Raw genomic sequence first — 57,671 nt, 5'->3', positions numbered from 1 at the left:
AATCTGCCCTTGGCGTTGCACGATGCTCGGCAATGCCTGCTGGGTGCAGTGCAAGGCACCGAAGTAGTTGACCGCCATGATCCGTTGGAACACCGCAAGATCGGTATCGGCGAAGGCGCTGCGATGGGTGATGCCGGCGTTGTTGATCAGTACGTCAATACCGCCAAAATGCTCGAGCACCTGACAGATGGCCTGCTCGCACGCCTGGGGGTCGGCAACATCACAACGGATCGCCAGGACTTCGGCGTTGAGTTTATCCATCAGTTGCTGCCGGAATGCCAGCAGGGGCTCGTCCTGCACATCCAGAATGGCGATTCGCGCACCGGACTGGGCAAATCTCAATGCCAACGCGCGCCCGATACCTGCGCAACCGCCGGTAATGACAACCACTTTCTGCTGAAACGCGCCCCTGACCATGATGGCCTGCCCTCACCCTGTTGTTTGCCACAAGAGTGAGGGAAAAGCTGCTAGGTCGCAAGCATCAGGGTGCCAGGCGTTCGCGCCGCCAGCTACCGTCGATCAGTCGGTAATTGAGCCGGTCGTGCAGGCGGCTTGGCCGGCCCTGCCAGAACTCGATCAGCTCTGGCTTGAGACGAAAACCGCCCCAGTGCGGGGGGCGTTCGGGAGCTTGGTCGGCGTACTGCTGCTGTAGTTGCTCGAGGTTGTTCTCCAGCACATCGCGGCTGGCAATAACCTCGCTCTGCGGGGAGGCCCAGGCACCCAACCGACTGCCCAGCGGACGGCTGTGATAATAGGCGTCGGACTCTTCATCGCTGATGCGCTCGACCGCACCCTCAATGCGTACTTGGCGCTCCAGGTCATGCCACCAGAAGGTGATCGCGGCTTGGGGATTAGCTTGGAGCTGCTGGCCTTTGGCGCTTTCATAGTTGGTGAAAAACACGAAACCACGATCATCCACGCCCTTGAGCAGCAGCGTGCGCAGATGGGGCTGACCAGCCCCATCGACGGTAGCGAGCATCATGGCGTTGGCTTCGGTGGTTTCGATTTCTACCGCCTGTTCAAACCAGGTGGCGAACAGGCTCAGGGGTTCTTCAGGTGCCTGGGTTTCCAGCAGGCCGTCGCGGGTATAGTCGCGACGCAGTTCGGCTACATCGGATTTCATATTCACTACTCCGGGTCACAATGCTCTTATGCTAGCACTTTACGCGCGCAGGACATTGACGCCGGACAAGCTCTGCATCAATCCTGCTGTTTCAGACAGCGATAGATTTCGCGGCTCAGTGCCAGCGCCCGTGGATCCATCAGTACATAGGGACCCATGGCGTTGGTGACATAGCCAAAGCCGACGCCGGCCTCGGGATCGCAAAAGCCCAGCGAGCCGCCGGCACCTGGATGCCCGAAGGCCTGGGAGCCCATGCCGAAACCGCCACCTTCGTAGTCCTGTTCGAGCATGACGCCGAGGCCGAAACGCGTGGGTGCGAGCAGGGTTTTATCCATCCCCTGGCTGTGCTCGCTACGCATCAGGCCGACTAAGTCGCTATCCAGCAGATGCGCGCCGTCCAGGCTGCCGCCGTGGGCTAGCACTTGCCAGAAACGCGCAAGGGAACGGGCATTGCCGGTGCCATTGGCAGAAAATATTTCAGCCTGCTGCCATTCGCGTTTGTTGGTACTGACCATCATGCTCGAGGGGTTGCCGAAGGCTTTGAAGCCCATACCCTCGGGCTGGCCCATGGAGGCGAAGAGTTTGCGCGCGTAGTCGTCGCCGTATTGATTGCGCAGCCGCGATACGTGGGCGATACGCTGCAACTGGTCATCTGGCACACCAACGAAAAAGTCCATGCCCAGCGGCTGACAGATATGCTGCCGAATGTAGCCGCCGGGACGTTCTCCGCTCAGCCGTCTGAGCGGCTCGCCGAGCAGCCAGGCGTAGGTGACCGGTGCGTAGCCGTGGGTTTCACCGGGTGGCCACCAGGGCGTTTGGGCGACCAGCGCGGCGGTCATGGCATCCCAGTCGAATAGAGCTTCGGGGGGCAATGTTTGACTGATAGCGGACAAGCCCGAGCGATGGCTGAGCACCTGGCGCAGGGTGACCTGTTCTTTGCCAGCCCGGGCAAATTCGGGCCAGGCGTCAGCCAGCGGGCTATCGAGTTCGATACGACCGGCTTCGACCTGCTGCAATAGCGCGACTGCGCCCAGCGGTTTGGTACAGGAGAATACGTTAACCAGTGTGTCCTGTTCCCAGACCTGCTGATTGTCCTTATCTACCACGCCCTGCCACAGATCCAGCACCGTTTCGCCGCCGACGGTCACGCACAAGGCGCTACCGCGCGCCTGCTCATCAGTCTGCTGCTCGGCAAACAGTTCGCGTACGGTTTCGAAACGCGGATCGAAATAGCCCTGGACGTTGCTCATGGAATGCTTCCCTATTGGAGGTTGTTATGGGGTTATTAAACCCGAGCGTGGTTGCTATTACAGTACTCATAAACAGCTGGAATAGCGTTTGTGTGCGACCGGGTGATAGAGCGACTGCGAGCTTGAGGTAAAGCTGAGGCCGGTAAAGAGGGCGCAAAAACCGATTATTCTAATCCGTGCTGGGCGGCACTCCCGAACGGCAACCCCTCAACTCTGTGCCTTCCATTTCAACGCTTCTACCCCCCAACACCGGGTTTAGCTTGTAGCTTGCCGCTAAGTAACGACTAATCAATCTCCCGCCGAAACGGCGGCAAGGCATTGAGAATCGCCTTGCCATAACGCTGGGTCACCAGTCGGCGATCCAGCAGCGTGACCACACCGCTGTCCTGTTCATTACGCAGCAATCGCCCGCAGGCCTGGATCAGCCGCAGGCTGGCGTCCGGTACGGCGATCTCCATAAAGGGATTGCCGCCATTGTGCTCGATCCATTCGCTGAGCGCCGCTTCCACCGGATCATCCGGCACGGCGAAGGGAATCTTGGCAATCACCACGTGCTCACAGTAACGCCCCGGCAAATCGACGCCTTCGGCAAAACTGGCCAGGCCGAAAATCACGCTGGGATTTTCTTTATCAACCTGCGCGCGGTGCTGGCGGATCAGTTCCTGCTTAGACAGGTCACCCTGCACCAGCACGCGTTCGCGGAAATCCCGAGGCAGGCCGGCGTAGACTTCAAGCATCTGCCGGCGCGAGGAAAACAGCACCAAACTGCCCATGGCATCAGCCAGAATGCTCGGCAAATGCTCGATAATTGAGGCGCTGTGGCCAGGGCCGTCACGCGGGTCGGCGCCATGATTGGGGATGCGCAGCACGCCCTTTTCGGCGTACTGGAACGGGCTGGGCGCCAGGGTGCAGACGGCGCCTTTGGGCAAGCCGGCGCGCATGCTGAAGCGGTCGAACCGGCCGAGGGCGGTCAGCGTCGCGGAGGTCACGAGGCAGCCAAACGCGGTGTACCAGAGGAACTGCCGCAGGGTATCGGCGGCCATGATCGGGCTGACGTGCACTTCTATATCGTTCTGTTCGGTCAGCGTCAGCCAGCGCGCTGTCGGCGGTTTGTCTTCGGCGTCTTCGAGACAGAACTGGGTCCAGAGTGTCCAGTTGCCCTGGGAGCGCGCCAACAGCGCGCCGAACAGGGGGTACCATTCTTCGGCTTGATGCGAGGTGACGCCCACCGCTTCACCATCCATTGCGTCTTTCAACTGATCGACCAGGCGTTGCAGCAGGTCGGTGATCCGCCCGAAACCGGCCTTGAGTTCGAGGCCCATATCGCGCAGGTGCTCGGGAATCACGCCGTCCTTGAAGCGGTGCTGTGGCCGCACCTGGCCGGTGACGTCTTCGGCACTGGCAAAGTCGGATACTTCGGTCAAAGCCTGCGCCATAAATTGCTGGTGCGGCTTCAGATCACGCGCCAGCTGTGGCACCTGTTCGAGAAAGCGGCCAAAATCACCCGGTAACGGATGTTGCGCCAGCAGTTTGCTGAGGTTTTTGTCCAGTTGCTCCAGCCATTCGGCGGTGGCAGCCATGCGCGTGTGGTGGGCAAAATGGGCGATGGCCTTGTCCGGCAAGTGATGGCCTTCATCGAAAATATACAGACAATCACGTGGGTCGGGCAGGATGGCGCCGCCGCCCAAGGCCAGATCGGCCAATACCAGGTCGTGATTGGTGACGATTACGTCGACCTTCTGCACACCTTCGCGAGCCTTGTAGAACACGCATTGGTTGAAATGTCCGCAACGCCGATTGGTGCACTGGATATGATCGGTGGTTAGCCGCGACCAGTCCTGATCGGCCAGTGCCTCGGGCCAGGAGTCGCGTTCGCCGTCCCATTTCTTGCTGGCCAATGATTCGACCATGCGGGTGTAGAGTTTGAGGCCGGCTTCATCTACTTCAAGATTGAAGCCTTCGTCGGCAAAGCCCTGCTGGCGGCTGGCCAAGGACTGGTTTTCGCTGAGCAGTTGATCGAGCTTGGACAAACAGACATAACGCCCACGGCCCTTGGCCAAGGAAAACTGGAAGTTCAGCCCGGCATTGCGCTGAATGTCGGGCAGATCCTTGAGCACGATCTGTTCCTGCAACGCGACCGTGGCAGTGGAGATGACCAGCGGTTTGCCCAGGTGCTTGGCGATCGGTATTGCAGCCAGGCAATAGGCGACAGTCTTGCCGGTGCCAGTGCCCGCTTCCACGACCGCCACGGCCGGATCGCCGTCACGACGGTTTTCGTCGTTCAGCTTGATACCACCGAACAGCTTGGCGACCTCGGCAATCATCATCCGCTGGCCGTAACGCGGCTTCAGCGACTTGTTTTCGAGAAAGGTGCGGTAGGCCGTCTGGATCTGGCCTTTCAGTTCATCATTCAGCATGCGGGCTCCGGATAAGGACGGCATGATAACACTGATGGTCTTTTCAACGATGATCTGCAAGGCAACAAACGACCGCCTGGCGGGGAACCGCTTTACTTGCAGTTTTCGCTTGCGGCTAGCGGGTTAAGGCCTGAAGCTAAATGCCCTGATTTTTTGGATCGACAGGAAAGTTTATGTCAGACAGCCCCACTTCTGCCCTGTTGGCGATACTTGACCAGTATCAGCCGACCAGCCTGCTGTGCATTAGCCGCGAGCCGGTCCCGGCTGTCAGCGCCTTTTGCGCGGCGCATGCCGGCTGCGAGGTAACCAGTACCAGCCAGGTGCCGCTGCCTGCGGCGTTAGCCAACCGGCGTTATGATCTGGCCATTGTCGCCGACCAATTGGAAACCCTGGCCATGCGCACAGGTGTCGAGCTGCTTGCCGGCCTGCGTAATCTTAGCGTCAGCCGCATGGCGGTATTGGTGGATTTGCAGGCGGCTGACGGATGGCAGGAGAATGATTTTTTCGGGCTGGCAATGCGGCGTCATGCCCGTTTCGACAAGGATCAGCGCAGCCTGACCCTATTCACCTATGATTTGGCTGAGTACAAGAGCGTGCCTGACTGGCTGAACTCCAAATACTGGGCCAATCCGGACATGTTTGATAAATACTGGTGGTAAGTATGCAAGGCTCTTCTTCTACGCCCACGCCTTCAGAGTGCCCCTGCGGCACCGGTAAGCAGTACCACGAGTGCTGCCAACCCTTGCACACGGACGCGCCAGCGCTTGATGCCGAACAGCTGATGCGCTCGCGCTACAGCGCTTACGCCCTTGGACTTGTCGATTATCTGGTAAGCAGCACATTGCCTGCCCAGCAATCATTGCTTGATTACCAGGCCATGGCGCAGTGGAGTAGCGCCAGCACCTGGCTCGGGCTGGATGTTGAAGCGGCCCCGCCTGTTGACCAACACGCGCAGCGCGCCCAGGTGACTTTTGCCGCGCACTGGGCTGACCCAGATGGGCAGCGACACAGTCACCGGGAGTGTTCGGATTTTGTCAGGAAACAGGATCGCTGGTTTTTTATCGACCCAAACCATCCGATCCAGGCGGGCAGAAACGATCCCTGCCCTTGCGGCTCGGGCAAGAAATTCAAGCAGTGCTGCAGCCTTTAAAGACGCAGCACCGTTCAATCCTGCAGTTTGAGATGATCGATGTTGGGCTTGACCGGCTTAACCTCCGGCCGCAGTTGTTCCAGATCACTGCCGGGCGGTGCCAGGCTCAGCGCTGAGAGGTCAATCGGCAGGGCAACGAATTCTTCATACTCATCCTGCAGATCCGCACCGACCGGGGCAATACCGAAATTCGGCGCCTCCACTTCGCTGAAAGCCGCCATATAGGCGTCCCGCGGCTTTACCGACGAGTCACTAGCCGCGCTGTTCTGCGGGCTAGTTGCGCCAGCGCCGACGCTAGGTGCCGCTCCCGGTGCAGCTATAGCCGCAGGAGCTTCTTCCCGCCCCATTCGGTCCACACTGCAGATCGCCCCAGCGCGCTCAATCGCCTGGCGATATTTTTCTGCCGAGGCCTCGTCCAGACCCTGCTTTATCACCACGCGGCGACCGGAAAATAACACCTCTAACTGGTCATCACCCACTTGAAAAAGCTGTCCGATCCGCGCTCTGGCCTGCTCCAGCGTGACGCCGGGGCGAACCTGTCCTTGAAACGCTATTTCAAAAAGAGGCATCTTGTCTCTCCTTTGCAGTGATTAGTTAGGCAGTAGTGGCAGCATTTGATTAGTATGGACAGGCACGGGCTGCACGACAACTTAATAACGAGATCAGCCTGGCGGGACAATTTGGCGGGACAATGGAGAGACACGTGCACAGATCATTACCGACCCTTGCGCTGCTCATCAGCAGTGCAATATGGCTGAACGGTTGCGCCATGTTTGGGATGGGGCGCTCTTACGAGAAGCCCGACATCCGTCTAGCCAACGTTGAAATGCTTAAGGCCAACTTGTGGGAACAAACCTTTCAACTGGGCCTGCGGGTAGACAACCCCAATGATCGCAGCCTGCCGATCCGCGGCATGCATTACGAGATCTATCTGAACGAGGCGCGCCTGGCGACCGGGGTCAGTGATAATCATTTCACCGTACCGGCCTATGGGTCGGAATATTTTGAATTGAATGTCAGGTCCAATCTCTGGCGTCATATACGTGATGTGGTCAAGATGATGGAAGACCAGCAGCCGGTCAGCTATCGCATTGAAGGCCACATCCGTACCGGACTGTTTATGTCCCCAACCCTGAAGCTGCATGAAAAGGGTACGCTAGACCCGGCTGACCTGAGATTCTGAACTTATGCTGGCGTCCAACTCATTCATCCCTGTAACGGCGTTGTTATATGACTTCCTTTAACTGGCTTGCTCTGGCAGGCGTGATCATCATCATTGCTTTGGCCGTTTACGCCGTCGTGCTGTGGCGGAAAGTCCTGGCGCGCAAAGCCGAACAACGAGCCATGGCAACTGAGCGCAATCAACGGCTGGCCCGCGACATCATCATACTGGCCAACAGCCTGCTTGAGGGTCAGTTACCGGTGATTGAAGGGTCTATTCGCATTAAGGTGTTACTTGACAATTACTACGGCCCGCGCCGCGCTGATCTGGATGTCAGCGTATTTGAACGCATTTACGACGCCACGGCCCACATCCCTACCCACCAGGGCTGGAAAGACTTGTCCAAGGCCGAGCGCCAGTTGCATGAGCAACAAATGGAAGTGCTTGAGCGCGACCACCATGAAGCGATAACCAGGGCAGCGAAGAATATCAGCCGTGGACTGACCAACTGAGCCAGGCGCCTTTGCTCGGTAGTGGCATAAAAAAGGCGCCTCACAGGCGCCTTTTTTATTCGGCCGTATTCTTACACTACCGAGTTACCGCCATCGACGGCAATAGCCTGACCGGTGACATGCCGTGAAGCTTCGGTTGCCAGAAAAACAGCAACGCCCTTGATATCTTCTTCACCACCAATGCGCCCAAGCGGCGTGCCCGCTTTGATCAGCTCGGTGACCTTTTCCAGGCCCTTGGCCATTTTGGTCGGGAAGTAGCCTGGGCAAATAGCGTTGACATTGATGTTGTAAGGCCCCCATTCGCCGGCCAGGGCGCGCGTCAGGTTGATCGCTGCCGCCTTGCTGGTGTTATAGGCCACGGTATGAATGCCGGAGTTGGCGCGATTGCCCTTGAAACCAGCAATCGAGGCGATGTTGATGATCTTGCCGGATTGACGGGGGATCATGAAACGGCGCGCCACTTCCTGCGCCATCAGGAAACACACGTCCACGTTCAGGCACATGACCTTCTGCCAGCCTTCATAGCTATGCTCTTCGGCGGGCTGGCCCCAGGTGGTGCCGGCATTATTGATCAAGATATCCACAGTACCGAATTTAGCTTCGGCGGCGTCCACCAGGGTAGTAATCGGCTGAGTATCCAGTTTGCCCAGATCGCAGGCAACACCACCAGCTTGAATACCTTGCGCTTCGAGGTCTTTCACCACCTGTTCCACCTCGGCAGCATTACGCGCGCTGATAAAGACCTTGGCCCCTTGCTCACCCAGTGCTTCAGCCATTTGCAGGCCCAGGCCCTTGGTGCCGCCGGTGATCAGGGCGACCTTGCCAGTCAGATCGAACAGTTGCTTGACGCTCATAACGTATCCTCTTGTGGTGGGTAATGAGACATTTCAGATCCAGATCATAGCGTGCATGGCTGGCCACTCCGACCATCAGTGATTCGAGTGATATGTCACCCCGCTCCGGTGTTATCATGCCCAGCCCTTTTTGACTGGTACTGGATATGGCTGAACACGACTTCCGGCGCAATCTGTTGAACTCCGCTCACACATTGATCGAATGCCGCACGCTGGCCGGCGGGCTGTATCAAGTGACCGGCCAGGGCGGCGGCGTGCAATCAGGCGACACCTTGATCTGCACTGTCAAAGGCAGTCGCGATCTACCGCTGAAACTGCAGATCGACAAGATACGCTACCTGATCAATCCCCCTGGCCAGTGGACCGCCACTGCCAAGGGACCGGATCTGCGTGGCCAGTCGGTGCTTGGCTGGTCAATCAAGTGTGACCACTGCCAAAAGGAACAGCCCTTCGAGTTTCTCGCCATGGACAAGGACGACCTGCCCAAGCGAACCGCCAGAGCAGTAGCGCGTATCAGTGAACTGGGCTGGACGCCACGCGGTGACAACCATTTGTGCCCGACCTGCGCGCGCCAGCTTCACTGAGCCTGGACCTCAAAACAGGTTGAGCTGTTCACCGAGCAAACTATGGCTGCTGTCCAGCCTTACGCCAACGCCGATCAGGCGCACTGGGCGATTACCCCGAGCAAAGGCCTGGGTGCACAACTCGCGGTAACCGTCGGGGCTGACCGGCGCACCAGCCTGCTCGAGGGTAGTCTGGGTAAAGTCGTGAAATTTCAGCTTAACAAAGGGTTTGCTCACCCGGTATTCGCCCTCCAAACGCCCCAACCGTTGGGCCAGCTTTTCCAGTAACGGGGGTAACGCATTCAGGCAGGCGTCCAGGTCCGATAGATCGTGGTCATAGGTATTTTCCACGCTGACTGACTGGCGTTTGCTCTCCACCACTACCGGGCGATCATCTATACCCCGGGCCAATTGCCAAAGACGCTCGCCGAAACTGCCAAACTCCTTGGCCAGATCCTGCTTGCGCCAGGGCAACAGCTCACCGCACACATCAATGCCCAAACCTTTCATACGCGCGGCCGTCACCTTGCCCACACCGTGTAAGCGCTCGATGGGTAGCGTTTTGACGAAGGCTTCAACCTCGTCGGGCAGGATTACCTTGAGACCATCGGGTTTGTTCCAGTCGCTGGCTATCTTGGCCAGAAACTTGTTCGGCGCCACCCCGGCAGACACGGTAATGCCTTGACTGGCAAACGCCTTGCGGCGGATTTCCTGCGCCATCAGCGTAGCGCTGCCCCGGCAAGACTCGCTATTACTCACATCAAGAAAGGCTTCATCCAGAGATAAAGGCTGGATAAGACTGGTGTAATCACTGAAGATCGCCTGAATTGCCTGCGACGCCTCGCGGTACACCGCCATACGCGGTGGCACAATCAGCAGGTCCGGACACAGCTTACGCGCGTAAGCCGAAGCCATTGCCGAGCGGACGCCATAGGCCCTGGCTTCATAATTACAGGTAGCCACCACCCCGCGCTTTCCCGGATCACCACCGACTGCCAACGGCCGACCACGCAGGCGCGGGTCATCGCGCATTTCAATGGCGGCGTAGAAGCAATCACAGTCTATGTGAATAATCTTGCGCAAGAGCAGCTCTGCCAGTTGGTTTCAACTGCTCCAGTGTAACCGATCAGGCAAGCACTCCTGGATCAACAGCCAATGTGTAATCATGTGATTTTGACATCAATTAATCGCCCTGCGCCCAGCGCGCCTTTTCTCGACCAAAATCGCCCACCGAAGCAAATCCAGGAAATAAAAATTCTTTTCCGTTCAATCGCTTGACAGATGTCGCGCAATGAGTAGAATGGCGCCCACAGACGCGGGGTGGAGCAGTCTGGTAGCTCGTCGGGCTCATAACCCGAAGGTCGTAGGTTCAAATCCTGCCCCCGCAACCAGTTTAAAAACCGTTGAACGGACTTGTCCTTCAGCGGTTTTTTTTGCCTGTTTTTTGCCCATCGCCATATTGATCAACACCATTGCGCTATTGATCAACCTCACCAATAATCTTCCTGAACTATACTCAAGAAAAATGCTGAGCCGGAATTATGGTGATCATGCCTCTACGTATTGCCTGCCTGCTGTTGCTGGCGTGTTGCTCATCCGAAGCCTTCAGCCAAAGCTCTGATATGAGCCCCGATACGGAACCGGGACGGATCGCCTTTATGACCGCTGATGTATGGCCGTGGGGGTACCTTGATGCCGAAGGGCAGCCCGCTGGATTGCTCAGCGAATTTGCCGAACGCCTCGCACACGTGGCCGAGCTGCCGTTGGACAATCGCGTACTGCCGCACCAACGCCTGCTTGCAGAATTTAAACGCGGTCAAGGCGACTACACTGTCGTATTTAAAAATCCTGATCTTGATAACCTTGCCGACAGTCTCGGCGAAGTACTGAGTGCCGACATCCTGCTGGTGGCTAACCCCGAGTTCGTTGGCAATCTAACGCTCGCGGCACTTGATGGTAAAAGAGTGGGTTATATCAGTGGCACCTATTATGGTGAAGCCTTCCAGCAAAACGACAAGCTGATCAAGATTTCCGTTTACAGTCTCGACCAGGCAATTGAGATGCTGCGTATCAATCGCCTGGATGCGGTGATCAGTAGCGATATTGTATTTCATCACAGCCTGATCTCTCAGGGCCTGCAACCAAACGCCTTTCGCTATGAAATCCACACCCGAGGCCAGACTGCGCACCTGTATGTGTCGCGCCAAGCGACCAACAAGCATATTGCTCCGCGCCTCCAGTTAGCCTTGGAAAAAATGCACCAGGCGGGGAAACTGCGCACTTTATTTTATTCCGAATTGCGATCCAGCGCCGACCCACTGCAGTCTGACCATTAGCCGCTCCCAAGCCGTCTGCCGTTGTTTGCTCTGTCTGCCGATCGGGCTCTCACAGGTACCCGCCTTCCGCGTTGATCAAGGTCCTACTTCCGGCCGTTTTACCACATCAACAACCCTTACACGCTAGCCGACATACGCTATCCTGCAGCACACAGCCATCTACAAGCGGAGCGCCAGCCATGCATATCGGCTTTATCGGATTGGGCAATATGGGCAGTCCCATGGCTCACAACCTGCTCGCTGCAGGCTACCAATTGAGCGTGTTCGACTTGGCTCAGCCCGCAGTAGACGAATTAGTCAGCACCGGCGCCGCCGCCGTCACGTCCGTGCAGGCGCTGGCCGCTAGCGACTGCGAACTGATCATCACCATGCTGCCGGCAGCCAAACAGGTAAAAGCCGTGTATCTGGGCAAGGAAGGCCTGCTCGCACATGTCCGTTCCGGCGTCAGGTTGATCGACAGCTCGACCATCGACCCTCTCAGTGCCCGCGAGGTGGCCGCTGCGGCTGAGCGTCAGAACAACCCCACGCTCGATGCGCCCGTTTCCGGCGGCACCGGCGGCGCGGCCGCCGGCACCCTGACCTTTATGGTCGGCGGCAGTAAGACGGATTTTGATCACGCACTCCCGGTGCTTCAGGCCATGGGCAAGAACATCGTACATTGCGGCCCCGCCGGCAACGGACAGGTGGCCAAGGTCGCGAACAACATGCTGCTGGCAATCTCCATGATAGGGACCGCCGAGGCGATGAACCTGGGTGTGGCCCTGGGCATGCAGCCGGAGGTGCTGGCAGGCATCATCAACACCTCCAGCGGCCGCTGCTGGAGTTCGGATACCTATAACCCCTACCCAGGTGTGATGGAGAATGTACCGGCAGCGCGTGGTTACAGCGGCGGTTTTGGCACCGACCTGATGCTCAAGGATCTGGGCCTGGCTACCGAAGCGGCCAAGCATGCGCAACAACCCGTCCTTCTGGGTGCTCTGGCCCAGCAGTTATACCAATCCTTCAGTAGCCAGGGGCATGGCGCGCTGGATTTTTCCGCAATTATCAAACTCTACACCGGAGATACCGAATGACTGATGCGCAGGCACCTGTACTGGCCGAGGTGCGCAATCGAGTCGGCCACCTGACCCTGAATCGCCCGGCAGGGCTGAACGCGCTGACCCTGGAGATGGTGCGGCTGTTGCAGGGTTATCTGAACGACTGGTCTGCAAACAGCGAGGTCAAGGCAGTGGTACTGCGCGGCAATGGGGATAGAGCCTTCTGTGCCGGCGGCGATATTCGCACCCTGTACGATCAGCATCTGGCCGGAGACGCGCAAGCGATAGAAACCTTCTTTGCCGAAGAGTACGCGCTGGATCTGAGCATTCACGCTTTCCCCAAACCGGTTATCGCTCTGATGGATGGCTTTGTGTTGGGCGGCGGCATGGGTCTGGCCCAAGGCGCCAGCCTGCGCATTCTCACCGAGCGCTCAAAGCTGGGCATGCCGGAGACCGGCATCGGCTATTTTCCTGATGTGGGTGGCAGCTACTTTCTGCCGCGACTGCCCGGCGAAATGGGTCTGTATCTCGGTATCACTGGCACTCAGGTTAACACTGCCGATGCCCTGCATCTGCAGCTGGCAGACCTGTGCATCCCGTCCAAACGCTTAGCCGAACTGGATCAGGTTCTGGACCACATCAACTGGGAGAACGATAGCCTGGATATGGCACTCACAGCGCTGGTCAGCACCGACCTGCCACCCACCCAGCTGGCTGATCTGCAACCAGCCATTGATCTGCATTTTGCCCAGCCGACCCTTAGCGCGATTCACCAGTCGCTGCTGGAAGAGATTCGCCCTGCCTACACCGGCTGGGCACAAAGCACCGTCCAGCTGATGGATAGCCGCTCGCCACTGGCCATGGCTGTCACCCTGGAACTGTTGCGCCGTGGCCGGGGCAAGTCCCTGGAGGATTGCTTTGCAATGGAGCTGCACCTGGACCGCCAATGGTTCAACGACGGCGATATTGCTGAAGGGGTGCGCGCCCTGCTAGTCGACAAAGACAAACAGCCGCGCTGGAATCCGCCCAGCATTGGCCAACTAGAGCCCGCACGGGTCAATGCTTTTTTTGAGGGACTGTCATGAACGATCTGGAATTGAGCGAAGACCAGCGACTGATTCGCGACATGGCCCGCCAGTTTGCCCAGGCCGAGCTGGCCCCGCGGGCTGCCGAATGGGACAAAAGCGCCTGGATCGACAGCAGCGTTATCGCACAGATGGGCGAACTGGGCCTGCTGGGCATGGTTGTGCCGGAAGAATGGGGCGGCAGCTACGTTGACTATGTGGCCTATGCGTTGGCCGTAGAAGAAGTCTCGGCCGGCTGCGGCGCCACTGGCGCGCTGATGAGCGTGCACAATTCCGTCGGCTGCGGCCCGGTACTGAATTACGGTAGCGACGAGCAGAAGCAAACCTGGCTGGCACGACTGGCGAGCGGCGAGGCGCTTGGCTGCTTCTGCCTGACGGAACCCCAAGCCGGCTCTGAAGCGCACAATCTGCGCACCCGGGCGGTGCTGGAGAACGGCGAATGGGTGCTCAATGGCGCCAAGCAGTTCGTCAGCAACGGCAAACGTGCCAGCCTGGCGGTGGTCTTCGCGGTGACCGATCCGGAGCTAGGCAAGAAAGGCCTGTCGGCATTTCTGCTGCCAACCGACAATCCGGGATTCCGCGTCGAGCGCATGGAACACAAGCTGGGTATTCGCGGCTCGGACACCTGTGCCATCAGCCTGGACAACTGCCGCATCCCAGAAAGCGCGCTACTCGGGCAGCGTGGCAAGGGCCTGTCCATCGCCCTGTCGAACCTGGAAGGTGGGCGTATCGGAATTGCCGCCCAAGCACTCGGTATTGCCCGCGCGGCCTTTGAAGCTGCACTGGGCTATGCTCGTGAGCGCACGCAGTTCGGCCAGGCGCTCACCGAGCACCAGAGCATCGCCAATATGCTTGCGGACATGCAAATGCAGCTCAATGCGGCCCGGCTGCTGATCCTGCATGCGGCGCGTCTGCGCAGCGCAGGGCTCCCGTGCCTGTCGGAAGCCTCCCAGGCCAAGCTATTTGCCAGCGAAATGGCCGAGGCGGTGTGCAGCAAGGCGATCCAGATCCACGGTGGCTATGGCTATCTGGAGGACTACCCGGTCGAGCGTTTGTATCGGGACGCGCGCATTACCCAGATCTACGAAGGCACCAGCGAGATACAGCGGCTGCTGATCGCCCGCGAGCTGCGCCATTACTCACTCTGAAAAACCGAATGCCTAGTGGAAATCCCGGCTGCGCACATCCAGCCCCGCCAACAGCGAGTTAAGGTTGTGTAGCCGCCGGGCTATCAAATGAATGACGCCCTTCTCCGACTCGACATAGCCATCCACCTGCATCAGTTGTGAGCCAAGCAGCTCACGCCGTTGGCGCTCGCCCAATGCGTGCCAGACCACCACGTTGACCATACCGTACTCGTCTTCCAGGGTGACAAAGATCACCCCGCTGGCGGTGCCGGGTTTTTGCCGGCCAGTAACCAGACCCGCCACCGAGACCGGCCGACCGCTTTCGATCAAGACCAACTCCCGCGAACTGCGGCAGCGTCTTGCAGTAAACTGATCACGCAACAGACTCAGCGGATGCGGGCCCAACGTGGTACCCACACTGGCATAATCGGCCTGTAGATCTTCGCCCTGGGTCGGCGACGGCAACCTGACAGCGGGCTCTTCCTCAGCGCTGAGCCCGGCAAACAGCGGCATCTGCGGCTCGACTCCGGCAATCGCCCAGCGCGCCCGGTGACGGTGCCCCGCCAATCCGCGCAAGGCGCCAGCATCAGCCAGCAGTTCACGCGCGCGCGCCGACAGTTGCGCCCGCTCGCACAGATCGGTCACCCCGGCAAACATCGCCTGCTCCCGGCACTGCATAAGGCGTAGCGCGTCGTCCTCGCGAAATCCGCGCACCATACACAATCCCAGACGAATGGCCGGCTGCTCCGCCTCAGTGGCGCCGCCGCCTTCCAGGGTGCAGTCCCATTGGCTGTAACGCACATCCACCGGCAGGGTTTCCAGTTGATGCCGACGCGCGTCTTGCAATAACTGATCGGGGCTATAAAACCCCATCGGCCAGCTGTTGATTAGCGCGCAGGTAAAGGCGGCCGGCTCATGGCATTTCAGCCAGCAACTGGCGTAGGTCAGCAGCGCAAAACTGGCAGCATGCGATTCGGGAAAACCGTAACTGCCAAAACCCTTGATCTGCTCGAAAATACGCGCGGCAAACTCCGCACTATAACCGCGCTCAAGCATGCCTTCGGTCAAGCGTTTCTGGTGCGGCTCCAGACCACCGTGACGCTTCCAGGCAGCCATACTGCGGCGCAGCTGGTCAGCCTCATCGGCGCTATAGCCGGCGGCGACAATCGCCAGCTCCATCACCTGCTCCTGAAACAGCGGTACGCCCAGGGTTCTTTCAAATACCGCGCGCAGGGCCTCGGATGGGTAGGTCACCTCCTCCTCGCCATTTCGCCGGCGCAGATAGGGATGCACCATATCGCCCTGAATCGGCCCCGGCCTGACAATCGCCACTTCAATCACCAGATCATAAAAGGTCTGCGGCCTGAGCCGCGGCAGCATGGCCATCTGCGCCCGCGATTCAATCTGGAATACACCGACGGTATCAGCACGGCTGATCATCTCGTATGTAGGTTTGTCGTCAGCGGGAAGGGTCGCCAGGGTCAGATCGCGGTCGCGGTGCAGGCGCAGCAGATCAAAGGTGCGACGCAGCGCGCTGAGCATACCCAGTGCGAGAATATCAACCTTGAGCAGCCCGACCAGATCCAGATCGTCTTTGTCCCACTGGATGATGGTGCGCTCATCCATGGCCGCGTTTTCTACCGGCACCAGCGTATGCAATGGTTGTTCGGAAATCACGAAGCCACCCGGATGCTGTGACAGGTGCCGAGGAAAGCCGATCAGTTCCTCGGTCAGCATCAATACCCGGTGCAACAACGGATGTGCCGGATCAAACCCGGATTCGCGCAGACGTTCATCCGCAGGGATCTTGCTGCTCCAACGGCCGCAACAGTCAGCCAGCGCGTTGACTTGGTCGGCCGGCATGCCCAACGCCTTGGCCACATCACGGATAGCACCGGCACCACGGTAACTGCTGGCCACCGCGGTCAACGCCGCCCGGTGCCTACCATAGTGCTGGAATACGTATTGGATAACTTCCTCACGGCGGTCATGCTCGAAATCCACGTCGATATCCGGCGGTTCATTGCGCTCGCGGGAGAGGAAACGCTCGAACAACAGATTTGATTTTGCTGGATCTATTTCAGTAATGCCCAATGCGAAACACACTGCCGAGTTGGCCGCCGACCCCCGACCCTGGCAGAGAATATGCCGCTCACGGGCAAAACGGACGATGTCATGGACCGTGAGAAAATAGCTTTCGTACTCCTTGAAGCTGATCAGCTCCAGCTCCTTGTCGATCTGCAGCCGCACCTTGTCTGTTAGCCCGGCAGGCCAGCGCCAGCGAATGCCCTGTTCGGTTAATTCGCGCAGCCAACTGGCCGGCGTTTGCCCTTGCGGAACCAGTTCACGCGGGTATTGATAGCGCAGTTGCCCGAGATCGAAGGTGCAACGGGCGGCCACCACCTGGGTTGCTGCGAGCAAGTCTGCGGGATAGGTTTCGGCCAGGGCCGCAGGTGAGCGCAAATGACGTTCACCATTAGGGAACAGCCGTAACCCCGCCTCAGACAGGGCGCAGTGATAGCGGATGGCAGTCATGGTGTCCTGCAGGGCACGCCGACCGCGGGCATGCATATGCACATCGCCGGTGGCGACCAAGGGCAGATCCAGCGCCTGAGCGGTGGCGCGCAGTTGTGCCAAACGCTGAGCATCATCCTGACCGCAGTGCAGCTCTACCGCGAGCCACAGGACCTGAGGAAACAGCTCGCGCAACCACTGACCCTGTTGCAGGCAGGGCTCCTCGCCGGGTAGCCACAGCGCCAGCAGACCGTCCAGCGGTGGCTGGAAATCCTCCGGCAGTAGACGATACTCGCCTTTTGGCGCGCGGCGGCGGGCCTGGGTGATCAACCAGCACAAGCGCTGATAGCCTTGCAGATTTTCTGCTAGCAGCACCAGTTTTGGCCCGCTCTGCACCTGCATCTCGCTGCCGACAATCAAGGGTACGCCAGTGTCTTTTGCGGCCTGCCAGGCGCGGACGATACCGGCCAGCGAGCATTCGTCAGTCACCGCCAATGCCGTATAGCCATGCAATTGTGCGCGCTCAAACAATTCCTGGGCGCTAGAAGCGCCACGCTGGAAGCTGAAGTTCGACAGGCAGTGCAGTTCGGCGTAACCCTCAGTGCAGGCCAGTTCTTGATCCGTGTTCATGCGAACCAGCCATGCAACCACAGCGGCCCACCCTGGCCCACTGGGCGATAGGCCCAGGCGCGCTGGCCGCCGACGGTTTCTACCAGATAGTAGTCGCGACGCATATCGCGGCCATCCCACCAGCCGCTTTCGATGCGTTCCGGGCCAGCAAGAATCCGCAGACCGCTCAGTTGCGCCTGCGGCTCTTGCAACAGCCAGCCAGGCCGGGCGATTTTATAGTCACCCTGCAACAGTGGAGCGCTATTGTGTGAGGTCCGCCAGGCCTGCTCCGGACGGTGATCAGGGCGCACCGACAGGGCCGATACCGTCTCATCCCCCAAGCGCGCACGCAAGCGTTCACGTAGCTGTTCCCAGGGCAGGCTTTGCTGTGGCCGCTCATCGAAGAGTTCACGTTTTTGCGGTACAAAAGCCGGTAGGTCTCTGGCGAGAAGCCGCAGCGCCTGCACCGGCGCACGTACCTGCAGTTGCTCCAGACGACCACGCGCCAGTTCGAACAACATCGCCGCATCGCGTTCCGGGCTGAGCAGACCTACTGACACCAGACTGTCCTCACCCTCGCGATGCTCCAGATGCAAAACGAAACGCTGCACGCCGCTGTCGCGCCCAGCCAGAAAAGCCGCCAGATCCGAGGTCAGACGCCGTAGCGGAAACAACAGCGCCTGGTGTGACCCGACATCAAAATTGAGTTCGATACGCATATCGAAGGCGTCTGCAGGTGCATAACAGTCCAGTGCCTGAGCTCTGAGGCCGAGCAGCGTATCAAGGTGCTTGAGTACATCCTCGGGAAAGCGCTTGGCCAGTCCGGCGCGGGGTAGCGCCAGTATCTGATGCAACTGGTGCAACCCCATGCGGGCAAAGGCCCTTGCAACCTCGGCGTCGAACCCGGCGCGAGTCACAGGTATTTGCTCCAGCCTCTGTCTTAGAGCCTCGGCTTGTAGTACGGCCAAGCCATCATGGACGTTGGTCAAGATACGCGCCGCCGCCGGGTTAGGCGCCAATACGATCCGATGACGGAAACCCAATGCCGTCAACTCGTCACGCAGTTGTGCTTCAAACCGCTCCCAGGGGCCGAACAAGGCGAAACTCGACTCGACCTCCATCACCAGTGCCCGCGGGTAGTGCAGGCTGACATGCGAACTGAAACGGTAGGCCCAGGCTGCAAGAAAACCCTGCCAACGTTCGATCTGCGCAGGATCATATTCCTGCATGGCAAAATCCCGGGACAACATCTGCGCCGCCGTCAGGGATTGGCCTGGCCGCAGCCCCAGCTCGCGGGCCGCGGCATTGACCGTTTGCAGCACCCGGCGTTGCGGGGTGCCACTGATCAGCGCTAACGGCGCCTGGGGATCAGCCAACCCGCGGAGTACCGCGTCTAGCGCCAGTTGCGGCAAGAGTATGCAGGCCCAGAGCATGGCGGACTCAATGCCAGACGCTGAAGGGAATCGGATGGGCGGGAGCCAAGCCGCCGCGGCATTTCAGCACCCGCAGTTGAGTTGGCTGGGTTTCGATGGTCAGGCGCAAGGCCGCAGGCGACGGGTTGATCGCCTCCTCGATCGGCCGATAGGCAAAGCCCAGGGTCTGCCCGCTTTCTGCGGCGACCTGCAAACGCCGCAAGACCCGATCATTAGCTTGCTGCGGCCAGCACAAAACCGCCCCGCAGGCCCCCGAACGCAGGCATTGCTCAGCAGCCCAGAGGGCATCGCTGCCGCTGGCCTGAACCACCGACAAGCATGCCAGGTTGATGCCTGCCGCCTGCCAGGCCGGAGCAAAGGGGATATGCGGCGGGCCGATCAGCACTACCCGCTCGCCCGCCAGTGCAAGCCGTTTGAGGGTAGGCCAGAGCAACTGCAACTCCCCGGTGCCTTCGGCCTGCGTAAGGATTTCACTAAGCGCCGCCTCCGGCCAGCCTCCCGACGGCAAGGCCGCATCCAGTTCGGCAAAGCCAGTCGGATGCCCGGCAGCAGGCACCGCCGCGGGTCGACCACGCCAGACGCGCCGCTCATCGAGTAATGTCGACAGTGAGACAACCGCGCCCATCAGCGACTCCGGCCTAGGGGAAAGCGCTTAGCAACAATACGATGAACAGTGTCGGAAAAGTTGAGAGAGAACATAGAAGAACCTGCTTAAGCATATAATGCTGTATATATGTACAGCATATTTGCTCATGCATACAGGGTCAACCGGAATTGCGCACAGATATGCGCGCAATCTGAATCGCCCAGCAAAAGGACAATATCCGCAGAAAGGTACCGTTTACTCAAAGCAAGAAAAACGTCAGAGCAGGCGGGCCAGCCAGTCCAGATCCTCGGGACGAGTAACCTTGATATTGTCGGCACGCCCTTCGATCAGACGGGGGGCAAAACCGGCTCGTTCCATGGCCGAGGCCTCGTCGGTAATCAGTGCGCCACAGGCCAGGGCATCGGTCAGCGCCTGACGCAAGGCACCAAGACGGAACATCTGGGGAGTGTAGGCCTGCCAGAACAGTGAGCGGTCCGGTGTAGCGGTCACTCGGCCATGGGCATCGGCCTGTTTCAGGGTGTCGCGCACCGGCACAGCCAACAAGCCGCCTATAGGATCATCGCGCAGGCTTTCCAGCAGCTTATGCAGATCCGTGGCGGCAAGGTGCGGACGCGCCGCGTCATGCACCAACACCCAGTCGTTATCCTGCGCACCCAGCTCGGAGAGAGTGTGCAGGCCTGAGAGCACCGAGTCGGCCCGCTCACACCCACCGGGAGCACGTCTGATCCGCTGATCTGTGGCACAGGCCAGCGTCGGCCACCAGGCATCGTCTTCGGCAAGACAGACCACCAGCCCATTCAAACCGGGCTGGCCGAGAAAACAATCAAGGGTATGCTCAATCAGGGCGCGATTGCCCAGAGGAAGGTACTGCTTGGGCCGATCCGCCTGCATACGCGAGCCAACGCCCGCCGCAGGGATCACAACCCAGAAAGGCAAATTCATTCGTCGCTCAACTGAAACAGGGTCTCGCCTTCCTTGACCATGCCCAGCTCATGCCGGGCACGCTCTTCAACGGTTTCCAGCCCCTGTTTGAGCTCGACCACTTCAGCTGTGAGCACGCGATTGCGCTCTAGCAACTGCTCGTTCTCACGGGCCTGCTCGTCAATCTGCTGTTTGAGCTGGGTTACATGAGCCAGACTACCCTCGCCTACCCACAGGCGATATTGCAGCCCGCCCAGCAACAGCAGCGCGACCAACCAGAGCCATTTCACCGTTGATCAGCCACGGAATTCAGAGCGGCCCTTGTACGGCGCCTTGCCATCCAGTTGCTCTTCGATGCGCAACAGCTGGTTGTACTTGGACACCCGGTCGGAGCGACACAGGGAACCGGTCTTGATCTGGCCTGCCGCTGTGCCCACAGCCAGATCAGCAATGGTGCTGTCTTCGGTTTCGCCACTACGGTGGGAAATCACCGCAGTGAAGCCAGCTGCTTTGGCCATCTGGATGGCTTCCAGGGTTTCGGTCAAGGAACCGATCTGGTTGAACTTGATCAGAATCGAGTTGCCGATGGACTCGTCGATACCGCGCTTGAGAATCTTGGTGTTGGTCACGAACAGATCATCACCGACCAGCTGCACCTTGGTGCCGATCTTGTCGGTCAGGGTTTTCCAGCCTGCCCAGTCGGACTCGTCCATGCCGTCTTCAATGGAGATGATCGGATAGCGCTGGGTCAGACCTGCCAGGTAGTCGGCAAAACCCGTGGCATCAAACACCTGACCTTCACCGGCCAGATCGTATTTGCCGTCTTTGTAGAACTCGCTGGCAGCACAGTCCAGGGCCAGGGTCACATCATCACCCAAGGTATAACCAGCATTGGCTACCGCTTCGGCAATCGCCGCCAGCGCATCCTCATTGGACGCCAGGTTCGGCGCAAAGCCGCCCTCATCGCCTACGGACGTGCTCAGACCGCGAGCCTTAAGGACGGCTTTTAGGTGGTGGAAAATCTCCGCGCCCATACGCAGGGCATCGGCGAAGTTCTTCGCGCCAACTGGCTGGACCATGAACTCCTGGATATCAACATTGTTGTCGGCATGCTCGCCGCCATTAATGATATTCATCATCGGCACCGGCATGGAGTAGACACCCGGAGTACCGTTCAGATCGGCAATATGCGCGTACAAGGGCACGCCCTTGGCCTGGGCAGCCGCCTTGGCAGCCGCCAGAGACACGGCCAGAATCGCATTGGCACCTAGGGTCGCTTTGTTCTCGGTACCGTCCAGCTCGATCATGGCGCGATCCAGACCTACCTGATCAATCGCGTCGCGACCCACCAACAGTTCACGAATGGGACCATTGATATTAGCCACAGCCTTGAGTACGCCTTTGCCCATATAGCGACTCTTATCGCCGTCACGCAGTTCCAGCGCTTCGCGCGAACCGGTGGACGCGCCGGAGGGTGCACATGCACTGCCCTGCAGGCCGCCTTCCAGAATCACATCGGCTTCAACGGTCGGATTGCCACGGGAATCGAGAACTTCGCGACCCTTGATATCAATAATCTTAGCCATGGTTGCTGCTTGCTCCATCTACAAAAGAAAAAAGGGGGTAATCAGGCGGTTTCCAGCACCGGGAAACTTTTGACTAACTCGTCGAGCGCCTTTAACTGGGCCAGGAAGGGCTCTAGCTTGTCCAGGCGCAACGCACAAGGGCCATCACACTTGGCGTTATCCGGATCCGGATGGGCTTCCAGGAACAACCCAGCCAGGCCTTGACTCATGCCAGCTTTGGCCAGATCGGTCACCTGTGCGCGGCGGCCACCGGCCGAGTCACTGCGCCCGCCAGGCGTCTGCAAGGCGTGGGTCACATCGAAAAATACCGGGTACTCGAACTGCTTCATGATGCCAAAGCCGAGCATATCGACTACCAGATTGTTGTAGCCGAAACTGGAGCCCCGCTCACAGAGAATCAGCCGGTTATTGCCGGCCTCTTCACACTTGGTGAGGATGTGCTGCATTTCCTGCGGCGCCAGAAATTGGGCCTTCTTGATATTGATCACCGCCTGGGTTTTGGCCATGGCCACCACCAGATCAGTCTGCCGCGAGAGAAACGCCGGCAATTGGATGATGTCACAGACCTCGGCGACCGGCGCGGCTTGATGCGGCTCGTGGACATCGGTAATCAGCGGCACATTAAAGGTGCGCTTGATCTCTTCGAAGATCTTCAACCCCTCATCCAGGCCCGGGCCGCGGAAGGAGTTGATCGAGGAGCGGTTGGCCTTGTCGAAGCTGGCCTTGAACACGTAAGGGATACCCAGCTTGCTGGTGACCTCGACATAGGCCTCGCAAATACGCATGGCCATGTCACGGGATTCCAGCACGTTCATGCCGCCAAACAGCACAAAGGGCTTGTCATTGGCGATGTCCATCGTCTGCCCGGAGGGCGCAGTAACCTGAACCGTTTTGTGTTGCATCTGTGCTCCTCAGCCCTTGAGCTTGTGCTGGGCCAATGCCGCCTGAATAAAGCCACTGAACAGCGGATGGCCGTAACGGGGAGTCGAGGTGAATTCCGGGTGGAACTGGCAGGCAACGAACCAGGGGTGGTCACCCACCTCAATCACTTCAACCAGAGCGCCGTCCACCGAGCGACCCGTCACTTTCAGCCCACCGGCTTCGAGATCCGCCAGCAGGTTATTGTTAACCTCATAGCGATGACGGTGACGCTCGACGATAACATCCTTGCCGTAACAATCATGGGCTTTGGAGCCAGGCGTCAGCGCACACTCCTGGCCACCTAGACGCATGGTACCGCCCAGATCGGAATCTTCGGTACGCTGCTGCTTGTCGCCACTGGCGTTCTGCCATTCGGTAATCAGACCGACGACAGGGTGCTCGCTGGTCTTGTCAAATTCGGTAGAATTGGCGTCAGCCCAACCGAGCACGCTGCGGGCATATTCGATCACCGCGACCTGCATACCCAGACAGATGCCCAAGTACGGAATCTTGTTCTCCCGTGCATGGCGCACGGCAGCAATCTTGCCTTCCACGCCGCGCAGGCCGAAGCCACCGGGAACCAGGATCGCGTCCACGCCCTCCAGCAAGCCCACACCTTTGAGCTCGATCTCTTCAGAGTCGATATAGCGCATGGTGACTTTTGTCTGGCTCTGGATGCCGGCGTGGCTGAGTGCTTCGATCAGCGACTTGTAAGCGTCCAGCAGCTCCATGTACTTGCCGACCATAGCGATGGTCACTTCTTTATTGGGATACAGCTTGCCCGCGACCACGCGGTCCCACTCGGACAGATCAGCGCTAGCGCACTCTATACCGAAGCGCTCAATGACGAAGTCATCCAGGCCCTGGGCATGCAGCACTGCGGGAATACGGTAAATGGTATCGACGTCTTCCAGGCCGATGACCGCACGCTCTTCCACGTTGGTGAACAGCGCGATCTTGCGCCGCGAGGACAGGTCGATGGGATGATCGGAACGGCAGATCAGCACATCAGGCTGCAGACCGATCGAACGCAGCTCCTTGACCGAGTGCTGGGTGGGCTTGGTCTTGGTTTCGCCGGCAGTGGCTATATAGGGCACCAGTGTCAGGTGCATCAACATCGCACGCTTGGCACCGACTTCCACACGCAGCTGGCGAATGGCTTCGAGGAACGGCTGGGATTCGATATCGCCCACGGTGCCGCCAATTTCCACCATGGCCACGTCGGCATCGCCGGCACCCTTGATGATGCGGCTCTTGATCTCGTCGGTGATGTGCGGAATGACCTGGATGGTTGCGCCCAGGTAATCACCCCGCCGCTCCTTGCGCAGCACTTCCTCGTAGACACGACCAGTGGTGAAATTGTTGGCGCGGCTCATGGTCGCACTGATGAAACGTTCGTAATGACCCAGATCCAGATCGGTCTCGGCGCCATCATGAGTAACGAAGACTTCACCGTGCTGGAAGGGGCTCATGGTGCCTGGATCGACGTTGATGTACGGATCCAGCTTGAGCATGGTGACCTTCAGGCCCCGTGCTTCGAGAATGGCCGCAAGCGAAGCCGAAGCAATACCCTTGCCCAATGAAGATACAACACCACCCGTGACGAAGATGTAGCGCGTCATGAAAAACCCGTTGAATTAACTGTTAAGCGGCCAGAGCCGCGGGGAATCGAAGGGAGCCTGGGGGAAGCACTTGTTGATTCCCAAAGTCTCGTCAAGATGGGAAGTCAGGATACCAGACACCCCCCAATTGCTCAATCTGTTAGCGGCACCCAAGTGATCTGAAAAGCCGTTTCGTCGCCGCTCGCAGACGCTTCCTGGGCATTCCAGCGCCCAGCTACGGAAACCAGTTGCTCGTCGCAGTATAGCAATGGAACCCGGATGCGCAGCCAGGACGGAATACCCGCCTGCTGCAACAGATCCTTTAGTGGCTGCGTGGGACGCCCAGGGAGCTTTATCTGTTCACCGCCCTGGCGATAGGCAATATGCCAATCGCCGGCGAACCAGCGAACCCCCTGCTCTGCAGGCCTGATCAGCAAGCGGCCATTGCCGGCGGCCAGCGGCGTATCGCCCCAGGTGCCTAGGGTCTGGGGAACGGGCGGGCGTGCTATGGCATCGGGCAAGAGCCAAAGACGACCCGACGAACGGCATAATCGATAGTCGTCGACGCGCATTTCCGGCTGCCCGGTGCTGCTGGCGGCCAACTGACCCAGAAACGCCTGCAACTGCCGCCTTGGTGGCGGTGCGTACTGGTTCAGGCGGCACCAATAGCGCAGCAGGTTGCTCTGCCTGGGTATTGACAGCGCCTGAACATAGGTAGCATCGAGGCTTTGCCAGTCACGCAGCCAGGGGTCGGTAACACCCGGCCGGGCCAGCTCCAGGTCTTGCTCGGCACGCTCGTCCAGAATCAAATTGGCCTCAGCCGTATGCTCCGCCAGTTGCAGCAGATTGGATGGCGCCGCTGGCCATTTTTTAGCCAAACAGGGCAGCAGGTCATAGCGCAACAGAGTGCGGGCAAAGCGCTCATCTCGGTTGGCCGGATCTTCGATCCAGCACAGCTGTCTGGACTCGGCCCAGACCAGAAGCTGCGCGCGACTCCAGCCCAGCAACGGTCTGAACAGACGCCCCTGCGCCAATGGCCGCGCCTGCGGCATGCCCGCAAGCCCACGCAGTCCGGTACCGCGGAGCATTCTGAACAACAGGGTTTCCAGTTGATCATCTTGATGGTGAGCCAGTAGCAGGCAATCTGCGCTCCCCATATGTGCGGCAAAGGCCTGGTAGCGCGCAGCACGGGCCTGGGCCTCGATACTGGCGCCCAACGCAAGCTGCACCCGCTCGACCACCAGCTCGACCCCACGCGCACGACATTGCTGCTCGCAGTGTTCCGTCCACAGATCGGCATCGACATGCAGTCCGTGATGTATGTGCAAGGCTTTGATAGGCGGTAACGAATGGGTGTTGCGCAATTCAGCCAGTGCGTCGAGCAGGACCATAGAGTCCATGCCACCAGACAACCCCAACCACCAGGCCGGGGCGTCCGTGCAGGGCAGCAACTGCCTGAGCAGTTCCTGCGAAGAGAACATCTACTTCAGACCAAAAGCCATCAGGCGGTCGTACCGACGCTCGAGCAGCTCGTCTGCGGGCAATTTTTCCAGCGCATCAAGCTCGACCAACAACTGCGCCTTGACGCGCGCGGCCATTTCTTCCGGGCTGCGTTGTGCGCCACCCAGGGGCTCGGCGATGAGGTTATCGACCAGCTTGAGTTCCTTCAGACGCTCGGCGGTAATACCCATAGCTTCTGCGGCATCAGCGGCTTTCTCGGATTTCTTCCAAAGGATCGAAGCGCAGCCTTCCGGCGAAATAACCGAATAAGTGGAATATTGCAGCATCATCAGACGATCGCAGACCCCAATAGCCAAAGCGCCACCGGACCCACCCTCACCAATTACAGTGGCGATGATCGGCGTTTTCAAACGGGCCATGATCTGTAGATTCCAGGCGATGGCTTCGCTTTGGCCACGCTCTTCAGCGTCGATCCCCGGATAGGCACCTGGGGTATCGATAAAGGTCAGTAACGGCAAGTTGAAGCGTTCCGCCATCTGCATCAGGCGGCAGGCCTTGCGATAGCCTTCCGGCTTGGGCATCCCAAAGTTACGCCGGACCTTCTCCTTTACATCGCGACCCTTCTGATGCCCGATGATCATCACTGGGCGGCCATCCAGCCGGGCGATGCCGCCGACAATGGCGGCATCATCGGAGAAATGCCGATCACCGTGCAACTCTTCGAAATCAGTAAAGATGTGGCTGATGTAATCCAACGTATAAGGCCGCTGCGGATGCCGGGCCATCTGGGCGATTTGCCAGCTGCTCAGGTTGCCGAAAATGCTTTCGGTCAGCGACTTGCTCTTGTCTTGAAGGCGGGCAATTTCGTCAGTGATATTCAACGAATTATCACTGCCGACCAGCCGCAGCTCTTCGATCTTGGCCTGCAGATCAGCTATTGGCTGTTCAAACTCCAAGTATTTCTGGCTCTTGCTCATAAGCATCCATTATCCGCGTAGGCCCCGCAGCAGGGCGTCCGATTTTTCATTACCTTAAGGGATTGGCGCCTAACAGTCGAGCGCACCAACCCCTAGCGAGTCATCTGTAGTGCAAAGAGACGCTGTCTTTGCCCAGATGGTCACGTATCCCCTGTACCAGGTCATCTGCCGGTTCGACCCGCCAGCTGTCACCCAGGCGCAATTGTACAGCCGCATCCGGCCGCTGGAGATCAACCGTTACCGCACATCCGCCGGGGAACTTGCGCAATAATCCAGCCAACTGATCGAGACTTTGTGTGCTGTGGCGCTCGGTATCCAGGCTGATGCGTACACTGTCAAGCAGTGTGGTACGGGCATCCTCCAGGCTCATGACGCGTTTGACGCGCATGCGCAGGCCACCGGAAAAATCATCCTGACTAACCTCACCTTCCACTACCAGCAAGGCGTCTTTCTGTAATTGGGATTGGGACGCCTGATAAGCCTCGGCATACAGCGAGACCTCAATCCGGCCCGAACGGTCATCAAGCGTAACAAACCCCATTTTGTCCCCGCGCTTGGTTTTCATGACCCTTAGATCAAACACCAGGCCGGCAATCGTTTGGCTGTCACGCGAAGGCTTGAGATCAATAATGCGCTGGCGGGCAAAGCGGCGGATCTCTTTTTCGTACTCATCAATCGGGTGACCGGTCAGATACAGCCCAAGGGTTTCCTTCTCGCCGCGCAGGCGCTCCTTGAAAGTCCACTCGCGCGCCTTGCGATACTGCTCGTAGACATCCCTTACGGTCGAAGGGCCCAGCAGTTCGCCAAACAGGTCGGCGTGACCACTGTCAGCGCTCTTGGCGGTCTGCTCGGCAGCAGCAATGGCTTCTTCCATGGCGGCCGCCAAAGCTGCACGGTTGCGATCGACATTCTTCAGATAAGCCTGCTGTTCGGTATCGAAGAAAGGCCCAAGCCTATCCAGCGCACCGGAACGTATCAGCGCTTCCATCACGCGCTTGTTGATGCGCTTGAGATCGACCCTGGCACAGAAATCAAACAGATCGAGGAAAGGCCCACCCTGCTGACGCTTCTCGACAATGGTTTCCACCGGACCTTCGCCCACACCCTTGATCGCGCCCAGCCCGTAGACCACCGCGCCGGCGTCATCCACGGTAAATTTGTATTCCGAGACATTCACATCCGGCGGGTTGAGCCGTAGCTTCATGCTGCGGCACTCTTCGATCAGCGTAACTACCTTGTCGGTGTTATGCATATCCGCCGACAACACGGCGGCCATGAACGGCGCCGGGTAATGGGCCTTGAGCCAGGCGGTTTGGTAAGAGACCAGGCCATAAGCCGCCGAGTGCGACTTGTTGAAACCATAGCCGGCAAACTTTTCTACCAGATCAAAAATATTGCCCGCCAAATCGGCGTTGATATTGTTGGTTTCGCAACCTTCGAGGAAGATCTCCCGCTGCTTGGCCATTTCCTCGGGCTTTTTCTTGCCCATGGCCCGACGCAGCATATCGGCGCCGCCCAGCGTGTAGCCGGCCATCACCTGGGCGATTTGCATCACCTGTTCCTGATACAAAATAATGCCGTAGGTCGGTGCCAGTACCGGCTTCAGACTGTCGAGCTGATAGTTCGGATGCGGGTAGGAAAGGATTTCGCGACCGTGCTTGCGATTGATAAAGTCGTCGACCATGCCCGATTGCAGTGGCCCGGGACGAAACAGGGCCACAAGAGCGATCAGGTCTTCCAGGCAGTCGGGTTTGAGCTTTTTGATCAGCTCCTTCATACCCCGGGATTCCAGCTGGAACACCGCGGTGGTTTCGGCCTTCTGCAACATCTGGTAGGTGGGCAGATCATCCAGCGGGATAAAGTTGATGTCCAGTGGCGCGCCACCGGTCTTGGCCCGCACGCGGTTGATGGTGTCCATGGCCCAGTCGATAATGGTCAAGGTGCGCAGACCCAGAAAGTCGAACTTGACCAGGCCTGCGGCTTCCACATCATCCTTGTCGAACTGGGTCACCAGACCGCCGCCGGCCTCATCGCAGTATAGCGGGGCAAAATCGGTCAATTTGGTCGGTGCGATCACCACACCGCCGGCGTGCTTGCCGACGTTACGCGTTACGCCTTCCAGCTTGCGCGCCATATCCCAGATTTCCTGGGCTTCTTCATCATTGGCAAGAAAATCACGCAGGATCTCTTCCTGCTCGAAGGCCTTGGCCAGAGTCATACCGACTTCAAACGGAATCATCTTCGACAGCTTGTCAGCCAGGCCGTAGGACTTGCCTTGCACCCGCGCGACGTCACGCACCACCGCCTTGGCGGCCATGGTACCGAAGGTGATGATCTGCGATACAGCGTTACGGCCATAAGTATCGGCCACATACTCAATCACCCGGTCACGACCTTCCATGCAGAAGTCGACGTCGAAATCGGGCATGGATACCCGTTCGGGGTTGAGGAAGCGCTCGAACAGCAGATCGTACTGCAACGGGTCCAGATCGGTAATCAGCAACGAATAGGCGACCAGCGAGCCTGCCCCCGAGCCCCGGCCTGGGCCCACCGGTACGCCGTTGTTTTTGGCCCACTTGATAAAGTCCATCACGATCAAAAAATAACCGGGAAACTCCATCTGGATGATGATATCCAGTTCAAAGTTCAACCGGTCGATATACACCTGACGGCGCGCGTCATAATTCTCGGAATCGGGCGGCAGTACGACTTTCAGCCGCTCTTCGAGCCCTTCAAACGAGACCTTGCGGAAGAACTCCGCCTCGCTCATACCGTCCGGCGTTGGAAAGGCCGGGAGGAAGTTTTTGCCTAACTGTACGTCGATATTGCAGCGCCGAGCGATCTCCACGCTATTGGCCAGCGCCTCGGGGATATCGGAAAACAGCTCGGCCATTTCGGCCGGCGTCTTCAGATACTGCTCTTCGCTGTACTGCCGCACACGGCGCGGATCATCCAGCGCCCGGCCTTCACCGATGCACACCCGTGTTTCGTGTGCTTCGAAATCCTCGCGCTTGAGAAAGCGCACGTCATTGGTTGCGACAACCGGGCAATCCAACTTGACCGCCAGATCCACAGCTGCGTGCAGGTACTCTTCATCATTCGGGCGGCTGGTACGCTGCAGCTCCAGGTAGAAGCGTCCGGGGAACACCTGCATCCAGTATTTAAGCAGGGCATCGGCTTCCTGCGGATTGTTCGACAGCAGTGACTGGCCGATCTCCCCTTCCTTGGCACCAGACAGTGCAATCACGTCTTCACTGGATTCGGCGACCCATTCGCGACGGATGGTCACCACGCCGTTACGCTGACCTTCGGTATAGCCGCGGGAAATCAGTTCGGTCAGGTTACGATAACCGTTGCGGTTCATCGCCAGCAGGCTCAGACGAGTGAGCTGATTGTCATCATTGGCACCAACCAGCCAGACATCAACACCGGAAATCGGCTTGACCCCACCACCCATAGCGGCCTTGTAAAACTTCACCAGGCTGCACATGTTGTTCTGATCCGTCACCGCCACTGCCGGCATCCCTGCCTCGGCTACCATCTTGATCAGTGGCTTGATCTTGACGATACCGTCAACCAGAGAAAACTCGCTGTGTACACGCAAGTGAACGAAAGAATGCGTCATGGTGGTCCTGTTTCTGAAGGCAACAACTAAGGTGAGGATTGTAACGGCGGGGGGAGTTGGGGGCTACTCGCACTTTGTCTGGATTTAGCCAAACAATGGTTAGTTTGGTACTGGCTTGGTGCCTGGTGTGCGGAAGGCGGCAGGGATGCCGGTGATGAGCCTACAGGGATGTATTCACGGCGTGTCGGCGTATCCTGCCGGCCTCAGCCTGATCGACACCCAAGTCAGAATCCACCGCAACACTGGCCAACGCATCCCGCACTGGCGAAAACGAGCGCCGATGGATCGCAGTCGCCCCCAGCTCCCGCAACGCCGACAGATGCACCGGAGTGGGATAACCCTTGTGCTGAGCAATGCCGTAACCGGGATAGAGTAACTCCAGCTCCTGCATCTCGCGATCCCGGGACACCTTGGCCAGAATCGAGGCCGCCGCAATGGCCGGGACCCGGGAGTCGCCCTTGATCACCGGCTCGCTGGGCATTGGCAGGGCCGGACAGCGATTGCCGTCGATCAGCACCCGGTCCGGTCGCACTGAAAGCCCAGCCACCGCGCGCTGCATGGCCAGCATGGTGGCGTGCAGAATATTCAGCTGGTCAATTTCTTCGACTTCCGCCCGGGCAATACACCAGGCCAGGGCGCGCTCCTGAATAATCGGGAACAAGGCTTCCCGGCGCGCAGCCGTCAGCTTCTTGGAATCGTTCAGACCTTCGATAGGGCGCAGCGGATCGAGTATGACCGCCGCCGTGACCACCGCACCGCAGAGCGGGCCGCGGCCGACTTCGTCGACGCCAGCAACCAGTTCGTCACCAACAGGCACGTACCAATCGATCATCATCTGGGTCATACCAACCTGCCCTTCTTGCGCATCAACTCAATTACCGCTTCGGCAGCCGAGTCATCGGCATTGCGGCGCAACAGTTCATGCAGCTGCATAAAGGTCGCCTGGGTCGCCTCAGCTTCCGCAGTAGGACCAAGACGCTCCAGCAGCGCCTGACCCATCGCCGCCGGTGTTGCTGCATCCTGCAGAAACTCAGGCACTACTTCGCGCCCAGCCAGCAGATTGGGCAGCGAAACATGCCCGACCTTTACCAGGCGCTTGAGGATTTTGAAGGTTAAACCCGCCATACGGTAGGCCACTACCATTGGCCTTTTGAATAGCATGGCTTCGAGTGTTGCCGTGCCGGAGGCGATCAATACCGCATCACAGGCAGCCAGAGCTTCGTGGGCCTGACCGTCCAGCAACGTCAACGGCAGTGATAAACCGCTTTCAGCCAGGATAACTTCTATTTGCGAGCGCCGCTCGGCGTTGGCGCAGGGCATGACAAAGTGCAAATGCGGTTGACGCTCCAGGCACCAGGCTGCGGTTTGCAAAAACAGCAGCCCGAGCTTGCGCAGCTCCCCATTGCGACTGCCCGGCATCAGCGCAACGACCCGGGAGTGTGCGGCCAGCCCCAGGGCAGCCCGGGCGGCTTCCCGGTCAGGCTGCAACGCAATTTGATCGGCCAATGTATGACCCACGCAACGCACTGCCACCCCATGCTTCTGGTAGACCGCCTCTTCAAAGGGGAACAGCGTCAGCATCAGATCGGTCGATTGGCGAATACCCAATACGCGCTTTTCACGCCAGGCCCAAACTGACGGGCTGACATAGTGAGCCGTGGGAATACCCGCCTCACGCAGCTGCTTTTCTACATTCAGGGTGAAGTCCGGCGCATCGATACCGATGAACACGTCCGGATTCTGCGTTTTGAGATAGCTGACCAGGGATTTACGAATCCTCAAAAGCTCCCGAAGGCGACCCAGTACCTCAACCAGCCCCATCACCGACAGGCGCTCCATCGGCACTTGGCTGTGCATGCCTTCAGCAATCATTCGCGGACCACCGATGCCGACAAAGCGTGCATTCGGATATTGGCGCTTAAGCGCGCGGATCAGCCCGGCCCCCAGAGTGTCACCCGAGGCTTCACCGGCAACCAGAGCAATACAAAGCGAAGGGGTGGCGGCCGAATCGGCTGAAACAGACATGACTAGCGCGTAATACCGCGGGTAGAAGCTACAATGGAGTCGCGGTACAAGGCTATTTCAGCGAACTGCTCAGCGGGTTCTTCCAACGCCTTGAGCGCGTCCTGCAGCGTCAGGCCCTGGCGATAGACGACCTTGTAAGCACGACGCAGTGCAGCGAGCAGCTCGGGGCTGAAGCCGCGGCGGCGCATGCCTTCGAAGTTCATGCCATGGGCACTCGCCGGATTGCCACCAACCATCACATAGGCGGGAATGTCCTTGAACACCGCGCTATTGGCGGCGCTCATGGACCAGGCGCCAAGATGACAGAACTGATGCACAGTAGTGTAACCGCCGAGAATGGCACCATCGCCCACCCGCACATGGCCGGCGATAGTGGCATTATTGGCCATAATGATGTGATCACCGACGATGCAGTCATGGGCGACATGCACATAGGCCATCAACAAATTATGATTGCCTATGGTCGTTACACCCTGATCCTGGACTGTACCGCGGTGCAGCGTGCAGCCTTCGCGGATGACGTTATGATCGCCAATGACCAGCCTGGTCGGCTCGCCATTGTATTTCTTGTCCTGGCAGTCTTCCCCGATCGAGGAAAACTGAAAAATACGATTGCGCTGCCCGATAATAGTAGGCCCGCGTATAACCACATGCGGGCCAATAACCGTACCAGCACCTATCTCAACGTCCGGACCAATCAGCGTCCAGGGCCCAACCTCAACGTCTTCAGCCAGCCGGGCGGACGGATCGACGATCGCCTGGGGATGAATTCGACTCATACTTTGTGTTCCGCACAGATGATTTCACCCGAGCAGGCCTCCTTGCCATCGACCGTAGCACGACAGGCAAACTTCCAGATTCCGCGACGGTTGCTCAAGTATTGGGCTTCGAGCTGCAATTGATCACCTGGTACTACCGGCTGACGGAAACGCAACTTATCCGTCCCGACAAAATAGTACAGCGTGCCATCTGCCGGCCTTAGGTTCATCATTTTGAAACCGAGCAGACCAGCTGCCTGCGCCATGGCTTCAATAATGAGCACACCGGGCATGATCGGATGCTCTGGGAAATGGCCGTTAAAGAAAGGCTCATTGACCGATACGTTCTTGTAGGCGCGAATATGGCGAGCCTCCAGATCCAGCTCGAGCACCCTGTCCACCAGAAGAAATGGGTAACGGTGGGGTAGGTATTCTTTTATTTCCTTGATATCCATGTATTCGCAGGCCTTGCACTAAAAAATGGTGGGCGCCGGGGGAAGGCGCGGCTCAGGACTCAGATGAGTCTTGAGTGCCCTGAGTCACGATCAGCACCTGCTTTTCCAACTGCTGAACCCTTTTTGCCATCGTATCGAGCTGACGTATCCGTGCAGCACTCTTTCTCCAATCCGCAGCTGGCTGCATGGCGGTGCCGGACGAATAGGCCCCAGGTTCGGTGATAGAACGGGTCACCATGGTCATACCGCTGACAAAGACGTTATCGCAGATCTCGATATGGCCAACCATACCCACACCCCCGGCAATGGTGCAATGCTTGCCAATCCGGGTGCTACCAGAGATACCTACACAGGCCGCCATGGCCGTGTGGTCACCGACTTGCACGTTATGAGCGATCTGAATCTGGTTGTCGAGCTTCACGCCGTTGCCTATACGGGTATCGGACAATGCGCCTCGATCAATCGTAGTGTTGGCGCCAATTTCAACATCGTCGCCAATGCTCACCCCGCCGATCTGGGCAATTTTCAGCCAGCGACCTTCGTCACTAGCAAAACCGAAACCCTCGGATCCGATCACCGCACCCGATTGGATAACCACCCGTTGACCAATGCACACATCGTGATAGAGAGTAACGCGCGCAGCCAACCAGCCGCCCTGGCCAATCACGCACCGGGCGCCAACAAAACACTGGGCCCCAAGGGTGACCTCAGGACCAATATGTGCACCTGCTTCAACTACCACGCCCGCACCAACACTGGCAGTCGGATCGACCACAGCGTCGGCGGCAATAACGGCAGACGCATGAATACCTGCAGCCGGCTTGGGTTTGGGGTCGAACAGATGGGATAGCCGTGCATACATCAGGTAGGGGTTGGCAACGATCAGCGCATTACCCTTGAAACCCTGGGCATCCGCTTCAGTCAACAGCACCCCTGCAGCGCTGCTGCCAGCCAAGTACTTGCGATACTGGCTATTGGCAAGAAAGCTGAGCTGGTCGGCCTGTGCTTCCTGCAAGGTAGCCAGACCGTGTACGACCTGGTCGGGATTACCGACCAGACGTGCGTCTATCAGCGAAGCAAGAGTAGCGAGCGTCCATTCGGCAGTATTACTCACCTGCCGCCTCAACGAATGCTGTTCAAGCGCTCGATGACCTGGCGAGTGATGTCATACTCTGCCTTCACATCGACCACGGCGCTACGGTCCAATACCAGATCGAACCCGCCTGCCTGAATAGCCGCTTCAACAGCCTGATCAAGACGTGGCTTGAGGGTTTCAAGCATTTCCCGGTCAGAACCTGCTTTGGCTTCGTTCAGCTCTTTGGATTGCGCCTGGAATTCACGGGCCTTCTGGCGAAATTCCAGCTCGAGTTTTTCCACTTCAGTCTGGCCCAGCTTCTCGCCATCGCGCTGCATGCGCTCCTGAAGGCGTTTGGCTTCAGCTTCCAGATTGCGTAACCGCTGCAGCTGAGTACCGAATTTCTTTTCCGCATCAACGGAATACTTTTTCGCTGCGTCCGATTCCAGCAAGGCCATCTGGTAATCCAGCACGGCGATTTTCATCTGGGCGGCTGCCGGGAAGCTGGCCAAGACCAGTACCGACATGATTGCAACACCTATAATCTTGCGCACTCTACAGCTCCTGTTAATTGTCTTTGGGTGTCTGGCTTCAGAAAGTCTGACCCAGGGTAAACTGGAATACTTGTGTATCGTCTGCGGAGTCGCTGTTCAAGGGTACAGCCAGGCTGAAGCCCAGCGGACCAAGCGCCGTTAGCCAGGATAGGCCAACACCGGCACTGTAGCGCAACTCGCCAGCGTCAAACTTGCCACACCCAGGGTTATCGTCGCCACTGGGTAGATTGTTGCTGGAACAGTAGGTGTCGTATACGTTACCGGCATCCAGAAAGAGTACCGTGCGCAGCGAACGCTGATCCTGAATAAACGGCACGGGGAAGATCAGCTCGGCGCCACCGGTGACCTTGATGTTACCGCCGAAGGGCAGCTCATCACGATCTGGGTCATTCAGGCTAGGCGTACTTTTCGGGCCCAAGGTGCTGTCACGGAAGCCGCGAACCGATCCTATCCCACCTGCGTAGTAGTGCTCATAGAAAGGCACTTTTTCGGTCGACCCGAAGCGCCGGGCGAACCCCAGATTGGTGTGCATGCGCAAGGTCAGGTCTTCCGATACGGGGAAGAAGCGCTGGGCACGATAATCCAGCTTGTAGAAATACAGATCACTACCCGGCAGCGTGGTTTCCAGGCTGGCTGACTGGGAGAAACCACGATCCGGGAAGACCCCACGGTTAAGCGTGGATTGCGACCAGGTCGAGTTGAACTTGAAGTTAGTAAAGCTATCGCCTTCCAGATCAAGAAAGTCTCTGATTTCCTGAACAGTGTAGACCCCTTCTTTGATCTCATCCTGCTGCGCCGTCAGGCCGAAGGACAAACGCGAGGTATCACTGATGGGGTAGCCGATATTGAAGCCCGCACCGTAGGAGTCAACGGCGTAGCTGGAAATATCGACATTCAGCTCATCATAATCGGTAGTGCGATAAAACGCGTTGTAACCCAGGCTCACACCATCCACGGTAAAGTAGGGATTGAGGAACCCAAAGGACAGCGCCGTCTGATATTGCGAACGGTTGGCACTGATACTGACCCGGTTGCCCGAACCGAAGAAGTTATTCTGGCTGATCGAGCCACCCAGAATCAGACCGGTACCCTGGGCGAAACCCAAACTGGCGGTAATTGAGCCAGAGGCCTGCTCTTCCACGGTGTAATTCACGTCGATCAGATCGTCGGCGCCTGGCACCTGCAGGGTTTCAACATCGACCTCCTTGAAGAAGCCCAGACGTTCAAGCCGTACCTTGGATTGATCGATCAGATAAGTAGACGCCCAGCCGCCCTCCATTTGACGCATTTCGCGCCGCAGCACTTCATCATCGGTCTTGGTATTGCCGCGGAAGTTGATGCGGTTAACGTAGGCCCGCTTGCCGGGATCGACGAAGAAAGTGACAGCGACGGTACGATCATCCTCGTTCACTTCGGGAATGCCATTGACGTTGGCGAAGGTATAGCCTTCGTTACCCAAACGACGGCTGATCAGATCCGAGGTAGAGGTCATGACCTGGCGGGAGAAAACCTGACCTGGCTCGATCAGCAACAGACTCCGCACTTCGGGCTCAGCGACCACCAGGTCGCCAGACAATTTGACGTCACTGACGGTATACAACTCACCTTCGTTAACGTTAACCGTTACGTAGACATTCTTCTTGTCGGGCGTGATGGACACCTGAGTGGAGGCTATGTCCATGTTGATATAGCCCCGATCCAGATACCAGGAGCGTAGACGTTCCAGATCACCGGACAATTTTTCTCGCGAATATTTGTCATCATTGCGGAAGAACGACAGCATGTTGGAGCTCTTGAGCTCGAACAGGTCGGTCAGTTCATCGTTGGTAAACACCGTATTGCCAACCACGTTGACATTCTTGATCGAGGCGACGGAGCCTTCGTTGATGTCAATTTTCAGCGTAACGCGGTTGCGCGGCTCGGGAATCACTTCGGTCTCGATGCCTGCCGAGTAGCGGCCTTGGGCAACATACTGGCGCAGCAGCTCGTTACGCACCCCGTCCAGGGTCGCCTGCTGGAAGATTTCACCCTCAGCCAGGCCTGCCGCGGTCAAACCGCTGAGCAGGTCTTCGCTCTCGATGGCTTTGTTGCCTTCCAGTTCGATAGACGCGATGGAGGGTCGTTCGACCACGGTGATAACCAGCACATTACCTTCACGGCCGAGTTGGATATCCTCGAAGAATCCGGTGCGGAAAAGCGAGCGACTCGCCTCGACCAGGGCCTGATCATCGACTTGCTCGCCAATATCCAATGGCAGCGCGCTGAACACGCTGCCAGCGGAGACACGCTGCAGCCCATTGATGCGGATGTCGGAGATCTGGAAGGCGTCGGCAAAAGCTCCTGGCGCCAGGAGTATCAGCAATAGCGCAGGCAATAGGTAACGTTTCATGAAATCCGTTCTGGCTGACTGGTTAAATTCGTTTCCACCGCAAGCGGCAGAGCGTGTTCTTGCTTGCCTGGGCTCAACCCAGACGGCTTATATCGTTGTAGATCGCAAATAGCATCACACCGACAATCAGCGTCAGGCCTATTTGCAAACCCCAGGCCTGAATGCGTTCCGACAGCGGCTTGCCCCGTATCCATTCAGCCGTGTAATAGACCAGATGACCGCCATCTAGCACAGGAATGGGCAACAAATTAAGCACACCCAGACTGATGCTCAAGTAGGCGATGAAATTCAAAAAACTCTCAGGGCCCGACCTGGCTGAATCGCCCGCCACTTTAGCAATGGTTATCGGGCCACTCAAGTTTTTTGCCGAGACCAGCCCGGTCAACATCTTTTTCAGCGAGTCTAACGTGAGTACCGTCATATCCCAGGTCTTGGCCACAGCCACCGGGATAGCAACAAGGGGATTGTAATCGATTGAGCGCACCATATGCTCAGGCCACTCGAAAGGAGCAACACCTGCCCCCACAAACCCGGTCACGGTACCGTTCTGTTCACGCGCTTGGGGGGTGACGGATAACAGCATCAGTTGGCCGTCACGCTCTATACCCAACGCCAATGGCTCGCCTGGGCTGCCCTGAATGGCAGGCACGACCTGGGCCAACCAGCTGTTCACCGCTTGGCCATCAATACTGACGATCAGATCGTCGGCTTGCAGGCCAGCTGCCTCGGCTGCACCACCCGGACTGATCTCTCCCAGGAGCGGGGGAACCTCAGGGCGCCAGGTGCTTAGCCCCAGGGCCGCGATAGGATCAGGCTGATCGGCGCCGCGCAGCCAGTCATCCAGAACTAACGTGTAGGACTGTGGCGTGGCGCCGGGGCCATCGATTGCCATAACCTGCATCTGCCCGGTCTCACCCAGACGCCGGATCAGCTGCAGGTTGACGTCGTGCCAGCTGCGCGTACCAACACCGTCCACCTCAACCACTTCAAGGCCCTCAACCAGCCCGGCGCGGCTGGCAACACTACCCTCTTCAACCGGGCCCAACACGGGCGCCAACGTGGTAATACCGATGACCGCGACCAACCAGAACGCTACGATAGCCAGCAGAAAATTGGCGATCGGGCCTGCCGCTACAATGGCTATGCGCTGTTTGACATCTTTGCGATTAAAGGCCTGCCCCAAGTCCGCTTCATCAACGGGCGCTTCGCGCTCATCGAGCATTTTGACATAACCGCCCAACGGGATAGCGGCGATGACGAACTCGGTGCCGCGCTTGTCATGCCAGCGGTAAAGCGCCGAGCCGAAACCGATTGAAAAACGCAATACCTTGACGCCACAGCGCCTGGCCACCCAGAAATGGCCATACTCATGAATGGTAACCAACAACCCCAACGCCACAACGGTGGCTAGCAGGGTAAATAACAAATCCATTCAACGCCTCATCTGGAATGTAAAAGACAGAAGGCTGAGCATGGTGGTGCTCAGTGCCGGTTGGCGAGCCAGCGTTGGGCATGCTCGCGCGCCAGAGCATCAGCGGCCATGATGTGGTTCAGGTCTTCGACAGGCTCTGGGGTCATACGGTTCAGTGTTGCTTCGATGATAACAGGGATATCGGTAAAACCAATGCGCCCAGCCAGAAAAGCCTCTACCGCTACCTCGTTGGCCGCATTCAGTTGCGCACAAGCGGTGCCTCCCGCCTCCGCCGCCTGGCGTGCCAGGCCGAGACACGGAAACAGCTTGAGATCAGGCGCACGGAAATCCAGGCTACCAGTGGCAAGCAGATCCAGCGCACTCACGCCCGAATCGATGCGTTCGGGCCAGGCAAGCGCATGGGCAATGGGCGTGCGCATATCCGGGTTACCCAACTGAGCGATCACCGAACCATCCACATAATCCACCAGCGAATGAACTACGCTTTGCGGATGCACGACCACCTCGATCTGATCGGGACGAGCATCAAATAGCCAACAGGCCTCGATCAACTCGAGCCCCTTGTTCATCATACTGGCCGAATCGACGGAAATTTTCTGCCCCATGGACCAGTTAGGGTGCGCACAAGCCTGCTTGGGAGTGACTGAGGCAAGATCTTCGGCGCGCATATCGCGGAAGGGGCCACCGGAGGCCGTTAGCAGAATACGGCGTACGCCGACCTTGCCAAGCCCGGCTTGATAATCGGCAGGCATACATTGAAATATCGCATTGTGCTCACTGTCGATGGGCAGCAACACCGCACCAGAATCTCGCACCGCCTGCATAAAGAGCGCGCCGGACATCACCAGCGCCTCCTTGTTGGCCAACAGCACGCGTTTACCCGCCTGTACTGCAGCCAGGGTCGGACGCAGACCAGCGGCGCCGACGATGGCCGCCATTACCACCTCGACCTGTGAATCCCCCGCAACCCGTGCCAGCGCTTCCTCACCCCAAAGCACTTCTGTCTTGCTGCCCGCTTGGCGCAACGACTGCTGTAACGCGCAGGCCTGCGCCTGGTCAGCGACCACTGCAAATAGTGGCTGATGGATCAGACATTGCGCTTCCAGCTCCAGCATACGGCTGAAACCTGTCAGCGCGTAAACCGCATAACGATCGGCATGCCGCGCGATTACATCCAGCGTGCTCACGCCGATAGAGCCGGTCGCGCCCAGAATAGTGATCCAGGCTTTGCTCACCCTAACTGACCCCCGGCCAGCAGCCAGCACAGGGCGAAAACCGGTATCGCAGCGGTCAGACTGTCAATACGGTCGAGTACGCCACCATGGCCCGGCAGCAAGTTACTGCTGTCCTTGAGACCCTGATCACGCTTGAAAAGACTTTCAGTCAGATCACCAACAACCGAGAAGGTCACCACCAGAGCCGCCCCCAGCAAACCCAGCAATACCGAGCCCAATGACCAGCCCAGATACATCAGGGCCATCAGCGTCAACACTTGGGTGAACACCAATCCGCCCAAGAAGCCCTCAATGGTCTTGCCCGGACTGACATTGGCCATCAGCTTGTGCTTGCCCCAGGTTTTACCGGCAAAATAAGCGCCGATATCAGCGGCCCATACCAGCACCATTAACGCCATGATCAACCACAGACCGTTGGCGGTCTCACGCAACCAGATCAAGCCGTACCAGGCAGGGAGTAATATCAGCAGGCCAAATAACTGGGCGAGCATGGCGCCAGCCCACAACTCTCGCCCACGTGGATAGCGCACGACCATGACAGCCGCCAGCACCCACCAGATAACCGCAGGAATAAACAGGTATTGCGCAGGCCAGTTGACCCGATAAAGGCCCAGCATGAGCAAAGCGACAACCAACGCATAGACAACTCGGCCTTTCTGGCTGGTTTCACCCGCCAGCCTAGCCCATTCCCACGCAGCGAGAGTGACAACCGCACCGATAAACAGCGCAAACCCCCGGCCCTCCAGCAATATAAAGCCAGCAATCGCCAGGGGAGCCAAGATAACCGCTGTAATGATTCGCTGTTTGAGCATCAGGATTCCGCCGCTAGTTGATCGCTGGTTTTGCCGAAGCGGCGCTGGCGCCGAGCAAAGTCAGCAAAGGCTTCGCGGAGGGCTTCCTGTTTGAAATCAGGCCAGTAAAGATCGGAAAAGTACAGTTCGGCATAGGCCAACTGCCATAATAGAAAGTTGCTGACGCGACGTTCGCCACCGGTACGAATACACAAATCCGGCAGTGGCCAACTGGCCGTACTCAACGCGGCCTCCACTTGCGGCTCGGTAATCTGATCCAGCGTCAATTGCCCTTCCAGCACCTGACCGGCAAGTTTTTTAACCGCCTGGGCGATATCCCACTGCCCGCCATAGTTAGCGGCAACCACCAAAGTGAGGCGTCGACCTTCAGCCGTTTGCGCCTCCGCATCCAGCATCGCCTGACGTAATTCGGGAGCAAAGCGACTGCGGTCTCCGACAATGCAGAGTTTTATACCATTCTCACGCAAGCGTTTCACTTCGCGACGCAAGGCGCTGAGGAATAGCTCCATTAGCGCGCCCACTTCCGCTTCCGGTCGGCGCCAGTTCTCGCTAGAAAAAGCAAACAGAGTGAGTACTTCAACACCCTCTTCGGCGCAGACTTCAATTACTGCCCTGACCGCATCGACACCGGCCTTATGGCCGGCCACCCCGGGCAGCAGGCGTTTACGCGCCCAGCGGTTGTTGCCATCCATAATGATGGCAACATGCCGGGGCACGGATCGCGCTGGACTTACGGCCATAATTTCGCTCATCCGTTCAACACCAGGAATGGACCATCAAATGGCCATCAGATCCGCTTCCTTGGCTTCCAGCGCCTTGTCGATCTCGGCGACATATTTGTCAGTCAGCTTCTGCACTTCATCGGCGGCCCGGTGCTCATCATCTTCGCCGATCTCTTTTTCTTTCTGCAGATCCTTGATTTGACCCAGCGCATCACGGCGGATGTTACGCACAGCGACACGGGCATTTTCCGCCTCAGAGCGCGCAGTCTTGGTAAAGCCCTTGCGCGTTTCTTCGGTAAGAGCGGGCATCGGTACGCGAATGGTAGTACCTGCTGTAGCCGGGTTCAGCCCCAGATCAGAGGTCATGATGGCCTTTTCCACCGCCTGGATCATGCTACGATCGAACACGGTCAGAGCCAGCGTGCGGGAGTCCTCAACGTTAACGTTGGCGACTTGGCGCAGAGGGGTGTTGGCACCGTAGTAGGACACCATGACGCTGTCCAGAATACTCGGGTGCGCTCGGCCGGTACGAATTTTGGCAAAGGCATGATCCAGGGACTCGACAGACTTCTTCATTCGTTCCTGGGCTTCTTTCTTAATATCGTTGATCATTCCTCAACCCTCGATCAATGTACCTTCGGCGCTGCCTACTACCGCATTGAGCAGCGCGCCAGGTTTGTTCATGTTAAATACACGCAATGGCATCTTGTGATCACGGATCAGGCAGATAGCCGTCAGATCCATCACCCCCAGCTTCAGATCCAACACCTGATCATAGGTCAAGGTATCAAACCGCTCGGCATTCGGGTCCTTCATCGGGTCGGCGTTATACACCCCATCAACCTTGGTGGCTTTCAGCACCAGGTCAGCGTCCATTTCGATACCGCGCAGGCACGCAGCTGTATCGGTGGTAAAGAAAGGGTTGCCGGTTCCAGCAGAGAATATTACCACGTCACCACTGCTAAGGTAGCGCATCGCCTTGCGTCGATCGTAGTGCTCGGTTACCCCTTCCATGGTAATGGCTGACATAACGCGGGTCTGAATATTCGAGCGCTCCAGCGAATCACGCATAGCCAGAGCGTTCATCACCGTCGCCAGCATACCCATATGATCGCCGGTAACACGATCCATGCCGGCCGCATGCAGCGCCGCACCGCGGAACAGATTGCCGCCGCCAATCACCAAGCCAATTTGCACACCAATGCCGATCAACTGGCCAATTTCCAGGGACATCCGATCCAGCACTTTGGGATCGATACCGAAACCCTCCGTGCCCATCAGGGCCTCGCCACTGAGTTTGAGTAGAATACGCTTGTACTTGGGCTGACGGCTGCTGGGTACCTGGGCCATATTGACTCTCCTGCTCGGGAATGGCGAAACAATTAACGAGTTACAACCGACACTACCGGTAGCCACTTGTTCAGTGTTTCCTTAAAAAAGAGGCTTCCCGCCTGCGCGGGAAGCCTCTCTGTAAACCTGACTACAGACCGCCTTGAAGGTGGCCTGCCATGCGTGGTTCAGTTCGCATGCTCACTGCTTGGTAGCGGCAACCTGGGCGGCTACCTCGGCAGCGAAATCAACTTCGGCGCGTTCGATGCCTTCACCCACTTCGTAACGTACGAAGGAAATGATTTCAGCACCGGCTTTCTTGGCCAGCTCACCGACTTTAATTTCTGGATCCTTGATGAAGGCCTGCTCAACCAGGCTGGCTTCAGACAGGAACTTGTTGATACGGCCCTTGACCATATTTTCAACAATGTTTTCCGGCTTGCCGGCGATTTTCTCGGCATTCAGCGCCAGGAAAATTTCCTTTTCTTTAGCAATGGCTTCATCAGATACTTGACTGGCATCCAGGAACTGCGGGTTGCTGGCAGCCACGTGCATGGCAATATCCTTGGCCAATTCGGCATTGCCACCCTTCAGGGTAACAACCACGCCGATACGATGGCCGTGCAGGTAAGCACCGACCATATCGCCTTCAACGCGAGTCAAACGACGGATATTGACGTTCTCGCCACACTTGGCAACCAGCGCCTCACGGGCCGTTTCCTGATCGGCGATCAACGGAACCGCATCGCTGTAACCAGCGGCAAACGCCTTATCCAGACTGGCGCTGACAAAGCCTTTGAAATCGTCCTGCAGAGCCAGGAAATCGGTCTGGGAGTTGACTTCGATAATCACGGCAGACTTGTTGTCGTCAGCCAGTTTGACGCCGATGGCACCTTCAGCGGCAATGTTGCCGGCTTTTTTGGCAGCCTTGATGGAACCAGCAGCACGCATATCATCGATTGCTTTTTCGATGTCGCCACCGGCTTCGGTCAATGCTTTTTTGCAATCCATCATGCCTTGGCCAGTGCGCTCGCGCAGTTCTTTGACCATGGCTGCAGAAATCTGTGACATGAATTGTTCCTCTAGCTTGCTTGATGTTGGACCACCCTGCAGATAGGTGGGTAGCCGTATCATGTTGCGTTCAAGATATTGCAAAAAGGGGGCATAGCCCCCTTTTTACCTCGGCATAAAACGGTACGAGATACCGATCAGCCTTCTGATGCCTCAGCGGCGGGGGCTGACTCTTCAACAAATTCGTCAGCGCCACCGTTGTTGTTCTTGCCACTCAGTACCGCATCGGCCATGGCCGCCGCGTACAGCTTGATGGCGCGGATAGCGTCATCGTTGCCGGGGATAACGTAATCGACGCCATCCGGGCTGCTGTTGGTATCAACGATACCGATAACCGGGATACCCAGCTTATTGGCTTCAGTAATAGCAATGCGCTCGTGCTCAACGTCGATAACGAACAGCGCATCAGGCAGACCGCCCATGTCCTTGATACCACCAAGGCTGCGATCAAGCTTTTCCAGATCACGAGTGCGCATCAGCGCTTCTTTCTTGGTCAACTTGGTGAAGGTGCCATCATCGGCCTGGATTTCCAGGTCGCGCAGACGCTTGATCGAGGCGCGAATGGTCTTGTAGTTGGTGAGCATGCCGCCCAACCAGCGGTGGTCGACATACGGCATGCCGGCACGAGTGGCTTCTTCAGCAATGATCTTGCTGGCAGCACGCTTGGTGCCGACGAACAGCAGCTTGTTCTTGCCGGAGGCCAGCTTTTCCACGAAGCTCAAGGCATCGTGAAACATCGGCATGGTCTTTTCCAGGTTGATGATGTGGATCTTGTTGCGAGCACCGAAGATGAACTTGCCCATCTTCGGGTTCCAGTAACGGGTTTGGTGGCCAAAGTGCGCACCGGCCTTCAGCATATCGCGCATAGATACTTGAGTCATGACAGCTCCAATGTAGTTCGGGTTGAGCCTCCACGCATCCCAATGTCCAACCCCTGAGGGCACCCAAGACAATGTGACGATACGTGTGCGGTTTCGGTTTAAGCCTGGCGTCTGCAACAGACGTTTATTCAGGCGCGGCGCTTTATACCATATAACTGGAACCGAATAAAGTCGCAGGTGCCCAGCGGTCATGGCACGGAGCGCTCAACAGCACCCTGCTTGTTCTGTTAAACTGACTGACTTTAATTACTGTACGCCGCAAGGCGCCGCCACCAAGAGAGACCTTTCATGAGCGTGACCATCAAAACCCCGGAAGATATTGCCGGCATGCGTATTGCCGGACGCCTGGCCGCTGAGGTCCTGGAAATGATCGGCGAACATGTTCGCGTGGGCGTGACCACCGACGAACTCGACCGGCTGTGCCACGAACACATCGTCAATGTACAGAAAGCCATTCCCGCGCCACTTAACTATGGCGCCGCGCCAGGCCGCCCGGGCTTTCCCAAGTCGATCTGCACCTCGTTGAACCATGTGGTCTGCCACGGCATCCCGAACGACAAACCGCTAAAAAACGGCGACTGTCTGAACATCGACGTCACCGTGATCAAAGATGGCTACCACGGCGACACCAGCAAGATGTTCATGGTCGGTGATGTGCCCGAGTGGGCCCAACGCCTGACGCGGGTCACCCAGGAATGCATGTACAAAGGCATCGAGGTCGTACGACCTGGGGCACGTTTGGGCGACATTGGCCAGGTGATCCAGGATCACGCACATGCCAACCACTACAGTGTGGTGCGCGAATATTGTGGCCATGGCATCGGCAAAGTGTTTCACGAAGAGCCACAGGTTCTGCATTATGGCCGCGCTGGCACCGGCATGGAGCTGAAAGAGGGCATGACCTTCACCATCGAGCCAATGATCAACCAGGGCCGGCATGAAACCCGGCTGCTCGGCGATGGCTGGACCGCCATTACCAAGGATCGCAAGCTTTCCGCGCAATGGGAGCACACCATTCTGGTTACCGCCGACGGCTATGAAGTGCTGACGCGCCGTCACGAAGAAAGCTTTCAATAAACTGCTGTCTGGGGTCCGTTGTGGATAATGAACTGTTCGACCCAGGCCAGTTCCAGGCTGAGCTGGCACTGAAAAGCAGCCCTGTGGCCGCCTTCAAGAAAGCCATTCGCCAAGCGGATACGGTGTTGCGTGCGCGCTTCGAGGGCGGCCGTGACATTCACAAGCTGATTTATGAGCGGGCCTGGTTTACCGATCAGATCCTGCGCAAGGCCTGGTCTATTCAAGCCAGCACCGATGCCACTGATATCGCCCTGCTCGCCGTTGGCGGCTATGGTCGTGGCGAGTTGCATCCGCATTCGGATATAGACCTGCTGATATTGCTACGCGATAGCGGCCAGGACGCCCATAACGCATCCATCGAACAGTTTCTGATGTTGCTCTGGGATATTGGCCTGGAGGTTGGCCAAAGCGTGCGCTCGATCAGCGAATGCCAGGAAGAAGCACGCGCCGACATCACGGTGATCACCAACCTGATGGAATCGCGCACCCTGTCCGGTGACGAGCAACTGCGGCAGAGCATGATCAGCACCATCAGCGCCGAGCAGATGTGGGATGACGCCCGGTTCTTCCGCGCCAAGCGAGCCGAGCAGCACAAACGCCACGCCAAGTACAACGACACCGAGTACAACCTCGAACCCAACGTCAAAAGCTCTCCGGGTGGCCTGCGCGATATCCAGACCATCGGCTGGGTCGCGTTGCGGCACTTTGGCACCAACGATCTGCGCGAGCTGGTCGAGCGCGGCTTTCTCAACGAAGCCGAATACAACATTCTTACCTCCGGCCGCGCTTTTTTATGGCAAGTGCGATTTGCCCTGCACATTCTTGCCAAGCGCGCCGAAGACCGGTTGCTGTTCGACCACCAGCGCACTATCGCGCAGATGATGGGCTACGAAGACAACGACAGCAAATTGGCTGTTGAGCGCTTTATGCAGAAGTATTACCGGGTGGTGATGTCACTGTCCGAGCTGAATGATCTGCTGATGCAGCACTTTGAAGAGATTCTGCTGCGCAATGCCGAAACCACTGTGATCGAACCCATCAATAGCCGCTTCCAGGTACGCAATCACTATATTGAGGTAACCCATCCTCAGGTGTTCAAACGCACGCCCTTCGCGTTGTTGGAAATTTTCCTACTGATGGCCCAGCACCCCGAAATACGCGGCGTGCGAGCCGACAGCATTCGTCTGCTGCGCGACCATCGGCACCTGATCGACGATGCCTTCCGCGCAGATATTCGCAATACCAGCCTGTTTGTAGAACTGTTCCGCTGCAAGGAAGGCATTCACCGCAACCTGCGGCGCATGAACCGCTACGGCATCCTCGGCCGCTACCTGCCGGAATTCGGCAAGATAGTCGGCCAGATGCAGCACGATCTATTTCATATCTACACCGTGGATGCGCACACGCTGAATCTGATCAAGCATCTGCGCAAGCTCAACCAGCCCGAGTACCAGGAAAAGTTTCCCCTGGCCTGGCGGATTTTTTGTCGCCTGCCCAAGCCCGACCTGTTGTACATGGCGGGGCTGTATCACGACATCGCCAAGGGCCGTGGTGGCGATCATTCCGCGCTGGGCGCCGTGGATGCGACGCAGTTCTGCCAGCGCCACCAGCTACCGGCCTGGGATACCCATTTGGTCAGTTGGCTGGTGGAGAGTCACCTGATCATGTCCACTACCGCCCAGCGCAAAGACATTTCCGATCCGCAGGTGATTCACGACTTTGCCGTACAGATGGGCAATCAGGTGCGGCTGGACTATCTGTATGTGCTGACCATTGCCGATATCAATGCCACCAATCCGACGCTATGGAACTCCTGGCGCGCCTCGCTGCTGCGCCAGCTCTATACCGAAACCAAGCGCGCGCTGCGCCGCGGCCTGGACAATCCTCCGGACCGTGAAGAGCAGGTACACCAGACCCAACGGGCGGCACTGGATATTGTGGTACGCAGCGGCATTGATGAAGAGGATGCCGAAACCCTGTGGGAGCAGTTAGGCGAGGATTACTTCCTGCGCCATACCGCGAGCGATGTCGCCTGGCATACCGAGGCGATCATCCAGCACCCGGACCACGCCGGACCGCTGGTGCTGATCAAGGAAACCGCCCAACGCGAGTTCGAGGGCGCCACACAAATCTTCATTTACACGCCCGAACAGCACGACCTGTTTGCGGTGACCGTGGCGGCGATGGATCAGTTGAACCTGAGCATTCAGGATGCACGCATCATCACCTCGACCAACCGTTTCAGCCTGGATACCTATATTGTGTTGGATGCCGATGGCAGCTCAATTGGTGACAACCCTGCTCGTATTCGCCAGATCAAGCATGACCTGATTGAAGCACTCTCTGATCCGGACGCCTACCCCTCAATCATTCAACGCCGTGTGCCGCGCCAGTTAAAACACTTTTCCTTTGCTCCAGAAGTGACCATATTCAACTCGCCCGAAGGCCAGCACACCATCCTCGAGCTGAGCGCGCCTGACCGACCCGGCCTGCTGGCGCGCATGGGACGGATCCTGCTGGACTTCGACATCTGCGTGCAGAATGCCAAAATCGTTACCCTGGGTGAGCGCGTGGACGACGTATTCGTGCTCACGGATGCCAATAACCATGCGCTATCCGATCCCGAGCTGTGCAGCCAATTGCAGCAGACTATCATCGAAACGCTGGGCAACAGTGCTCAGCAATCTGACAATACTCAGCCCAACCAGATCGCCATCTGAGGACCTCACCCGCATGAATACAGATTTGCAACGCCTGCAGCCCTATCCCTTTGAAAAGCTGCGTGCGCTGATCGCGGACGTGACCCCCAATCCCGCATTGCGGCCTATCTCCCTATCAATCGGCGAGCCCAAGCACCCTTCGCCACCCTTTGTGCTGGAAACCCTGACCCGGCACCTGGACCAGACAGCGGTCTACCCTACTACTGTCGGCATCCCAGCGCTGCGCGAGGGTATTGCCCGCTGGCTCGAGCAACGCTTCCAGCTTGGCGCCAGCAAGGTAGACCCGGCAAGCCAGGTCATCCCGGTCAACGGTACCCGTGAGGCGTTGTTCTCCTTTACCCAGGCCATGGTCAACCGTGACCCTGCTGGGCTGGTGGTCAGCCCAAACCCCTTCTACCAGATCTATGAAGGCGCCGCTTTTCTGGCCGGTGTTGAGCCGCACTATCTGCCCTGCGACCAGAGCAATGGCTTTGTGCCGAATGTCGACGCCGTGCCCACAAACATCTGGGAGCGTTGTCAATTGCTGTTTATCTGCACGCCGGGCAACCCGACCGGAGCGGTCATGTCACTGGCCGACATGCAAAAGCTGATCGACCTCGCTGACCGCTACGACTTTGTCATCGCCTCGGATGAATGCTACAGCGAGATCTACGCCCCCCAGGGCCAAGCTCCGGTGGGCCTGCTACAGGCCTGCGCGGCGATGGGGCGTTCCGATTACGCCCGCTGCGTGGTGTTCCACAGCCTGTCCAAGCGCTCCAACCTGCCTGGCCTGCGTTCCGGCTTCGTTGCTGGCGACGCCAGCCTGCTACAGCCGTTCCTGACCTACCGTACCTACCATGGCTGCGCGATGCCGGTGCAGACCCAGTATGCGAGTCTCGCCGCTTGGCAGGATGAGCGCCATGTCGAAGACAATCGTGCGCAATACCAGGCCAAATTCGATGCCGTCCTGGATATTCTCGACGGCGTCATGGACGTACAGCGACCCGATGCCGGCTTTTATCTTTGGCCGCGCTCCCCGCTGGATGACCAGACCTTCACCAAGCGCCTTTTGGCCGAGCAGAACGTCGCAGTGGTACCGGGCAGTTTCCTGTCTCGGGAGATTGATGGTTATAATCCCGGCGCCGGACGCGTGCGCATGGCACTCGTGGCATCGCTGGAGGACTGCATCGAAGCAGCTCAACGTATTCGCGCCTTTATCGGGAGCCTCTGAATAATGACCACCCTGTACGGCATCAAGGCCTGCGACACCATGAAAAAGGCGCGTACCTGGCTGGACGAGCATGGCGTCGATTATCAGTTCCACGATTACAAGAAAGACGGTATCAGCACTGACAAGCTGAGCGCCTGGTGTAACGAGCATGGCTGGGAAAAGATTCTCAATCGGCAAGGCACGACCTTCCGCAAGCTCGATGACAGTGACAAGAAAGACATCGATACCGGCAAAGCCATTGCACTGATGCAGGCCAACCCGTCGATGATCAAAAGACCGGTACTCGATACTGGCTCACAACGGCTGGTGGGTTTCAAACCCGATGAATACGCCGCCGCCTTTGACTGACAACAGCACCAATTGCATCCAAGGAACCACCCTATGAGCGAATGTTTCAGCCTGGCTATTGGCATCGGCACTCAAAATACTGCAGGTGACTGGCTTGAGGTTTATTACCCTCAGCCCCTGCTGAACCCCGAAGCAGCCCTGATCAAGGTCATCAGCGAACAGCTGGGTTACAGCGGCGGCAATCAGGCCATTGCGCTGGCTGGCAATCAGTGCAGCACTCTGAGCGCGGCGCTCAGCGCTGCGGGCTTTACCGATGCCGCCGCTCTGGTCGCGTCTCTACAAGGCGGTACCCGCCCCCTGGTAGTCACGGTACTGGCTACCGACGAAGCTCCGGTGTCCACCCCCGAGGCCTATCTGAAGTTGCACTTGCTCTCCCATCGTCTGGTCAAGCCGCACGGCGTAGTGCTGGCCGGGATCTTCCCGCTGCTACCGAACGTCGCTTGGACCAATCAGGGTGCCATCGATATCAATGAACTGCCGCAGCGCCAGTTAGCCGCTCGCCTGCAGGGCCAGTCGCTAAACGTGCTCAGCGTGGATAAATTCCCGTGCATGACCGATTACGTCGTACCGTCCGGCGTGCGTATTGCCAACACCGCTCGTGTGCGCCTGGGCGCGTACGTCGGCGAAGGCACCACCGTCATGCATGAAGGCTTTATTAACTTTAACGCCGGCACCGCTGGCACTAGCATGGTCGAAGGACGTATCTCCGCTGGCGTGTTCGTTGGCAAGGGCTCGGACCTGGGTGGCGGCTGCTCAACCATGGGTACACTGTCCGGCGGTGGCAACATCGTCATCTCCATCGGCGAAGGCTGCCTGATCGGCGCCAACGCCGGTATCGGCATTCCGCTTGGCGACCGTTGCACCATTGAGGCCGGGTTGTATATCACCGCTGGCATCAAGGTCGCGTTGTTGGATGATGCAGACAATCTGGTCGAAGTGGTCAAGGCCCGCGACCTGGCCAATCAAACCGACCTGCTGTTCCGCCGTAACTCGCAGACCGGCTCGATCGAGTGCAAAACCAACAAGAGCGCGATCCAACTCAACGAAATACTGCACGCACACAACTGAGCGACAAGCTGATTAAGCTTGCCACCAGTAAAGCGCTAAGCAAGCCCGCTCCGATTTTTCGGCGTGGGCTTTTTTCTTTCTTGTAGCTTGCAGCTTTTAGTTAGCGGCTGCGGAGCAGACGCTCCACAGCCTGCGCGGCGGCGACCATGCCGAAGGTAGCGGTGACCATGGTGACTGAGCCGAAGCCTCCGGCGCAGTCCAGCTTGACGCCCTCGCCAACGAAAGACTTCTGCTGACAGACACTGCCATCGGGTTGCGGGTACCGCAGTTGCTCGGTGGAATACACGCAGGGTACGCCAAAGCTGCGCTTGCTTCCGGACCGGGGAAAGTTGTGATCACGCCGCAGCATTGAGCGAGCCTTGGCGGCCAGTGGGTCATTGACGGTTTTTGACAGGTCGGAGACCTTGATCTGCGTCGGGTCGATCTGTCCGCCGGCACCTCCGGTAGTGATCACAGGTATCCTGCGCCGTCTGCACCAGGCGATCAAGGCGACTTTGGAGGCGACGCTGTCGATGCAATCGATTACGCAGTCAAACTCCTCAGTGATGTGTTCAGCCAGATTGTTCTCGGTGACGAAATCCATTACTGGCCGCACATCGCACGCCGGGTTGATCGCACGTAAGCGTTCGGCCATTGCCTCTACCTTGGCACGACCAATCTGGCCAGTCATTGCCGGCAGTTGACGGTTGGTATTGGTCACGCAGATCTCGTCCATATCGAACAAGGAAAGTCGTCCGATTCCGGTACGCCCCAGCGCCTCGGCTACCCAGCTGCCGACGCCGCCAATGCCGACCACTGCCACATGACTGGCCTGCAGCCGGGCCAGGCCCGACTGGCCATACAAGCGGGCAATGCCGCCGAAGCGGGGATCATCTGTACTCATGCACACCTCAATTCGCTGTGCGCGCATTATACCCGTCATGCCAACACAGACCAGCGCGCCACCGGGTGTTACCATGTTCACCGGCCACGCCACCTATAAATCGTCTGCCTACTGGAGCCGCCATGGGACTGTTGTTCAAAGAAATCGATAGCCAGCCGTCCCCCATTGGCGAAATTTCGTTACGCCGGCGACGTATTCCTGCGCTGGGTGATCGCGACATTTATGAGGTCAAGCTTGGCGAGGAGTTTCTCATGTCAAGCATGTTCTACGAGGCCGAAATAGCCTTGGCCGATCTCGGTCTGGCCGCTGTGGAAGGTGAATCACTGTCGGTCGTCGTCGGCGGACTAGGGCTCGGTTATACCGCCGTTGCAGCGCTCAAGGATCGGCGCCTTGGCGAGCTGCTGATCGTCGAATATCTGGAAACGGTGATTCACTGGCACCACCAGGAAAAGGTTCCGCTGGGCAAGGAGCTGAACGCCGATCCGCGCAGCCGGTATGTGCACGGCAGTTTCTTCGACATGGCCGTTGCAGAAGACGGCGGCTTCGACCCTCAGGCACCCGGCCGTCTGTTCGATGCCATACTGCTGGATATCGACCACTCACCCCGGGCGCTGCTGCATCATGGCAATGCCAGCTTTTACACTGTAGCAAATCTTGGCCGCATGGCCCGCCAACTGCGCCACGGCGGCACCTTCGCACTGTGGTCGCAGGACCCGCCCGATGCCGAGTTCATGCAAGTCATGGACGCTGTATTCATCAACACCGCCGCGCATATCATTCCCTTCTTCAATCCGTTCCAGAACGGTGAAGCGACCAATACCATCTATGTTGGAGTCAAAGCCTGATGCCGTTCCATCCCCGTAACAAGCACAAGGGGCACTACAACTTTGGCGCGCTGACCGCCGCCAACCCGGCACTCAAGGCGCTGATCATCCGCAATAAGGATGGTGAAAAGACCCTCGACTTTACTGATCCGACTTCGGTCAAAGAGCTGAATCGCGCACTTTTACAGCTGCAATATGCCGTTACCGACTGGGGCATTCCTGACGGTTATCTGTGCCCGCCCATACCCGGCCGTGCCGACCTGATCCATGCCCTGGCCGACCTGTTAGGTGAAAGCCACGATGGCCACATTCCCACCGGGCCCGGACTAACCGGGCTGGATATCGGCACCGGCGCCAATCTGGTGTACCCGCTGATTGGCCAGCATGAGTATCAGTGGCAATTTGTCGGCAGCGATATCGATCAAGCCGCACTGGATAACGCCGAACGTATCCTGGCTGCCAACGCTAAGCTGCAGGGAGCAATCAGCCTGCGCCTGCAAACTGATCCCCAGGCGATATTCAAAGGCGTGGTCGGAGCCGATGAACAGTTCGATTTCAGCCTCTGCAACCCACCCTTTCACGCCAACAAGGGTGAGGCCAATGCCGCCACCGAGCGCAAGTGGCGCAACCTGGGCAAAGACAAAATCGTCGACGGACCCAAGCTGAATTTTGGCGGGCAGGCCAACGAGCTGATTACCCAGGGCGGTGAAGGCGGTTTTCTGGAGCGCATGATCAAGGAAAGCGCAGGCATTTCGCAGCACGTGTTCTGGTTCACTACACTGGTGTCCAAGTCAGCCCTGCTAGCGGACTTGGAACATCAGCTCAAAGCGCTAGGCGCCACCGACATTCGCGTGATCAGCCTAGCCCAAGGGCAGAAGCAAAGCCGGCTACTGGCCTGGACCTTCCTCGACAAGAAACAACGGCGCGCCTGGCGCAAGGCACGCTGGCCGCGCGCCCACAAAAAGCCTGAAGCGCTCTGAAACAGCACGCTCGGCCCTGAGTTATCGGGATCGAGTCTGCTACTATGGCTAATACACAGACCAAGCAGCGAAGCCAACATGAACGATCTCTCCCCCACTCTGGCCCTGGCCTGCGAGCTCATTGCCCGCAATTCCACCACCCCGAACGACGCCGGTTGTCAGCAGCTGATGGGCGAACGCCTGGCCGCCTGCGGTTTCCGACTCGAATCATTGCCATTCGGTGAGGTCGACAACCTCTGGGCCCGGCGCGGTATTGACGGCCCAGTACTCTGCTTTGCCGGCCACACCGATGTGGTGCCGACCGGGCCTAGCGAACGCTGGGAGCAGCCTCCGTTCGAACCGGTGATCAAGGATGGCATGCTCTACGGTCGCGGCGCTGCCGATATGAAAGGTAGCCTGGCCGCAATGCTGGTGGCAGTCGAGCGTTTTGTCGCCACCTTCCCGGATCATAAGGGCTCGATTGCCTTTTTGATTACCAGCGATGAGGAAGGCCCCGCGACCGAAGGCACGGTCAAGGTCGTCGAAACATTGGTTGAACGCGAAGAGTACGTCGACTGGTGCATCGTCGGCGAGCCTTCCAGTACTGAGCTAGTCGGCGATGTAGTCAAGAACGGCCGTCGCGGCTCGCTCAACGCCGAGCTGACCATCAAGGGCAAGCAAGGCCATGTTGCTTATCCCCATCTGGCGCGCAATCCCATTCACCTTGCGGCACCGGCGCTGGCAGCACTGGCAGCTGAGACCTGGGACATGGGCAATGAATTCTTTCCACCCACCAGCTTTCAGATATCCAATATCAACTCGGGTACCGGCGCGACCAACGTCATACCCGGCGACCTGGTCGCCCTGATCAACTTCCGTTTTTCCACTGAATCCACGGTGGAAAGCCTCAAGGCCCGCGTCACCGCCCTACTCGACCAACAGGGTCTTGATTACCAACTGAACTGGACGCTGTCCGGCCTGCCATTCCTGACCGAGCCCGGCGCCTTACTCGATGGCGTGCGCGCGGCCATCCGCCAGGTGACCGGCCGCGAAACCCAGCCTTCGACCTCGGGAGGCACCTCTGATGGTCGCTTTATCGCGACCATGGGCACGCAGGTAGTCGAGCTCGGGCCGGTCAACGCTACCATCCACCAGCTAGATGAACATATCAGCGCGGCCGACCTGGACACCCTGACCGATATCTACGAAGCGACACTCGAGCGGCTGCTGACCTGATGCTTAAACTGATCTGCCCGCACTGCCAGGCGTTGCTGACCTCGCAGGACAAACATTGGCAGTGCGAGAACGGCCACGGCTACGACCAAGCGCGACAGGGCTACCTGAACCTGCTGCTGGTCCAGCACAAGAACAGCCGCCAACCGGGCGACACACCGGCCATGCTGGCTTGCCGTCAGGCGTTTCTCGATGGCGGTCATTACCAGCCAATCAGCGACCAGATCAATCAAATATTTACCGAACAAGCACCCGAAACTCTATTGGATATGGGCTGTGGCGAAGGTTACTACACCGCCCGCCTGGCCGCCGCATTGCCGCATTGCCACGTTGCCGGGCTGGATATCAGCAAGGACGCCATCCTCAAAGCCTGCCGACGCAGCCGCGACATTCAGTGGCTGGTCGCATCCAGCGCCCGGCTACCGGTGCCCGATGCCAGCCTGGATGCTGCGCTGTGTGTTTTCAGCCCCTGGAGCTGGGAGGAATGCCTGCGCACGCTCAAACCCGGCGGCCAGGTGCTGCTGGTCGGCCCGGATGCTGACCACTTGCTAAGTCTGCGCGAAAACCTCTATGACAGCATTCATCCGACCCCGGAACTGATCAAGGTGCTGCCCGACGGCCTGCAGATCGTCAATGATCAGACCTTGCGCTATGCTCTGAACCTGAACCCGGCCGACCTGGCCAACCTGATCGGCATGACACCCCATGGCTTCCGCAGCCGCCCCGAACGCCAGCAGACTCTGTTGGAAACCGGGCTGCCGTCGCTGGAAGTCGCCATGCGACTGGTCTTGCTGCAACGTTCCTGAGAGGACTGCCCGTGCGCCAACCCGATATCGAAATCTACCTGCGCGAAGAACATCTGGACGCTATGACTGAGTGGCTGAACAACCAGATAGGCCCGCTGCAACTCAAACCCTGGCACGAACTCACCCGTCGCGGCAGCTTGACGCTGGAAGGCCAAGCGATTCCCTTGATGATCGTGCGTAAGGCCGCCGGCAAATGGGCCAGTGTCTGGTTCGATAGCGACGCAACGCCCTGGGAAACCGATCTGGATTGCGCCCGCGCCATCAGCTCCGGTCTCGGTCAGGAAGTACGTTGCTCCGTAGGCGGCTGGTCTGAAGAGCAAAGCGACGACGACCCCGACCGCTGGCTTAAGGTCACCACCGAAGGCGAAAGCGAATTCATCTGGGCGCTGAAACCCTGAGTCGCCAGCTAAACCATCACTGCAAGAGAGCCTACTCATGATCATTGCCTGCGCCCACTGCCATCGGAAGAACCGGATTGATCAAAGCCGTCTGGCGGACGCGCCTAACTGCGGCGCGTGCAAGCAGCCCTTGTTAACGAATCAGCCCATACCAGTGAACAGCGCTCAGTTCAATGCCCATGCGTCCGCCGACCTGCCACTGATTCTCGACTTCTGGGCACCCTGGTGCGGCCCCTGCCTGCAATTCGCGCCGACCTTTGAAAAAGCCGCCGCCGCCGCAGGCGCCAAAGCCCAGTTCCTCAAGATCAATACCGAAGAAGAACCGGCGCTGGCCGCGCGCTTCAGCATCCGCAGCATCCCGACCCTGATGGTGTGGCGCAACGGCCAGGAAGTGACCCGCCTCGCCGGCGCGCTGCCCCCGGGCGAATTCATGAAGTGGGTTTATCAACAGTTGGGCTAGATCCGCACGGCTATCCAACCGATTAGCGAAATGACGGCGGCACCCATGCTCACGGGGCGGGTTGCCCTGGACCGCT

The 57,671-nt window shown here is 58.3% G+C and carries 54 protein-coding genes and 1 tRNA gene (1 of these 55 running past the window's edge); 21 read left to right on the top strand and 34 right to left on the bottom strand.

Going from position 1 to position 57,671, the window contains the following annotated elements; translation table 11 throughout:
* The 4 genes from K787_RS0117170 to dinG all read right to left on the bottom strand — a co-directional run.
* A protein-coding gene (locus K787_RS0117170; RefSeq protein ID WP_022964052.1) for an SDR family oxidoreductase crosses the window boundary here: on the bottom strand, positions 1-417 show its 5' portion. 402 nt of this gene lie to the left of the window's left edge; 417 of the gene's 819 nt are visible here — the first part of the coding sequence; its start codon is at positions 415-417; the stop codon falls past the left edge of the window.
* A 64-nt stretch (positions 418-481) separates the two neighbouring features.
* On the bottom strand, positions 482-1,123 hold the full coding sequence (gene pdxH / locus K787_RS0117165) for a pyridoxamine 5'-phosphate oxidase (RefSeq protein ID WP_022964051.1): 642 nt from the start codon (positions 1,121-1,123) through the stop codon (positions 482-484).
* A gap of 77 nt (positions 1,124-1,200) precedes the next feature.
* Entirely contained in the window at positions 1,201-2,373 is a 1,173-nt protein-coding gene (locus K787_RS0117160; RefSeq protein ID WP_022964050.1) for an EstA family serine hydrolase, read from the bottom strand.
* A 284-nt stretch (positions 2,374-2,657) separates the two neighbouring features.
* The gene (gene dinG / locus K787_RS0117155; RefSeq protein ID WP_022964049.1) at positions 2,658-4,790 is read right to left on the bottom strand and encodes an ATP-dependent DNA helicase DinG; all 2,133 of its coding nucleotides are present in this window, start codon (positions 4,788-4,790) and stop codon (positions 2,658-2,660) included.
* A gap of 173 nt (positions 4,791-4,963) precedes the next feature.
* Here dinG and K787_RS0117150 point away from each other — a divergent pair, with 173 nt between their 5' ends.
* Positions 4,964-5,449 (top strand): DUF6231 family protein, encoded by a 486-nt coding sequence (locus K787_RS0117150; protein WP_022964048.1) that lies wholly within the window; start codon positions 4,964-4,966, stop codon positions 5,447-5,449.
* A gap of 2 nt (positions 5,450-5,451) precedes the next feature.
* Positions 5,452-5,940 (top strand): YchJ family protein, encoded by a 489-nt coding sequence (locus tag K787_RS24835; RefSeq protein ID WP_028615052.1) that lies wholly within the window; start codon positions 5,452-5,454, stop codon positions 5,938-5,940.
* Between the two features lie 14 nt (positions 5,941-5,954).
* On the opposite strand, the gene K787_RS0117140 is transcribed toward K787_RS24835, so the two are convergent.
* Positions 5,955-6,509 (bottom strand): hypothetical protein, encoded by a 555-nt coding sequence (locus K787_RS0117140; RefSeq protein WP_022964045.1) that lies wholly within the window; start codon positions 6,507-6,509, stop codon positions 5,955-5,957.
* 134 nt (positions 6,510-6,643) lie between these two features.
* Here K787_RS0117140 and K787_RS23515 point away from each other — a divergent pair, with 134 nt between their 5' ends.
* Together K787_RS23515 and K787_RS0117130 are read left to right on the top strand one after the other, a co-directional pair.
* Positions 6,644-7,123 carry an LEA/WHy family protein gene (locus K787_RS23515; RefSeq protein WP_022964044.1) on the top strand — a complete coding sequence of 160 codons (480 nt, stop codon included), beginning with the start codon at positions 6,644-6,646 and terminating at the stop codon, positions 7,121-7,123.
* Positions 7,124-7,170: 47 nt separating this feature from the next.
* Positions 7,171-7,614, top strand: a complete 444-nt coding sequence (locus K787_RS0117130) for a DUF2489 domain-containing protein (RefSeq protein WP_022964043.1) — start codon at positions 7,171-7,173, stop codon at positions 7,612-7,614.
* Positions 7,615-7,685: 71 nt separating this feature from the next.
* Here the strand turns inward: K787_RS0117130 and K787_RS0117125 are convergent, their stop codons facing one another.
* Positions 7,686-8,468 (bottom strand): SDR family oxidoreductase, encoded by a 783-nt coding sequence (locus K787_RS0117125; protein WP_022964042.1) that lies wholly within the window; start codon positions 8,466-8,468, stop codon positions 7,686-7,688.
* 146 nt (positions 8,469-8,614) lie between these two features.
* On the opposite strand from K787_RS0117125, the gene K787_RS0117120 reads away from it, so the two are divergent.
* Positions 8,615-9,052 carry a hypothetical protein gene (locus tag K787_RS0117120; RefSeq protein ID WP_022964041.1) on the top strand — a complete coding sequence of 146 codons (438 nt, stop codon included), beginning with the start codon at positions 8,615-8,617 and terminating at the stop codon, positions 9,050-9,052.
* A 9-nt stretch (positions 9,053-9,061) separates the two neighbouring features.
* Here the strand turns inward: K787_RS0117120 and dinB are convergent, their stop codons facing one another.
* Positions 9,062-10,120, bottom strand: coding sequence for a DNA polymerase IV (gene dinB, locus K787_RS0117115; RefSeq protein ID WP_028615051.1), 1,059 nt, complete (start codon positions 10,118-10,120; stop codon positions 9,062-9,064).
* A gap of 225 nt (positions 10,121-10,345) precedes the next feature.
* Here dinB and K787_RS0117110 point away from each other — a divergent pair.
* From K787_RS0117110 to K787_RS0117090, 5 genes are all read left to right on the top strand, one after another.
* Positions 10,346-10,422 (top strand) — tRNA-Met (locus K787_RS0117110).
* Between the two features lie 159 nt (positions 10,423-10,581).
* Positions 10,582-11,367, top strand: coding sequence for a substrate-binding periplasmic protein (locus tag K787_RS0117105; protein WP_161785948.1), 786 nt, complete (start codon positions 10,582-10,584; stop codon positions 11,365-11,367).
* Positions 11,368-11,546: 179 nt separating this feature from the next.
* The gene (gene mmsB / locus K787_RS0117100) at positions 11,547-12,440 is read left to right on the top strand and encodes a 3-hydroxyisobutyrate dehydrogenase (protein WP_022964038.1); all 894 of its coding nucleotides are present in this window, start codon (positions 11,547-11,549) and stop codon (positions 12,438-12,440) included.
* Positions 12,437-13,489: an enoyl-CoA hydratase/isomerase family protein gene (locus tag K787_RS0117095; RefSeq protein WP_022964037.1), complete on the top strand. Its 1,053-nt coding sequence runs from the start codon at positions 12,437-12,439 to the stop codon at positions 13,487-13,489. The genes mmsB and K787_RS0117095 overlap by 4 nt, the downstream gene beginning before the upstream one ends.
* Positions 13,486-14,637, top strand: coding sequence for an acyl-CoA dehydrogenase family protein (locus tag K787_RS0117090; RefSeq protein ID WP_022964036.1), 1,152 nt, complete (start codon positions 13,486-13,488; stop codon positions 14,635-14,637). The genes K787_RS0117095 and K787_RS0117090 overlap by 4 nt, the downstream gene beginning before the upstream one ends.
* A 12-nt stretch (positions 14,638-14,649) precedes the next feature.
* Here the strand turns inward: K787_RS0117090 and K787_RS0117085 are convergent, their stop codons facing one another.
* From K787_RS0117085 to rpsB, 26 genes are all read right to left on the bottom strand, one after another.
* Positions 14,650-17,781, bottom strand: coding sequence for an error-prone DNA polymerase (locus K787_RS0117085; protein ID WP_370736751.1), 3,132 nt, complete (start codon positions 17,779-17,781; stop codon positions 14,650-14,652).
* Positions 17,757-19,172, bottom strand: coding sequence for a Y-family DNA polymerase (locus K787_RS0117080; RefSeq protein WP_022964034.1), 1,416 nt, complete (start codon positions 19,170-19,172; stop codon positions 17,757-17,759). Before K787_RS0117080 ends, K787_RS0117085 begins: the two co-directional genes overlap by 25 nt.
* Before the next feature lie 7 nt (positions 19,173-19,179).
* Positions 19,180-19,797, bottom strand: a complete 618-nt coding sequence (imuA, locus tag K787_RS0117075) for a translesion DNA synthesis-associated protein ImuA (protein ID WP_022964033.1) — start codon at positions 19,795-19,797, stop codon at positions 19,180-19,182.
* Positions 19,798-20,034: 237 nt separating this feature from the next.
* Positions 20,035-20,721, bottom strand: coding sequence for a 2-C-methyl-D-erythritol 4-phosphate cytidylyltransferase (gene ispD / locus K787_RS0117070; RefSeq protein WP_022964032.1), 687 nt, complete (start codon positions 20,719-20,721; stop codon positions 20,035-20,037).
* A complete protein-coding gene (ftsB, locus tag K787_RS0117065) occupies positions 20,718-20,990 on the bottom strand; it encodes a cell division protein FtsB (RefSeq protein WP_022964031.1) in 273 nt (90 codons plus the stop codon). The genes ispD and ftsB overlap by 4 nt, the downstream gene beginning before the upstream one ends.
* Positions 20,991-20,996: 6 nt before the next feature.
* Complete coding sequence (eno, locus tag K787_RS0117060) at positions 20,997-22,286, bottom strand: phosphopyruvate hydratase (protein WP_028615049.1); 1,290 nt, start codon at positions 22,284-22,286, stop codon at positions 20,997-20,999.
* 41 nt (positions 22,287-22,327) lie between these two features.
* Positions 22,328-23,188, bottom strand: coding sequence for a 3-deoxy-8-phosphooctulonate synthase (gene kdsA / locus K787_RS0117055; RefSeq protein WP_022964029.1), 861 nt, complete (start codon positions 23,186-23,188; stop codon positions 22,328-22,330).
* Positions 23,189-23,197: 9 nt separating this feature from the next.
* Positions 23,198-24,829, bottom strand: a complete 1,632-nt coding sequence (gene pyrG, locus K787_RS0117050) for a CTP synthase (protein WP_022964028.1) — start codon at positions 24,827-24,829, stop codon at positions 23,198-23,200.
* Positions 24,830-24,960: 131 nt separating this feature from the next.
* Positions 24,961-26,289, bottom strand: a complete 1,329-nt coding sequence (tilS, locus tag K787_RS0117045) for a tRNA lysidine(34) synthetase TilS (RefSeq protein WP_022964027.1) — start codon at positions 26,287-26,289, stop codon at positions 24,961-24,963.
* A complete protein-coding gene (gene accA / locus K787_RS0117040) occupies positions 26,290-27,246 on the bottom strand; it encodes an acetyl-CoA carboxylase carboxyl transferase subunit alpha (RefSeq protein WP_022964026.1) in 957 nt (318 codons plus the stop codon).
* 100 nt (positions 27,247-27,346) lie between these two features.
* Entirely contained in the window at positions 27,347-30,871 is a 3,525-nt protein-coding gene (dnaE, locus tag K787_RS0117035) for a DNA polymerase III subunit alpha (RefSeq protein ID WP_022964025.1), read from the bottom strand.
* A gap of 160 nt (positions 30,872-31,031) precedes the next feature.
* The gene (gene rnhB / locus K787_RS23510) at positions 31,032-31,706 is read right to left on the bottom strand and encodes a ribonuclease HII (RefSeq protein WP_040641092.1); all 675 of its coding nucleotides are present in this window, start codon (positions 31,704-31,706) and stop codon (positions 31,032-31,034) included.
* Positions 31,707-31,711: 5 nt separating this feature from the next.
* Positions 31,712-32,896, bottom strand: coding sequence for a lipid-A-disaccharide synthase (gene lpxB, locus K787_RS0117025; RefSeq protein ID WP_022964022.1), 1,185 nt, complete (start codon positions 32,894-32,896; stop codon positions 31,712-31,714).
* A gap of 2 nt (positions 32,897-32,898) precedes the next feature.
* The gene (gene lpxA, locus K787_RS0117020) at positions 32,899-33,675 is read right to left on the bottom strand and encodes an acyl-ACP--UDP-N-acetylglucosamine O-acyltransferase (protein WP_022964021.1); all 777 of its coding nucleotides are present in this window, start codon (positions 33,673-33,675) and stop codon (positions 32,899-32,901) included.
* Complete coding sequence (fabZ, locus tag K787_RS0117015; protein ID WP_022964020.1) at positions 33,672-34,109, bottom strand: 3-hydroxyacyl-ACP dehydratase FabZ; 438 nt, start codon at positions 34,107-34,109, stop codon at positions 33,672-33,674. The genes lpxA and fabZ overlap by 4 nt, the downstream gene beginning before the upstream one ends.
* 52 nt (positions 34,110-34,161) lie before the next feature.
* Positions 34,162-35,223, bottom strand: coding sequence for a UDP-3-O-(3-hydroxymyristoyl)glucosamine N-acyltransferase (lpxD, locus tag K787_RS0117010; RefSeq protein ID WP_022964019.1), 1,062 nt, complete (start codon positions 35,221-35,223; stop codon positions 34,162-34,164).
* Between the two features lie 8 nt (positions 35,224-35,231).
* Positions 35,232-35,711, bottom strand: coding sequence for an OmpH/Skp family outer membrane protein (locus K787_RS0117005; protein ID WP_370736752.1), 480 nt, complete (start codon positions 35,709-35,711; stop codon positions 35,232-35,234).
* 64 nt (positions 35,712-35,775) lie between these two features.
* Positions 35,776-38,127 (bottom strand): outer membrane protein assembly factor BamA, encoded by a 2,352-nt coding sequence (gene bamA / locus K787_RS0117000; protein ID WP_022964017.1) that lies wholly within the window; start codon positions 38,125-38,127, stop codon positions 35,776-35,778.
* Between the two features lie 73 nt (positions 38,128-38,200).
* Entirely contained in the window at positions 38,201-39,559 is a 1,359-nt protein-coding gene (gene rseP / locus K787_RS0116995) for an RIP metalloprotease RseP (RefSeq protein WP_022964016.1), read from the bottom strand.
* Between the two features lie 50 nt (positions 39,560-39,609).
* A complete protein-coding gene (gene ispC, locus K787_RS0116990; protein WP_022964015.1) occupies positions 39,610-40,794 on the bottom strand; it encodes a 1-deoxy-D-xylulose-5-phosphate reductoisomerase in 1,185 nt (394 codons plus the stop codon).
* Positions 40,791-41,606 (bottom strand): phosphatidate cytidylyltransferase, encoded by an 816-nt coding sequence (locus tag K787_RS0116985; protein ID WP_022964014.1) that lies wholly within the window; start codon positions 41,604-41,606, stop codon positions 40,791-40,793. The genes ispC and K787_RS0116985 overlap by 4 nt, the downstream gene beginning before the upstream one ends.
* Entirely contained in the window at positions 41,606-42,346 is a 741-nt protein-coding gene (gene uppS, locus K787_RS0116980) for a polyprenyl diphosphate synthase (protein ID WP_235801952.1), read from the bottom strand. The genes K787_RS0116985 and uppS overlap by 1 nt, the downstream gene beginning before the upstream one ends.
* Before the next feature lie 36 nt (positions 42,347-42,382).
* Positions 42,383-42,940 carry a ribosome recycling factor gene (gene frr, locus K787_RS0116975; protein ID WP_022964012.1) on the bottom strand — a complete coding sequence of 186 codons (558 nt, stop codon included), beginning with the start codon at positions 42,938-42,940 and terminating at the stop codon, positions 42,383-42,385.
* 3 nt (positions 42,941-42,943) lie between these two features.
* Positions 42,944-43,678 carry a UMP kinase gene (pyrH, locus tag K787_RS0116970; protein WP_022964011.1) on the bottom strand — a complete coding sequence of 245 codons (735 nt, stop codon included), beginning with the start codon at positions 43,676-43,678 and terminating at the stop codon, positions 42,944-42,946.
* Between the two features lie 180 nt (positions 43,679-43,858).
* The gene (gene tsf, locus K787_RS0116965; RefSeq protein ID WP_022964010.1) at positions 43,859-44,728 is read right to left on the bottom strand and encodes a translation elongation factor Ts; all 870 of its coding nucleotides are present in this window, start codon (positions 44,726-44,728) and stop codon (positions 43,859-43,861) included.
* Positions 44,729-44,865: 137 nt separating this feature from the next.
* Positions 44,866-45,609: a 30S ribosomal protein S2 gene (gene rpsB, locus K787_RS0116960; RefSeq protein ID WP_022964009.1), complete on the bottom strand. Its 744-nt coding sequence runs from the start codon at positions 45,607-45,609 to the stop codon at positions 44,866-44,868.
* Positions 45,610-45,897: 288 nt separating this feature from the next.
* On the opposite strand from rpsB, the gene map reads away from it, so the two are divergent.
* From map to dapD, 5 genes are read left to right on the top strand one after another with little or no spacing between them, the layout of a single operon-like run.
* Positions 45,898-46,686, top strand: coding sequence for a type I methionyl aminopeptidase (gene map / locus K787_RS0116955; RefSeq protein WP_022964008.1), 789 nt, complete (start codon positions 45,898-45,900; stop codon positions 46,684-46,686).
* Between the two features lie 20 nt (positions 46,687-46,706).
* Positions 46,707-49,406 (top strand): [protein-PII] uridylyltransferase, encoded by a 2,700-nt coding sequence (locus K787_RS0116950; protein ID WP_022964007.1) that lies wholly within the window; start codon positions 46,707-46,709, stop codon positions 49,404-49,406.
* A 13-nt stretch (positions 49,407-49,419) separates the two neighbouring features.
* Positions 49,420-50,616 carry a succinyldiaminopimelate transaminase gene (dapC, locus tag K787_RS0116945; protein ID WP_022964006.1) on the top strand — a complete coding sequence of 399 codons (1,197 nt, stop codon included), beginning with the start codon at positions 49,420-49,422 and terminating at the stop codon, positions 50,614-50,616.
* A 3-nt stretch (positions 50,617-50,619) separates the two neighbouring features.
* Complete coding sequence (locus K787_RS0116940) at positions 50,620-50,964, top strand: ArsC family reductase (RefSeq protein ID WP_022964005.1); 345 nt, start codon at positions 50,620-50,622, stop codon at positions 50,962-50,964.
* Positions 50,965-50,997: 33 nt separating this feature from the next.
* Positions 50,998-52,032, top strand: coding sequence for a 2,3,4,5-tetrahydropyridine-2,6-dicarboxylate N-succinyltransferase (gene dapD / locus K787_RS0116935; RefSeq protein WP_022964004.1), 1,035 nt, complete (start codon positions 50,998-51,000; stop codon positions 52,030-52,032).
* Positions 52,033-52,132: 100 nt separating this feature from the next.
* Here the strand turns inward: dapD and tcdA are convergent, their stop codons facing one another.
* Positions 52,133-52,915 (bottom strand): tRNA cyclic N6-threonylcarbamoyladenosine(37) synthase TcdA, encoded by a 783-nt coding sequence (gene tcdA / locus K787_RS0116930; protein ID WP_022964003.1) that lies wholly within the window; start codon positions 52,913-52,915, stop codon positions 52,133-52,135.
* A gap of 122 nt (positions 52,916-53,037) precedes the next feature.
* Here tcdA and K787_RS0116925 point away from each other — a divergent pair, with 122 nt between their 5' ends.
* The 6 genes from K787_RS0116925 (at position 53,038) to trxC (ending at position 57,595) form a co-directional block, all read left to right on the top strand.
* The gene (locus K787_RS0116925) at positions 53,038-53,760 is read left to right on the top strand and encodes a spermidine synthase (protein ID WP_022964002.1); all 723 of its coding nucleotides are present in this window, start codon (positions 53,038-53,040) and stop codon (positions 53,758-53,760) included.
* Entirely contained in the window at positions 53,760-54,719 is a 960-nt protein-coding gene (gene rlmF, locus K787_RS23505; protein WP_022964001.1) for a 23S rRNA (adenine(1618)-N(6))-methyltransferase RlmF, read from the top strand. Before K787_RS0116925 ends, rlmF begins: the two co-directional genes overlap by 1 nt.
* 78 nt (positions 54,720-54,797) lie before the next feature.
* Complete coding sequence (gene dapE / locus K787_RS0116915) at positions 54,798-55,934, top strand: succinyl-diaminopimelate desuccinylase (protein ID WP_022964000.1); 1,137 nt, start codon at positions 54,798-54,800, stop codon at positions 55,932-55,934.
* Positions 55,934-56,737 (top strand): putative RNA methyltransferase, encoded by an 804-nt coding sequence (locus tag K787_RS0116910; RefSeq protein WP_022963999.1) that lies wholly within the window; start codon positions 55,934-55,936, stop codon positions 56,735-56,737. Before dapE ends, K787_RS0116910 begins: the two co-directional genes overlap by 1 nt.
* 11 nt (positions 56,738-56,748) lie before the next feature.
* A complete protein-coding gene (locus tag K787_RS0116905) occupies positions 56,749-57,135 on the top strand; it encodes a hypothetical protein (protein WP_022963998.1) in 387 nt (128 codons plus the stop codon).
* A gap of 37 nt (positions 57,136-57,172) precedes the next feature.
* Positions 57,173-57,595, top strand: a complete 423-nt coding sequence (trxC, locus tag K787_RS0116900) for a thioredoxin TrxC (RefSeq protein ID WP_022963997.1) — start codon at positions 57,173-57,175, stop codon at positions 57,593-57,595.
* Positions 57,596-57,671: the final 76 nt, after the last annotated feature.

It is taken from the genome of Halopseudomonas pelagia CL-AP6 (assembly GCF_000410875.1).
GTDB lineage: Bacteria > Pseudomonadota > Gammaproteobacteria > Pseudomonadales > Pseudomonadaceae > Halopseudomonas > Halopseudomonas pelagia.
This window is presented reverse-complemented; position numbering and strand designations above follow the sequence as displayed.

What these genes read in the sequence shown, in the direction of transcription:
- trxC (WP_022963997.1), top strand. Translation starts at nt 57,173, where the DNA reads ATGATCATTGCCTGCGCCCACTGCCATCGGAAGAACCGGATTGATCAA.
- K787_RS0117105 (WP_161785948.1), top strand. Translation starts at nt 10,582, where the DNA reads ATGCCTCTACGTATTGCCTGCCTGCTGTTGCTGGCGTGTTGCTCATCC.
- rseP (WP_022964016.1), bottom strand. Translation starts at nt 39,559, where the DNA reads ATGGATTTGTTATTTACCCTGCTAGCCACCGTTGTGGCGTTGGGGTTG.
- K787_RS0117090 (WP_022964036.1), top strand. Translation starts at nt 13,486, where the DNA reads ATGAACGATCTGGAATTGAGCGAAGACCAGCGACTGATTCGCGACATG.
- K787_RS0117160 (WP_022964050.1), bottom strand. Translation starts at nt 2,373, where the DNA reads ATGAGCAACGTCCAGGGCTATTTCGATCCGCGTTTCGAAACCGTACGC.
- tsf (WP_022964010.1), bottom strand. Translation starts at nt 44,728, where the DNA reads ATGTCACAGATTTCTGCAGCCATGGTCAAAGAACTGCGCGAGCGCACT.
- fabZ (WP_022964020.1), bottom strand. Translation starts at nt 34,109, where the DNA reads ATGGATATCAAGGAAATAAAAGAATACCTACCCCACCGTTACCCATTT.
- rpsB (WP_022964009.1), bottom strand. Translation starts at nt 45,609, where the DNA reads ATGACTCAAGTATCTATGCGCGATATGCTGAAGGCCGGTGCGCACTTT.
- K787_RS0116940 (WP_022964005.1), top strand. Translation starts at nt 50,620, where the DNA reads ATGACCACCCTGTACGGCATCAAGGCCTGCGACACCATGAAAAAGGCG.
- dinG (WP_022964049.1), bottom strand. Translation starts at nt 4,790, where the DNA reads ATGCTGAATGATGAACTGAAAGGCCAGATCCAGACGGCCTACCGCACC.
- K787_RS0117125 (WP_022964042.1), bottom strand. Translation starts at nt 8,468, where the DNA reads ATGAGCGTCAAGCAACTGTTCGATCTGACTGGCAAGGTCGCCCTGATC.
- kdsA (WP_022964029.1), bottom strand. Translation starts at nt 23,188, where the DNA reads ATGCAACACAAAACGGTTCAGGTTACTGCGCCCTCCGGGCAGACGATG.
- eno (WP_028615049.1), bottom strand. Translation starts at nt 22,286, where the DNA reads ATGGCTAAGATTATTGATATCAAGGGTCGCGAAGTTCTCGATTCCCGT.
- bamA (WP_022964017.1), bottom strand. Translation starts at nt 38,127, where the DNA reads ATGAAACGTTACCTATTGCCTGCGCTATTGCTGATACTCCTGGCGCCA.
- tcdA (WP_022964003.1), bottom strand. Translation starts at nt 52,915, where the DNA reads ATGAGTACAGATGATCCCCGCTTCGGCGGCATTGCCCGCTTGTATGGC.
- rlmF (WP_022964001.1), top strand. Translation starts at nt 53,760, where the DNA reads ATGCCGTTCCATCCCCGTAACAAGCACAAGGGGCACTACAACTTTGGC.
- pyrG (WP_022964028.1), bottom strand. Translation starts at nt 24,829, where the DNA reads ATGACGCGCTACATCTTCGTCACGGGTGGTGTTGTATCTTCATTGGGC.
- K787_RS0116985 (WP_022964014.1), bottom strand. Translation starts at nt 41,606, where the DNA reads ATGCTCAAACAGCGAATCATTACAGCGGTTATCTTGGCTCCCCTGGCG.
- frr (WP_022964012.1), bottom strand. Translation starts at nt 42,940, where the DNA reads ATGATCAACGATATTAAGAAAGAAGCCCAGGAACGAATGAAGAAGTCT.
- rnhB (WP_040641092.1), bottom strand. Translation starts at nt 31,706, where the DNA reads ATGATGATCGATTGGTACGTGCCTGTTGGTGACGAACTGGTTGCTGGC.
- pdxH (WP_022964051.1), bottom strand. Translation starts at nt 1,123, where the DNA reads ATGAAATCCGATGTAGCCGAACTGCGTCGCGACTATACCCGCGACGGC.
- K787_RS0117150 (WP_022964048.1), top strand. Translation starts at nt 4,964, where the DNA reads ATGTCAGACAGCCCCACTTCTGCCCTGTTGGCGATACTTGACCAGTAT.
- tilS (WP_022964027.1), bottom strand. Translation starts at nt 26,289, where the DNA reads ATGTTCTCTTCGCAGGAACTGCTCAGGCAGTTGCTGCCCTGCACGGAC.
- K787_RS0117080 (WP_022964034.1), bottom strand. Translation starts at nt 19,172, where the DNA reads ATGCTCTGGGCCTGCATACTCTTGCCGCAACTGGCGCTAGACGCGGTA.
- mmsB (WP_022964038.1), top strand. Translation starts at nt 11,547, where the DNA reads ATGCATATCGGCTTTATCGGATTGGGCAATATGGGCAGTCCCATGGCT.
- K787_RS0117130 (WP_022964043.1), top strand. Translation starts at nt 7,171, where the DNA reads ATGACTTCCTTTAACTGGCTTGCTCTGGCAGGCGTGATCATCATCATT.
- ispD (WP_022964032.1), bottom strand. Translation starts at nt 20,721, where the DNA reads ATGAATTTGCCTTTCTGGGTTGTGATCCCTGCGGCGGGCGTTGGCTCG.
- K787_RS0116925 (WP_022964002.1), top strand. Translation starts at nt 53,038, where the DNA reads ATGGGACTGTTGTTCAAAGAAATCGATAGCCAGCCGTCCCCCATTGGC.
- K787_RS0117005 (WP_370736752.1), bottom strand. Translation starts at nt 35,711, where the DNA reads ATGTCGGTACTGGTCTTGGCCAGCTTCCCGGCAGCCGCCCAGATGAAA.
- dapC (WP_022964006.1), top strand. Translation starts at nt 49,420, where the DNA reads ATGAATACAGATTTGCAACGCCTGCAGCCCTATCCCTTTGAAAAGCTG.
- pyrH (WP_022964011.1), bottom strand. Translation starts at nt 43,678, where the DNA reads ATGGCCCAGGTACCCAGCAGCCGTCAGCCCAAGTACAAGCGTATTCTA.
- K787_RS0117140 (WP_022964045.1), bottom strand. Translation starts at nt 6,509, where the DNA reads ATGCCTCTTTTTGAAATAGCGTTTCAAGGACAGGTTCGCCCCGGCGTC.
- map (WP_022964008.1), top strand. Translation starts at nt 45,898, where the DNA reads ATGAGCGTGACCATCAAAACCCCGGAAGATATTGCCGGCATGCGTATT.
- accA (WP_022964026.1), bottom strand. Translation starts at nt 27,246, where the DNA reads ATGAGCAAGAGCCAGAAATACTTGGAGTTTGAACAGCCAATAGCTGAT.
- lpxB (WP_022964022.1), bottom strand. Translation starts at nt 32,896, where the DNA reads ATGTCTGTTTCAGCCGATTCGGCCGCCACCCCTTCGCTTTGTATTGCT.
- dnaE (WP_022964025.1), bottom strand. Translation starts at nt 30,871, where the DNA reads ATGACGCATTCTTTCGTTCACTTGCGTGTACACAGCGAGTTTTCTCTG.
- uppS (WP_235801952.1), bottom strand. Translation starts at nt 42,346, where the DNA reads ATGGCCGTAAGTCCAGCGCGATCCGTGCCCCGGCATGTTGCCATCATT.
- dapD (WP_022964004.1), top strand. Translation starts at nt 50,998, where the DNA reads ATGAGCGAATGTTTCAGCCTGGCTATTGGCATCGGCACTCAAAATACT.
- K787_RS0117095 (WP_022964037.1), top strand. Translation starts at nt 12,437, where the DNA reads ATGACTGATGCGCAGGCACCTGTACTGGCCGAGGTGCGCAATCGAGTC.
- K787_RS0117120 (WP_022964041.1), top strand. Translation starts at nt 8,615, where the DNA reads ATGGCTGAACACGACTTCCGGCGCAATCTGTTGAACTCCGCTCACACA.
- imuA (WP_022964033.1), bottom strand. Translation starts at nt 19,797, where the DNA reads ATGGGCGCGGTTGTCTCACTGTCGACATTACTCGATGAGCGGCGCGTC.
- K787_RS24835 (WP_028615052.1), top strand. Translation starts at nt 5,452, where the DNA reads ATGCAAGGCTCTTCTTCTACGCCCACGCCTTCAGAGTGCCCCTGCGGC.
- dapE (WP_022964000.1), top strand. Translation starts at nt 54,798, where the DNA reads ATGAACGATCTCTCCCCCACTCTGGCCCTGGCCTGCGAGCTCATTGCC.
- K787_RS0116910 (WP_022963999.1), top strand. Translation starts at nt 55,934, where the DNA reads ATGCTTAAACTGATCTGCCCGCACTGCCAGGCGTTGCTGACCTCGCAG.
- lpxA (WP_022964021.1), bottom strand. Translation starts at nt 33,675, where the DNA reads ATGAGTCGAATTCATCCCCAGGCGATCGTCGATCCGTCCGCCCGGCTG.